59 protein-coding genes and 1 tRNA gene (2 of these 60 running past the window's edge) are annotated in these 56137 nt (G+C 47.1%); 28 read left to right on the forward strand and 32 right to left on the reverse strand.

Translation table 11 applies throughout. The annotated features are described in order from the left end of the window. The 3 genes from AC56AD_RS00850 to AC56AD_RS00860 all read right to left on the reverse strand — a co-directional run. Positions 1 to 1495, reverse strand: the 5' portion of a protein-coding gene (locus AC56AD_RS00850) for a glycoside hydrolase family 3 protein (RefSeq protein ID WP_012507014.1). 281 nt of this gene lie to the left of the window's left edge; 1495 of the gene's 1776 nt are visible here — the first part of the coding sequence; the start codon lies at positions 1493 to 1495; the stop codon falls past the left edge of the window. 23 nt (positions 1496 to 1518) lie between these two features. Beyond that, positions 1519 to 2967: an aminomethyl-transferring glycine dehydrogenase subunit GcvPB gene (gene gcvPB / locus AC56AD_RS00855; protein WP_012507015.1), complete on the reverse strand. Its 1449-nt coding sequence runs from the start codon at positions 2965 to 2967 to the stop codon at positions 1519 to 1521. 113 nt (positions 2968 to 3080) lie between these two features. Beyond that, positions 3081 to 3266, reverse strand: coding sequence for a hypothetical protein (locus AC56AD_RS00860; protein ID WP_499052184.1), 186 nt, complete (start codon positions 3264 to 3266; stop codon positions 3081 to 3083). 147 nt (positions 3267 to 3413) lie between these two features. Here AC56AD_RS00860 and AC56AD_RS00865 point away from each other — a divergent pair, with 147 nt between their 5' ends. From AC56AD_RS00865 to AC56AD_RS00875, 3 genes are all read left to right on the forward strand, one after another. Further along, positions 3414 to 4067 carry a DUF1016 N-terminal domain-containing protein gene (locus tag AC56AD_RS00865; RefSeq protein WP_012507017.1) on the forward strand — a complete coding sequence of 218 codons (654 nt, stop codon included), beginning with the start codon at positions 3414 to 3416 and terminating at the stop codon, positions 4065 to 4067. A 93-nt stretch (positions 4068 to 4160) separates the two neighbouring features. Further along, a complete protein-coding gene (locus AC56AD_RS00870; RefSeq protein WP_223293946.1) occupies positions 4161 to 4505 on the forward strand; it encodes a type II toxin-antitoxin system prevent-host-death family antitoxin in 345 nt (114 codons plus the stop codon). 112 nt (positions 4506 to 4617) lie between these two features. Next, complete coding sequence (locus AC56AD_RS00875) at positions 4618 to 4788, forward strand: hypothetical protein (RefSeq protein ID WP_190274052.1); 171 nt, start codon at positions 4618 to 4620, stop codon at positions 4786 to 4788. Between the two features lie 447 nt (positions 4789 to 5235). Here the strand turns inward: AC56AD_RS00875 and AC56AD_RS00880 are convergent. After that, a protein-coding gene (locus AC56AD_RS00880; protein ID WP_150085534.1) for an IS3 family transposase occupies positions 5236 to 6452 on the reverse strand; the annotation gives its coding sequence in 2 pieces (ribosomal slippage) (positions 5236 to 6176 and positions 6176 to 6452; 1218 coding nt in all). Positions 6453 to 6870: 418 nt separating this feature from the next. Between AC56AD_RS00880 and AC56AD_RS00885 the strand changes: the two genes are divergently transcribed. The 3 genes from AC56AD_RS00885 to AC56AD_RS00895 all read left to right on the forward strand — a co-directional run bounded on the left by AC56AD_RS00885 (position 6871) and on the right by AC56AD_RS00895 (position 7979). Beyond that, complete coding sequence (locus tag AC56AD_RS00885) at positions 6871 to 7077, forward strand: hypothetical protein (protein ID WP_041526371.1); 207 nt, start codon at positions 6871 to 6873, stop codon at positions 7075 to 7077. A gap of 291 nt (positions 7078 to 7368) precedes the next feature. Continuing rightward, positions 7369 to 7596, forward strand: coding sequence for a type II toxin-antitoxin system Phd/YefM family antitoxin (locus AC56AD_RS00890; protein ID WP_012507020.1), 228 nt, complete (start codon positions 7369 to 7371; stop codon positions 7594 to 7596). Positions 7597 to 7601: 5 nt separating this feature from the next. Next, positions 7602 to 7979, forward strand: coding sequence for a type II toxin-antitoxin system VapC family toxin (locus AC56AD_RS00895; RefSeq protein ID WP_012507021.1), 378 nt, complete (start codon positions 7602 to 7604; stop codon positions 7977 to 7979). A 241-nt stretch (positions 7980 to 8220) separates the two neighbouring features. On the opposite strand, the gene AC56AD_RS00900 is transcribed toward AC56AD_RS00895, so the two are convergent. The 14 genes from AC56AD_RS00900 to AC56AD_RS00965 form a co-directional block, all read right to left on the reverse strand. Then, on the reverse strand, positions 8221 to 10341 hold the full coding sequence (locus tag AC56AD_RS00900; protein WP_083765340.1) for a DEAD/DEAH box helicase: 2121 nt from the start codon (positions 10339 to 10341) through the stop codon (positions 8221 to 8223). Positions 10342 to 10405: 64 nt separating this feature from the next. Then, positions 10406 to 11752 (reverse strand): ATP-binding protein, encoded by a 1347-nt coding sequence (locus AC56AD_RS00905; protein WP_012507023.1) that lies wholly within the window; start codon positions 11750 to 11752, stop codon positions 10406 to 10408. Next, positions 11749 to 15783: a TerB N-terminal domain-containing protein gene (locus AC56AD_RS00910; RefSeq protein WP_012507024.1), complete on the reverse strand. Its 4035-nt coding sequence runs from the start codon at positions 15781 to 15783 to the stop codon at positions 11749 to 11751. The genes AC56AD_RS00905 and AC56AD_RS00910 overlap by 4 nt, the downstream gene beginning before the upstream one ends. 324 nt (positions 15784 to 16107) lie before the next feature. After that, positions 16108 to 16350, reverse strand: a complete 243-nt coding sequence (locus tag AC56AD_RS00915; protein WP_012507025.1) for a DUF2442 domain-containing protein — start codon at positions 16348 to 16350, stop codon at positions 16108 to 16110. 11 nt (positions 16351 to 16361) lie between these two features. After that, positions 16362 to 16631, reverse strand: coding sequence for a DUF4160 domain-containing protein (locus AC56AD_RS00920; RefSeq protein WP_012507026.1), 270 nt, complete (start codon positions 16629 to 16631; stop codon positions 16362 to 16364). Between the two features lie 167 nt (positions 16632 to 16798). After that, entirely contained in the window at positions 16799 to 17620 is an 822-nt protein-coding gene (rnc, locus tag AC56AD_RS00925; RefSeq protein ID WP_012507027.1) for a ribonuclease III, read from the reverse strand. A 10-nt stretch (positions 17621 to 17630) separates the two neighbouring features. Then, positions 17631 to 18884 (reverse strand): beta-ketoacyl-ACP synthase II, encoded by a 1254-nt coding sequence (fabF, locus tag AC56AD_RS00930; protein ID WP_012507028.1) that lies wholly within the window; start codon positions 18882 to 18884, stop codon positions 17631 to 17633. Positions 18885 to 18934: 50 nt separating this feature from the next. Next, positions 18935 to 19174, reverse strand: a complete 240-nt coding sequence (gene acpP, locus AC56AD_RS00935; protein ID WP_012507029.1) for an acyl carrier protein — start codon at positions 19172 to 19174, stop codon at positions 18935 to 18937. Positions 19175 to 19261: 87 nt separating this feature from the next. After that, positions 19262 to 19999, reverse strand: coding sequence for a 3-oxoacyl-[acyl-carrier-protein] reductase (fabG, locus tag AC56AD_RS00940; RefSeq protein ID WP_012507030.1), 738 nt, complete (start codon positions 19997 to 19999; stop codon positions 19262 to 19264). A gap of 28 nt (positions 20000 to 20027) precedes the next feature. After that, positions 20028 to 20936, reverse strand: a complete 909-nt coding sequence (gene fabD, locus AC56AD_RS00945) for an ACP S-malonyltransferase (RefSeq protein WP_012507031.1) — start codon at positions 20934 to 20936, stop codon at positions 20028 to 20030. Between the two features lie 37 nt (positions 20937 to 20973). Next, positions 20974 to 21963, reverse strand: a complete 990-nt coding sequence (locus AC56AD_RS00950; RefSeq protein WP_012507032.1) for a beta-ketoacyl-ACP synthase III — start codon at positions 21961 to 21963, stop codon at positions 20974 to 20976. Between the two features lie 102 nt (positions 21964 to 22065). Beyond that, positions 22066 to 23091: a phosphate acyltransferase PlsX gene (plsX, locus tag AC56AD_RS00955; protein ID WP_012507033.1), complete on the reverse strand. Its 1026-nt coding sequence runs from the start codon at positions 23089 to 23091 to the stop codon at positions 22066 to 22068. A 28-nt stretch (positions 23092 to 23119) separates the two neighbouring features. Then, a complete protein-coding gene (gene rpmF / locus AC56AD_RS00960) occupies positions 23120 to 23311 on the reverse strand; it encodes a 50S ribosomal protein L32 (RefSeq protein WP_012507034.1) in 192 nt (63 codons plus the stop codon). Between the two features lie 18 nt (positions 23312 to 23329). Continuing rightward, entirely contained in the window at positions 23330 to 23869 is a 540-nt protein-coding gene (locus AC56AD_RS00965; protein WP_012507035.1) for a YceD family protein, read from the reverse strand. Between the two features lie 171 nt (positions 23870 to 24040). On the opposite strand from AC56AD_RS00965, the gene AC56AD_RS00970 reads away from it, so the two are divergent. From AC56AD_RS00970 to AC56AD_RS00990, 5 genes are all read left to right on the forward strand, one after another. Beyond that, positions 24041 to 24112 (forward strand) — tRNA-Asn (locus tag AC56AD_RS00970). A 449-nt stretch (positions 24113 to 24561) separates the two neighbouring features. After that, positions 24562 to 26244: a 2-isopropylmalate synthase gene (leuA, locus tag AC56AD_RS00975; protein WP_012507037.1), complete on the forward strand. Its 1683-nt coding sequence runs from the start codon at positions 24562 to 24564 to the stop codon at positions 26242 to 26244. 156 nt (positions 26245 to 26400) lie between these two features. Continuing rightward, the gene (locus tag AC56AD_RS00980; RefSeq protein WP_012507038.1) at positions 26401 to 27303 is read left to right on the forward strand and encodes a metal ABC transporter solute-binding protein, Zn/Mn family; all 903 of its coding nucleotides are present in this window, start codon (positions 26401 to 26403) and stop codon (positions 27301 to 27303) included. Next, on the forward strand, positions 27300 to 27968 hold the full coding sequence (locus AC56AD_RS00985; RefSeq protein ID WP_012507039.1) for a metal ABC transporter ATP-binding protein: 669 nt from the start codon (positions 27300 to 27302) through the stop codon (positions 27966 to 27968). Before AC56AD_RS00980 ends, AC56AD_RS00985 begins: the two co-directional genes overlap by 4 nt. After that, entirely contained in the window at positions 27943 to 28764 is an 822-nt protein-coding gene (locus tag AC56AD_RS00990; protein ID WP_012507040.1) for a metal ABC transporter permease, read from the forward strand. The genes AC56AD_RS00985 and AC56AD_RS00990 overlap by 26 nt, the downstream gene beginning before the upstream one ends. Before the next feature lie 141 nt (positions 28765 to 28905). On the opposite strand, the gene AC56AD_RS00995 is transcribed toward AC56AD_RS00990, so the two are convergent. Next, a complete protein-coding gene (locus tag AC56AD_RS00995; RefSeq protein ID WP_012507041.1) occupies positions 28906 to 29076 on the reverse strand; it encodes a YqaE/Pmp3 family membrane protein in 171 nt (56 codons plus the stop codon). A 190-nt stretch (positions 29077 to 29266) separates the two neighbouring features. Here AC56AD_RS00995 and AC56AD_RS01000 point away from each other — a divergent pair, with 190 nt between their 5' ends. Both AC56AD_RS01000 and AC56AD_RS01005 read left to right on the forward strand, forming a co-directional pair. Then, positions 29267 to 29596: a hypothetical protein gene (locus tag AC56AD_RS01000; protein WP_150085537.1), complete on the forward strand. Its 330-nt coding sequence runs from the start codon at positions 29267 to 29269 to the stop codon at positions 29594 to 29596. A 102-nt stretch (positions 29597 to 29698) separates the two neighbouring features. Next, positions 29699 to 30529 carry a glycerophosphodiester phosphodiesterase family protein gene (locus AC56AD_RS01005; RefSeq protein ID WP_012507043.1) on the forward strand — a complete coding sequence of 277 codons (831 nt, stop codon included), beginning with the start codon at positions 29699 to 29701 and terminating at the stop codon, positions 30527 to 30529. A gap of 29 nt (positions 30530 to 30558) precedes the next feature. Here AC56AD_RS01005 and AC56AD_RS01010 read toward each other — a convergent pair whose 3' ends face one another. From AC56AD_RS01010 to AC56AD_RS01025, 4 genes are all read right to left on the reverse strand, one after another. Next, complete coding sequence (locus AC56AD_RS01010) at positions 30559 to 31902, reverse strand: BatD family protein (RefSeq protein WP_012507044.1); 1344 nt, start codon at positions 31900 to 31902, stop codon at positions 30559 to 30561. Positions 31903 to 31907: 5 nt separating this feature from the next. Continuing rightward, positions 31908 to 32708: a pyrroline-5-carboxylate reductase gene (gene proC, locus AC56AD_RS01015; RefSeq protein WP_041526602.1), complete on the reverse strand. Its 801-nt coding sequence runs from the start codon at positions 32706 to 32708 to the stop codon at positions 31908 to 31910. 328 nt (positions 32709 to 33036) lie between these two features. Continuing rightward, positions 33037 to 33372 (reverse strand): c-type cytochrome, encoded by a 336-nt coding sequence (locus AC56AD_RS01020; RefSeq protein WP_012507046.1) that lies wholly within the window; start codon positions 33370 to 33372, stop codon positions 33037 to 33039. Between the two features lie 63 nt (positions 33373 to 33435). Then, positions 33436 to 35157 carry an IS1634 family transposase gene (locus tag AC56AD_RS01025; protein WP_012509228.1) on the reverse strand — a complete coding sequence of 574 codons (1722 nt, stop codon included), beginning with the start codon at positions 35155 to 35157 and terminating at the stop codon, positions 33436 to 33438. A 148-nt stretch (positions 35158 to 35305) separates the two neighbouring features. Here AC56AD_RS01025 and AC56AD_RS01030 point away from each other — a divergent pair, with 148 nt between their 5' ends. Beyond that, positions 35306 to 35509 carry a hypothetical protein gene (locus AC56AD_RS01030; RefSeq protein WP_041526372.1) on the forward strand — a complete coding sequence of 68 codons (204 nt, stop codon included), beginning with the start codon at positions 35306 to 35308 and terminating at the stop codon, positions 35507 to 35509. A 15-nt stretch (positions 35510 to 35524) separates the two neighbouring features. Here the strand turns inward: AC56AD_RS01030 and AC56AD_RS01035 are convergent, their stop codons facing one another. From AC56AD_RS01035 to tsaD, 7 genes are all read right to left on the reverse strand, one after another. Continuing rightward, positions 35525 to 35959 carry a c-type cytochrome gene (locus AC56AD_RS01035; protein WP_012507047.1) on the reverse strand — a complete coding sequence of 145 codons (435 nt, stop codon included), beginning with the start codon at positions 35957 to 35959 and terminating at the stop codon, positions 35525 to 35527. A 64-nt stretch (positions 35960 to 36023) separates the two neighbouring features. Continuing rightward, positions 36024 to 37475 carry a B12-binding domain-containing radical SAM protein gene (locus AC56AD_RS01040; protein ID WP_012507048.1) on the reverse strand — a complete coding sequence of 484 codons (1452 nt, stop codon included), beginning with the start codon at positions 37473 to 37475 and terminating at the stop codon, positions 36024 to 36026. An 8-nt stretch (positions 37476 to 37483) separates the two neighbouring features. After that, complete coding sequence (locus tag AC56AD_RS01045) at positions 37484 to 38149, reverse strand: tetratricopeptide repeat protein (protein WP_012507049.1); 666 nt, start codon at positions 38147 to 38149, stop codon at positions 37484 to 37486. A gap of 20 nt (positions 38150 to 38169) precedes the next feature. After that, complete coding sequence (locus tag AC56AD_RS01050; protein ID WP_012507050.1) at positions 38170 to 39309, reverse strand: pyridoxal-phosphate-dependent aminotransferase family protein; 1140 nt, start codon at positions 39307 to 39309, stop codon at positions 38170 to 38172. 17 nt (positions 39310 to 39326) lie between these two features. Continuing rightward, positions 39327 to 40430, reverse strand: a complete 1104-nt coding sequence (gene carA, locus AC56AD_RS01055; RefSeq protein ID WP_012507051.1) for a glutamine-hydrolyzing carbamoyl-phosphate synthase small subunit — start codon at positions 40428 to 40430, stop codon at positions 39327 to 39329. Between the two features lie 8 nt (positions 40431 to 40438). Then, on the reverse strand, positions 40439 to 40795 hold the full coding sequence (yajC, locus tag AC56AD_RS01060) for a preprotein translocase subunit YajC (protein WP_012507052.1): 357 nt from the start codon (positions 40793 to 40795) through the stop codon (positions 40439 to 40441). Between the two features lie 77 nt (positions 40796 to 40872). Beyond that, a complete protein-coding gene (tsaD, locus tag AC56AD_RS01065) occupies positions 40873 to 41925 on the reverse strand; it encodes a tRNA (adenosine(37)-N6)-threonylcarbamoyltransferase complex transferase subunit TsaD (protein WP_012507053.1) in 1053 nt (350 codons plus the stop codon). Between the two features lie 24 nt (positions 41926 to 41949). Between tsaD and AC56AD_RS01070 the strand changes: the two genes are divergently transcribed. The 4 genes from AC56AD_RS01070 to AC56AD_RS01085 all read left to right on the forward strand — a co-directional run bounded on the left by AC56AD_RS01070 (position 41950) and on the right by AC56AD_RS01085 (position 45152). Then, positions 41950 to 42177 carry a hypothetical protein gene (locus AC56AD_RS01070; protein ID WP_012507054.1) on the forward strand — a complete coding sequence of 76 codons (228 nt, stop codon included), beginning with the start codon at positions 41950 to 41952 and terminating at the stop codon, positions 42175 to 42177. A gap of 100 nt (positions 42178 to 42277) precedes the next feature. Beyond that, positions 42278 to 43276 (forward strand): AAA family ATPase, encoded by a 999-nt coding sequence (locus tag AC56AD_RS01075; RefSeq protein ID WP_012507055.1) that lies wholly within the window; start codon positions 42278 to 42280, stop codon positions 43274 to 43276. Between the two features lie 15 nt (positions 43277 to 43291). Then, positions 43292 to 44200: a DUF58 domain-containing protein gene (locus AC56AD_RS01080; protein ID WP_012507056.1), complete on the forward strand. Its 909-nt coding sequence runs from the start codon at positions 43292 to 43294 to the stop codon at positions 44198 to 44200. Further along, positions 44184 to 45152: a hypothetical protein gene (locus AC56AD_RS01085; RefSeq protein WP_041526373.1), complete on the forward strand. Its 969-nt coding sequence runs from the start codon at positions 44184 to 44186 to the stop codon at positions 45150 to 45152. The genes AC56AD_RS01080 and AC56AD_RS01085 overlap by 17 nt, the downstream gene beginning before the upstream one ends. A gap of 136 nt (positions 45153 to 45288) precedes the next feature. On the opposite strand, the gene pal is transcribed toward AC56AD_RS01085, so the two are convergent. Both pal and AC56AD_RS01095 read right to left on the reverse strand, forming a co-directional pair. Beyond that, positions 45289 to 45753, reverse strand: coding sequence for a peptidoglycan-associated lipoprotein Pal (gene pal / locus AC56AD_RS01090; protein WP_012507058.1), 465 nt, complete (start codon positions 45751 to 45753; stop codon positions 45289 to 45291). A gap of 106 nt (positions 45754 to 45859) precedes the next feature. Next, positions 45860 to 46609, reverse strand: coding sequence for an outer membrane protein (locus AC56AD_RS01095; protein ID WP_012507059.1), 750 nt, complete (start codon positions 46607 to 46609; stop codon positions 45860 to 45862). 403 nt (positions 46610 to 47012) lie between these two features. Between AC56AD_RS01095 and AC56AD_RS01100 the strand changes: the two genes are divergently transcribed. From AC56AD_RS01100 to AC56AD_RS01145, 10 genes are all read left to right on the forward strand, one after another. Further along, on the forward strand, positions 47013 to 47210 hold the full coding sequence (locus AC56AD_RS01100; protein WP_150085539.1) for a hypothetical protein: 198 nt from the start codon (positions 47013 to 47015) through the stop codon (positions 47208 to 47210). Positions 47211 to 47234: 24 nt separating this feature from the next. Then, on the forward strand, positions 47235 to 47591 hold the full coding sequence (locus tag AC56AD_RS01105) for a sensor histidine kinase (protein WP_012507061.1): 357 nt from the start codon (positions 47235 to 47237) through the stop codon (positions 47589 to 47591). A 123-nt stretch (positions 47592 to 47714) separates the two neighbouring features. Beyond that, complete coding sequence (locus AC56AD_RS01110; protein ID WP_150085541.1) at positions 47715 to 51101, forward strand: chemotaxis protein CheB; 3387 nt, start codon at positions 47715 to 47717, stop codon at positions 51099 to 51101. Then, positions 51098 to 52075, forward strand: a complete 978-nt coding sequence (locus tag AC56AD_RS01115; protein ID WP_012507063.1) for a winged helix-turn-helix domain-containing protein — start codon at positions 51098 to 51100, stop codon at positions 52073 to 52075. The genes AC56AD_RS01110 and AC56AD_RS01115 overlap by 4 nt, the downstream gene beginning before the upstream one ends. 734 nt (positions 52076 to 52809) lie before the next feature. Then, positions 52810 to 52956, forward strand: coding sequence for a lmo0937 family membrane protein (locus AC56AD_RS01120; protein WP_012507064.1), 147 nt, complete (start codon positions 52810 to 52812; stop codon positions 52954 to 52956). 175 nt (positions 52957 to 53131) lie between these two features. Then, the gene (locus AC56AD_RS01125; protein ID WP_012507065.1) at positions 53132 to 53701 is read left to right on the forward strand and encodes a YXWGXW repeat-containing protein; all 570 of its coding nucleotides are present in this window, start codon (positions 53132 to 53134) and stop codon (positions 53699 to 53701) included. Between the two features lie 62 nt (positions 53702 to 53763). Continuing rightward, entirely contained in the window at positions 53764 to 54054 is a 291-nt protein-coding gene (locus AC56AD_RS01130; protein ID WP_012507066.1) for a sll1863 family stress response protein, read from the forward strand. Positions 54055 to 54176: 122 nt separating this feature from the next. After that, positions 54177 to 54638 (forward strand): RNA polymerase sigma24 factor, encoded by a 462-nt coding sequence (locus AC56AD_RS01135; protein WP_012507067.1) that lies wholly within the window; start codon positions 54177 to 54179, stop codon positions 54636 to 54638. Beyond that, complete coding sequence (locus tag AC56AD_RS01140) at positions 54635 to 55732, forward strand: glycosyltransferase family 4 protein (RefSeq protein ID WP_012507068.1); 1098 nt, start codon at positions 54635 to 54637, stop codon at positions 55730 to 55732. Before AC56AD_RS01135 ends, AC56AD_RS01140 begins: the two co-directional genes overlap by 4 nt. 155 nt (positions 55733 to 55887) lie before the next feature. Next, positions 55888 to 56137, forward strand: the 5' portion of a protein-coding gene (locus AC56AD_RS01145; protein ID WP_012507069.1) for a DUF4405 domain-containing protein. Its footprint extends 233 nt past the window's final position; the window shows 250 of its 483 coding nt (coding positions 1–250); its start codon is at positions 55888 to 55890; its stop codon lies off the right edge, out of view.

Here is a 56137-nt window from a genome sequence, read left to right on the forward strand (position 1 = left end):
AGAGCGCCTTGACAAAGGAGGTGACGAGAACAGCCGACGCCCTGGTTGCAAGTTCAGTGGCGTTCGCGTAACGGAGAGAGTCGGTATCGGGGTCAATTCTGATATGCGTGGCGGCATAATAGTGATCGAGTTTTTTGCTGTATCCTTTTCCGGTTTCACTATTGGTTTTATCCTGCAGGATGATATTGAGCACATTGCCTGAGGAGGCCTCCCTGTTCAGGGGAAGGTAGTGGTTTGCGTCGCCAGCCAGCGTAATGGCTCGTGAGGTAATGGTTTGCGCAAGCGTGCGGTGAGATTCGGGGTTTATCTCATCTTTGATCCGGTTCAGATTGACAAGTTTCCGGTTGTCAATCTCAAGCCACTGTTTCGCCTGAAGGATTCTGCGTACCGATGCATCAATCTGTTCCATCGGAATAACGCCCTCTTCGACAGCTTTGACGATGGAGGAGTGGGCAAGCTCGGGATCGGGTGAAAAGAGGAGGAGGTCATTGCCAGCCTGAACAGCTTTTACAGAAATTTCCGGGACATTCTCGCCGTTGTAAAGCGCTTTCATGTTGAGGGCATCGGTAATGATCAGCCCGGTGAATCCAAGATCATGACGGAGCAGGTCGGTGACGATTGTTTTGGAAATGGAGGCGGGCTCCAGGGTGCCGGTCAGTTTCGGTACAGCAAGATGTCCGATCATAATAGAGATGACCCCCTGTTCTATGGCGGCTTTAAACGGTTTCAGTTCATAGGCATCCAGTTCCTGGCGGTCAGCCTGGAGGAGAGGGAGCGAGATATGGCTGTCGATGGTAACGTTACCATGCCCCGGAAAGTGTTTTGCGGTTGCAATCATACCGTGCGACTGAAGCCCTTTGATGACGGCATTGGACATGGTAATGGTCAGGGGTATACGGTCGCCGAACGAACGGGTATTGATGATGGGATTGAGCGGGTTGCTGTTCAGGTCAACCGTCGGGGCATAGTTCTGGTGGAGCCCGACAATTTTTGCCTCTTCCGCTATGGCTTTTGCCATCAGGGCGGCGAGTTCAGGATCCTGTGTTGCTGCCACAGCCATGTTTGGCGGGAATTCGGTAGCTCCGCTCAGCCGCATGGCGACACCCCGCTCCATATCGGCGCTCATAAGCAGAGGGCGTGGTGCAATCGACTGAAAATGGTTGGCGAGCATGGCCGCGCTGAAGGCATCACCCTTGAGGAACATAATGCCTCCGATCTTGCCCTCCTGCACCAGTCGGCTCAGAAGCTGGTACTCCTTGTCGTAACTGCCGCTGTAATGGGCCTCAATTTGGGCGATAAGCATCTCACCAACCTTTTCGGAGAGTGTCAAGCCTTTCAGGCTCTCTTCGATATGGGAATCTTTACGGCTGAAAATTTGCTGGGCGCACCACTTTTCCGTGCCCGGTTTTGATTTTGCTGATCCTGTCTCTCCTGCTGTCATCAACAGCAGGAGGATGAAAAGGGGAAAGAGAGCGAGTCGAGATTGTTTTTTCATGCATTGGCCCTGGGAGGCTGTTTTCAGAGTGAGCAGCAGATGTTTAACTGCCTTGAGGCCATAGCATCATCAAGCCGCTTGACCGGTGTTGTTACCGGGGCTGAGGTTACCAGAGCCGGATTGTTTGCGGCCTCATCGGCAATGCTGAGCAGCGCCTGGGCAAATACATCGAGCGTCTCTTTTGATTCCGTCTCCGTCGGCTCAATCATCAGCGCTTCGCTGACAATGAGCGGGAAGTAGATGGTCGGGGCATGAAAGCCGTAGTCGAGCAGCCTTTTTGCAATATCGAGCGTTTTGACGCCGTGCGCCTTTTTCTGTCGATCGCCCGAAAGGCAGAACTCGTGCATCACCGGTTTCGGGTAGGGCAGGTCGTAACTCTCAAGCAGCAGACTCAGCAGGTAGTTGGCATTGATAATGGCATTTTCCGAAACCCGTCGCAACCCGTCGGGGCCGAGCATCCGGATGTAGGTGTATGCCCTGACCAGCACGGCGAAGTTCCCATAGAAATTCATCATTCTGCCGATGCTTTCCGGACGGTCGTAGGAGAGCTTGTAGGTTGTTCCCTCTTTTACAATAACCGGTACCAGCAGGAAGGGAATAAGCTTTTCGCTGACGCCGACCGGGCCGCTTCCGGGGCCGCCGCCGCCGTGCGGTGCAGCAAAGGTTTTGTGCAGGTTGTAATGGACTACATCGAAGCCCATGTCGCCAGGACGGGTTATGCCGAGCAGGGCATTCATGTTTGCGCCATCCATATAGAGCAGGCTGCCGTTGTCGTGCACCATTTTGGAGATAGCGAGGATCTCTGTTTCAAAGAGTCCGATGGTGTTAGGGTTGGTCAGCATCAGTGCGGCCACATCACCGTCAAGCTTGCTTCGAAGGTCATCCAGATCGGTGCGTCCGTCGGCATTGCCTTTGACGGAGATAATATCGTACCCGGCCAGAGCGGCTGAGGCAGGGTTGGTGCCGTGTGCCGAATCGACCACAAGCAGCTTGTGCCGTTTTGAGCCAATCGACTCATGGTATTTCTTGATAAGCAGAATGCCGGTCAGCTCCCCGTGGGCGCCAGCCGCTGGTTGCAGCGTAACAGCCGCCATACCGGCAATTTCGCGCAGCATCTCGGCCAGTTCAAACATGAGCTGCAATGCACCCTGTGTTGTTTCGCCAGGCTGCAGGGGATGGAGGGCGCTGAACCCCGGAAGGTCACAGGTATAATCATTGATCTTGGGATTGTACTTCATCGTACAGCTTCCCAGCGGGTACATGTTCTTGTCAACGTGGTAGTTCAGGTTCGAGAGACGCACAAAGTGACGCACAACCTCGCTTTCGGCCACTTCGGGAAGCTCAGCAGGTGTCGTGCGCAGATATTTTGAAGGGATGATGTTCTCCAGCGGCTGTTCCGGTAACTCGTTTCCGGAGAGGCTGTATCCTTTGCGCCCTTTGCGGGAAAGTTCAAAAATCAGTTTTTCTCTCATTGGTTTGCTTCAAGAGTGGCTGTTGGTCTTTATGATCGACTGTTTTTTAATATAGAAGAAGGGGAAGAGAAGCTCAAGACAATCGGCAAAAAAAGAGAGGGGAACGTGGAATTTCAGTTTTCAAGACTCTTCTCAGCAGTGATTTTCGTCAAGCCTTTCTCAACGTCCTGAAGGAACCAATTGTCGTATTCTGCCACTTTCTGGGTTTTGGCGAGAGATACTGGTGTGCCGGTAACGGGTTTTCCTGCCAATTCCGTTATTGGAATTACCGATGTTGCGCTTATTCTGTTCGTTATCATGATCTTTTTCACCATCCAGTTATCAAGCTATTCATGGATGATGCGTATTATTTATTGAAATAACAAAATGGCTCGCGTTATAATGCAGTAACCACAATTTGTCCCACAGGCTGTGGGACTTTTCAAAATGCAACCATGGAGGTGCCTATGAATGAGCATGATCGGAGCCTCTCGGTGAATATCGATGTGTTGCTTGCTCAGTTGCGTACTCTGATTGCTGATGCTCGCAAAGATGCAAAGCGGACAGTGGATGTTATTCAGGTGCGTACCTGCTGGGAAATTGGTCGTCATATCGTGGAGTTTGAGCAAGGAGGGCAGGCACGCGCTGCTTATGGCAAAAAGCTGCTGTCTCGACTGGCAGAATCATTGACTGGTGAGTTTGGCAAGGGGTTTGATGCCACTAATTTGCGGCACATGCGCCGGTTTTATCTTGCTTTTCCAATTTGCGACACAGTGCGTCGCGAATTGAGCTGGTCGCATTATCGGGCACTGTTGCGTGTTGATAACCCCGAAGCAAGGCTTTGGTACGTGAATGAAGCAGCAGCGCAGAACTGGAGTTTTCGCGCACTCGATCGGCAGATTGGCACATTGTACTATGAGCGATTGCTGCTCAGCAATGACAAGGCCAGCGTGGAGGCTGAAGCCGAAGCCAATATCGCAGCACTGCCTCGTAGCCCCCGTGAGTTCGTGCGCGATCCTGTGATGCTCGAGTTTCTTGGCCTGCCTGGCACAGGCAAGCTGCTGGAGTCAAAGCTGGAGCAGGCACTGATGGATGTTGTTAGCTCAATGGCAAAGTATTAGAATAATTGTCCCGCCTCAAGAAAACATAATTGACTATACTCCGTTATCAAGTGTATACTACGGAATATAAACTTTCTATACGGAGGGATGAGAGTGAGAGCAACCGCAAAAGAGCTGAAATTCAACTCAAAAAAGCTCATATACTCTGTAAATAGGGGAGAGGGAGTTATCATTACTTTCCGGGGAAAACCCTGCGCCAAACTTTTTCCCTACCAGGAAATCAAAAAGCAAACCGAAAAAAATGAATTGTTCAGTCATTCCATGCAATTGGCAGATGCTTTAATTGGAGCTACAGCAATCGCTCATGGTCTTCCTGTTCTCACGGGAAACGATAAACACTACAAATGTAATGAAGGATCTTCAGATCAAGAAGTTTGTGCCATAGCAACATGGAAGCTACAACGAGTTGGCAGTCTATTTGACGGAGTTGGGGTATGAGTGAACAATTCGTAGGCGCGGGCAATAAAAAACCCCGGGATCGTCACCGACTCAAGGTCGGGAGAGGATTTCTCCGGGGACTGCACAAAGATATAGCGTTTAAGGATGGCACATGCAAGCAAATTTTTCAGATCAGCTTCGCCGAGCAATTTCGCATGAACGACTCGATGCCTATCGTAAACACGGTTCCAGCAAAGACGATGCAGAGAGTTGTTTGCGCATTACGCCTGGAACATGGTGTTATCCGAAAGCCTTTATACGCCGCTTCAGTGCCTGGAAGTAATCCTCAGAAACAGTGTTCACGATGCAGCCACAGCGCATTTCAAAACTGATAGATGGTTTGACCTGCCCGGCTTGCTGTCTCCGCAGGAAGTGAACAAAGTGCAAGAAGCCAAAAACACTCTTGTCAAAAGCAAAAAGCCGCTTGATGCAGGCAGGATCATCCCTGAATTAACCTTCGGTTTTTGGATAAGCCTTTTCGACGTGCGATATGAAAAAATTCTCTGGCCGTGGTTACTGAAACCGGTTGTCCCCAATATGTCGCGCCATATCAGAATTAGAGAGAATCTTTCCAAACGCCTCAATCGAGTCCGAACACTCAGAAACAGAATATTTCATCATGAACCAATCTGGCATTGGCGTGATCTCCAAAGTCAACACACTGAAGCTTGAAGTGGACCCCAACCGGTGGACAAAAAGTGGCTGAGTTTAAGTTGGTAACCTGACCTGTTCATGCAGCGGAAAGGCGCTGCCCCTCTTTTACCTTTAACTCTTCTGTCTGCTTGTTCTTGTTATACTTGTCAACTATTCTTGCACCACCTCCAACGGCTGTCCGGTAAACCTTATCTGGCGTACTGTAGCCCAACGACTGATGCTGCCTTTCAACGTTGAACAATACAAAATATTCCTTTAATCCGCACTGTAATTCTGCTGCGGTGGAGTAACCTTTGAGATATATATCCTCATATTTGACACTCCTCCAGAGTCGTTCGACAAAGATGTTGTCCAGTGCTCGGCCACGTCCATCCATGCTAATACTGATGGATGGGTGCTCCGTGAGCGCTCCGACAAAGGCGGCACTCGTAAACTGGGCGCCTTGATCGGTGTTGAAGATATCGGGTGTCCCGTATTTTCGTAACGCTTCTTGCAGACAGTCAACGCAAAAGGTGCTTTCCATCGAGTTCGATAATCGCCAGGAGAGTACTTTCCGGGAATACCAGTCGATGACTGCCACCAGATACATAAAGCCCTTTGGAAGGCGAATATAGGTGATGTCAGTCGACCAGACTTGGTTGGGTTTTGTGACATCAACTCCCCGCAAGAGATAGGGGTAGATCTTGTGCTCCGGATGCGGTTTGCTGGTGTTGGGGCCCGGTGCCATACCGGCCAGACCCAACCTTCGCATAAGCCGCTGAACCCGTTTCCGGTTGATCTGGTAACCCTCGCTACGAAGATAGTGCATGATTTTACGACTACCATAAAATGGATGCTTGGTGTACTCCTTGTCAATCAGTTCAAGCAACTGCAAGTCTTCTGCATCAGGAAACAACACGATAGACGGCAAATATATCGTCGAACGATTAACGGACACAAGGACGCATTGCTTTGCCACCGGCAATGGCTCTTTGTCGCTGACCCACCATCTGCGCACACTCATAGGGACAGTCCGGACTTTTTTTTAAGCCAATCCAGCTCGACCTTTAACCGCCCGATTTCCGTATAAAGCTTTTCAGGATCTGCAGCCGGTTCAACTGGTTTTGGACCCCGTTTGGCTTCAAACAAGCTTGATGCCTGTTCCTGCAACTCTTTCTTCCACTTACCGACCTGAACGGGGTGTACTCCAAATTCCTGACCGATTTCATTCAGCGTCTTGACCCCTTGAATAGCCTCAAGTGCCACCTTGGCCTTAAAGTCACTGCTGAAATTTTTTCGTGTCCTTTTTGTCATTACCTGCTCCTTTTTGGGGCAAGTTAACAACTTAAACCACTGTCTAAAATTCGGGGTCCACTATAGCTCTCGAAACCATTACATGGGTAAATCCAGCAATGATGGCATTTGTACAACCCTTCGACAGTTTTGAAAAGATTTACCAAAATGGTATCGGCAAGTACCGGAATACTCAGAGGCAATCAATGAGTGCGCTTTACCGTCTATTCAGTATGATGGCGTTCGTCGTCAAGCACTTACCGAAAACAGCAATAAACCGCACGGTTACGGGCCTATCAATCCGGCAAATTTTTCACCCTATCCCAAGAACCCTGTCATTGCCCGTTTTTTTCGTGAAATCGGACGTGCTGACGAACTTGGTTCCGGAATGAGAAAGTTGAAAAAATACGGTTAAGCTTACGGGGGAAGTGATCCGGTAATGATTGACGGTGACATTTTCCGGATAATTGTCAAATGCCCGGATTTTGAGACCAGTCCTGCTGAAAAAGTGGCGGGGAGAGAGCATACCCTTACAGTCGCCACTACAGTGGGGACGCTGCTTGCATTGCTGCAGAAAAACGGAGAGTATAGCTGTATGGATATTCGCCAGGCACTGGTTAGAGACAACAATCGTGTCGCCTTGTAGTGCTCTGGATTTACGCAGGTACAGACCGATTCCAAAGAGTCTCCGGTGTAATATCAAGATTTCCTTGCCAAACAGAGGTGCTTGCCAGAGTCAGTGAGGAGCAGATGGTTGAGGTTCATACCTTCATAAGCTGAAGGATGGGGTGGCAGTGCAGGCTCATGATTAATGTCTTTTTTGGGTAGATGTGTTTTGATGGGCTGAACTTGTTTGTTATACTGCAAAAAGACAGTTTTGAACTCAAGGGCAAAATGTATACTTCGGAATATAAACTTTCTATACTGAGGGATGAGAATGAGAGCAACCGCAAAAGAGCTGAAATTCAACTCAAAAAAGCTCATAGACTCTGTAAATAGGGGAGAGGAAGTTATCATTACCTTCCGGGGGAAACCCTGCGCCAAACTTGTTCCCTACCAGGAAATCAAAAATCAAACCGAAAAAAATGAATTGTTCGGAATGTGGGAAGATAACGACATGGTAAACAATGTTGATGAGTATGTCCGAGGTCTAAGAGAAGGATGATTCTGATGGTTATTGACTCTGACGTCCTTATTTGGTATATGCGAGGGAATGAAAAAGCATATCAGCTCATTGAAAACTCATACAATTTTTTCATATCGGTCATTACCTATATGGAACTGGTTCAGGGAATGAGAAACAAACAAGAGTTAATCAAGCTTCGTAAAGCACTCAATGCATGGAATGCACAAATTCTGTATGTCTCTGAAGAGATATCTGCAAAAGCAATGTTTTACGTGGAACAACATTTTCTCAGTCATTCCATGCAACTGGCAGATGCTTTAATTGGAGCTACAGCAATCGCTCATGGTCTTACTGTTCTCACGGGAAACGATAAACACTACAAAGTAATGAAGGATTTTCACATAAAGAAGTTTGTGCCATAAGCGGTTAACAAATGGTGAGTAGACCAGAGGAATCTCACCTTTTGTTGATCGCTTAGCAACATGGGAGCAACAATGAGCTGGCAGAGTATTTTAAGGAGTTGAATTTTGCAACAAGCTGTTGCAAAATTACCGGAGCGGGCCTTGCTTGAGGGTATTCCCTGGGGTCATCACTGCATGTTGATATTTTTATATTCGTGCATACGAATCGGTTTTCTTCGGATGTTGTCGCGTACTGGTTATTCTACATTATCGATGTTAACACTTTAAACGCGCCTTCGGCATCGAATTTTGAGGCAGCATAGTCAGCACTCAATAATTCATCCGTCAAGAAGTTGTCATATTTTTCTGTCGCTTTATTGGCGACTGATCGGGCAAGCTCATAAGCATCTGGCACACCCTCTTTTAACAATGCTCTCAAGCAGCTCTGAAGTTTATTTGGTGATACACTGGAAATCTCTATTGCAATCCCGTAATTATTTGCTGTCAATCCTTTTGACCTGAGCATAGCTACCAAAGTATCTAAAATTTTGTCGCCCATCCAACAGAAGAGATACGTTTCATTTCCTTGAATGAGTATCTTTTTATTGGATAATGAAAGTCGGTCAAAAGCCTCTCTTGCTTCTCCCAACAGTTCTTTTGCCTGAGCATCAAGAAATATCGGTATACCTTTTTCCGTGTAGACGGCAAACATTTCCTTCCGAATCTGATCATGAACTCTGCCTGCTTGCCCATCGAATTGAGGAAGTTTTTTTCCTGTTGCCGGCTTTAGTGAAATTACTTTTTTTTGTGCATCTACGTCTAAAACCGTCCATCGTCTTCCACCGAAAATGAGCAAAGAGTTGACTTCGACGGGACGGTCAAGGGGAAGTGTTCCAAGTGTTCGATCGCCGGTTAGGAGGCGATATTCCTCTGGAGTTGTGAATGCTGCGTAAAAAGAATAGTGGTTAACAATGCGTTCTCCCAATTGACCGTGCAGCAATAATCCATCACTTGCTTGCATGATGAGGCGCTGGTTGCCGAGGGTTCTCAATAAATCCACAAACATCTGTTGCCCGATTTCCTGAAACGCTCCGTTTTTGCAGAGTAAATTATATGCTTGTACCGCAGTTATTCCGCCATACTGAGCTATCAGGGAGAGTAGTTGCTGTACCATCGTCGAGAGGTGCAGCCCGCCGGATGGAGGTGGCTCGTACCACTTTTCAAGCAAAAGCCTTACCATAGCAATTGTCTGTATCAGATTGGAACGAAGGCAAGCCAGGGGTTTGGAGCTTATGGTAACTTCATTTTCCTGAATGTATATCCTTAGAATTGCAGGGTCACCATCTTTTCTTCCCGAACGGCCAAGTCGTTGACGCAAGCTTGCAACAGAGGGAGGTACACCTATCTGAGCAATACTGATCACGCTACCAATATCAATACCCATTTCGAGAGTCGATGTGCAGACGATGTTAACGGGATGTGATTTATCCTTTATTGCAGCTTCGGCTTCTTCGCGAAGTCCTTTTGCAAGGTTCCCGTGGTGTGGCCAAAATTCATTAGGAAGATGTTGTTCTTCGCATTTATTTCGAAGTAAATCCGAAAAATTTTCTACCTGCTCCCGGCTGTTAGGAAAGATAAGGTTGCTTTTTCCCCGGAGGGTCTTAAAAAGGTCTTCTCCTATTTCGAGGCTGCTGCCATCAGGCGGCACCTCCTCGGTCTCTTCGATCGGATGCAGCAGTGGAGCTTTGTTGACATATCCTCTCAAAAGAAGCTGAAGTTCCTGTCCCGTAGCGTTTGAGACAATTATCACAGTTTTTGCTTCTGTTTCGGGGCGCAGGAATCGTGAGGCTAGGTGCATGTCCCCAATGGTTGCGCTCAATCCTATTCTTGGTATTTTTCGCTTGATGGCAAATTCGATACGATGAAGCAAAGATTGCAATTGTTGGCCTCGTTCAGAACCTATAAAGGAGTGAAGCTCGTCAATGACGATGTAAAGAAGATTGTTGAAAATCTGTGGAACAGCACTGCCATGGTTAACAAAAAGGGCTTCAACAGATTCAGGCGTAATCAAGAGGATCCCTGTTGGTTTTTTGAGGAACTTTCCTTTTTTGCTTACAGAAACATCTCCATGCCAAGGATGAACAGGAATATCAAGTCGTTCACACAACTGTTCCATTCGGGAAAATTGATCATTGATGAGTGCCTTCAATGGGCTGATATAGAGGACAGAGGCATTTTGACACTCCTTCGCAAGAAGCTTTGAGCAGATTGGAAGAAATGCCGCTTCCGTCTTGCCTGTGGCTGTCGCCGCAGCAATAATAACATCGGTATTTCCGGCAAGTATGGGTGCTATTGCCCGTTCCTGTGCATCTCGCAGTGTCATCCATTTCTGTTCCCAGATCCAGCGCTGAATCTTTTCATCGAGCAGGAAAAATGCCTGTGATTCGTCAGAGTTTAAAGGATGCAAGGCTCGCCTCGTCGTCAATTATGGTTGTTGGTGAAATCGATGTGTTGAAGGAGCTACTCTCTTCAGGAATAAAGTCGAAATCAGGGTTGGTATCAGGCTTAATCTCCACAGTTCCAAGAATCTCTTGCAATGTGGTATGCTGGTTTTGTTCAAGAACTGAAAGAAGGTTTACAAAACTGGTAATCGTATTTCTTGGTGTCCGAAAATAGGCATCACCAATTCTTTTCGAGCAATGTTCCATGAATGCTTTCAGCCCCTCATCAGAAATTAGATATTCCGGTGAATTTCCGTAGGCAAAGACATGCCGTATCTTTACCAGCAGAATAAAGAAGTCTTCAGGACTGAGGTTGCTGAGACGCAAAACAGGGCCACTATAATCTACCAGCCCTTTAACAGCGAAGGAGTTTTCAGCAAGGCGTGATTGAAGCGCTGGATAGCTGAACAGCCCTTTGCGGGGATCCATAAGAAAATCAGGGGTACCGCCCATGATGAACCCGAGTCCGCCAGCCGTTCCTTGCAACGAATCGTTTAATATTCGAAGAATCTGTTCGTAGTTTGAGTTTCTTGCCTGCACATTTGATAGCTTGTAGAGATTTACCAGTTCATCAAGGCAAATCAGCATTCCATTAAATCCGGCAAGTCTCACAAACCGGGATATCAGTTTGAGGTGGTCATAGAAGCTACCATCATCAATAATTGTCCTCACTCCGAGAGCATTACGGGCATCTGTTTTTGTTGTGAATTCAGCTCGGAGCCATCGTATTGCATCTGCCTTTAATTGCTCATTTCCGGTGTCATGCCCTTTCCAGTAAGCGGCTATAACATGAGCGAAATCATAACCTCCGACCATTTCCGATAGAAACTCAAGTTTCTGGTGAATAACTGATTCAGGATTATTCCCAGATATTTTTGAATCTTTCAGTGCTTCAGTAATGAATCGTTCAACAATGGTTGGCATGGCACCTCCGCCCGGCTTGGTGCGGGTTGATATATTGCGCATCAATTCAGCATATAATGAGCGAGCCTGTCCACCGGTTGCATGTAGCCTTCTGTCCGGATTCAAGTCAGCATGTGCTGTGACCAATCGTTTCTCAAGAGCTATCGCCCTGACAAGATTCAGAAAAAAAGTTTTGCCGGAGCCGTATTCACCTATGACAAAGCGGATCCCGGAACCATTATCAGCAATCCGCTCAATATCTTTGATGAGCGCTGCGATTTCGTTCACTCGACCAACCTGGATGAGGTGCTGGCCAAGACGCGGGACAACTCCTGCGCGTAGTGACTGAATGATTGCGTCTCGCTCTTTTGGTCGAATTGCTGTTGTCATACATTGATCTCCTTGGCAAATTGTGCGTTGATAATTATTGGGTCATCACCTTCAAAGAACATATCTCCAAAGTGATCAAATGATGCGTCGTTTATGCTTTCGAGTGTTCCATCCAGCATCAAGCTGTGGTCGGCTGCAAGTTTTTCCAGTTCGACTCTCGTCCACATGAGCTTGCACGCGAGCTCTTTCATAAATGCAAATGATTTAGGATCAAGTCCAGTAATGGGAACGTCTGTTCTCCTTGCTTCCGACATTAATGTTGTTATCTGCTCATGTTCATTTTCAGAGAAAATATCATTCAGAATTGAGGATATAGTATTGGTCTCTGCATGGATTGTTTTTATTTTGTCCATATCAAGAGAAATACCATTAGATATTTTTGGTGAAGCAGAGATTGAATACTCTGGTAAAGTCTCGAAATCCGAAGTCTTAACGACGACAGGTTCGATAGCCGCAGTATGGGCCTGACTGTAAAGACTCTGTGCATCAAGACCAAGCATGGCATATATCTGCGTAAGAATTTTTATTTCCATTACGTCAATATAGCCGTCCGCCTGAGCAATACAAACAAGAAATTTCCCAAGTGATTCTCTCTGTTCCTGTTTAAGTAACTCTATTCTTTTCTTGACATTATTAATGCCAGGGAAGGAAGAAAGAAGGAATAATAAATGAGCCTTCAGTCTTGTTTTCTCATCTGAAGAGAGGTGTAAGCAAACTTCAAGATGTTTCTCCAACTGTTGCTTTTCGCTTATATTCACAGTACCATCAGAAGTGGCAACGGCAGAGGCCAAATGGAGAACAAGAGTTGAAGCAGAATACTCAGCAGAGGGTATATTAGGCGCATTATCACTGATTTTGAAAAGAACGATATTGTTTTCTTGTTTGGAGAAAAAGTTGCCGAAGCGAGGGTCAGGCTCAATACCAAAGTTTATCTTGCCAAGAAAATTGGCAACGGTTATCACTTCTGTCTTGCCAAAACAGTTCTGATTTATTGGTGGTATTAGTTCTAAAATTGATTGAAAAGAGACCTGCACTGGAGTATCAGAAAGACTTTGCTGTTCCAGCCAGGTTGTCAGTTTTTGAAATTTTGTTGCTACATATTTTTTTACAAGGAGTTTAGGTAGAAGCGACATCGCTTCAAGAGAATTATTGCTATCCGGATTACGCCCAAGAAAGCGGCTATAATCTTCAAGTTTATCAGTACATTCATTTACGAGATCTCTTATTTTTTCTGATTCCTCAGAAACATTAGTCACATCAGGAAGATCCGCAATCGGGATTGTGACATCTTTATCAAACAGAGGACTGGCAGGGTGATATGTCGCATGGAGCTTTTTTTTATTTGGTATTAACAGCATACCCGCGTTAAACTTTTCGGTATACTGAAGTTTGAACAGGTCAAGAAATTCAAGCTTGCAACGTTTAACAGGCGTTTTTTTTTGAATTGATGGATCATTTATTACCCATGCTAAAGCCCACTCTGCAGGGAGTGGAACCTTATCGGCAGCCATTTGTCCAAGTGCAACCTTAAAGATTAAGGGCTGTTTCCAAGAGTATGACTCAAGCGATGGTTCAGTCTGATAAAAAGAAACTCCCCCTCGAATAATCTGCAAAATATCCAGAAAATTATTGGCGTACTGACGAAATGAAGCATTGTTTTTATATACAGTCAGAAGTCGTTGAACTTCTTCGATAATGACTGGTAAATCGTCAACTGCTGAAAAAGCATTATCAAGCAAAACCCGTCTCTCCAAGCCATAAAAGAAAAGAAAAACGTAACCAATATTTGCCATTGGTTCTTTCCTTCCTGTGGAGAGCCAGTCGAGATATGCTGCTCGATGTGTGGCGTGTATTTGTGAGTAATTTGGCCAATACCTCATATTATTACTATTAATATCAGAATTTGCCTTTTCAACTGGCAGAGAGATGTCAATAAGAGATGGTTCTTCTTGTGACTTTGTAATAGATTTTAAAGCAGTCCCAAAATAAAGAAGACCGTCAGGAATTGTATACCCAGAATGTTCAATAGCTTTTCCAAAGGGAACCCATAATTCATCTGTAGATATTATCTTTTTTGTTAAAGATTTTGAGGAGATGGCATTGGCCACTGTATGGGTTGCTTCGTTTTCATTCATCTCAAGAGAAATGCCTTCCGCTATTATTTGCTGAGCGGGGATTGAATACCCTGAAGATGGCAAAAAATCAGTGGTTTGAATTGCTATAGGTTCTACAGCAATTTCATGCGTATGACTGGGAATAGTCAGTGCATCAAGACCCAGCATTGTATATAGTCGAGTAAAATTTTTTATTTTAGTTATGTCAGTGCATCCGTTTAACTTTGCGATGCCAACAAGGAATTTCCATAGTGATTCTTTTTGACTTTGATCGATTATCGCTATGTTTTTTTTGATATCATTAATGCTGAAGGTCTGAGCGGAAGTCTTTATAAACAATGTATGAGCCTGTAGTCTGATTATTTCATCTGAAGAGAGGTGCGGCAAAATTTCAAGCAGTTGCTTCCAATTTTGTTTTTCGCTGATGTGTACAGTTGTTTCAGTAAGGGCAAAGGCCGAGGCTAAATGGAGGCTGAGTGTAGCAACGGAGTATTCCGATGAAGGGAGCTTTGGAGTATTTTCGCTGATTCTGAAAAGAACTACGTTGTGCTCTGGATTCGGGATAAAGTCGCTGAAGCGAGAATCGGGTTCGATCCCTATATTTATTGATTCAAGAAGATTTGCAATATCTATTGCCTCTTTTTCACTAATAGTCAATTTTTTTATTGACATATGCCATAACAATGAAGCAAAAGAGACTAAAATCGGAGCATCAAAAGTAATTATTCTTTCAAACCAATGCTCCAATTTTATTAATTCTTGTTCAATATTATTTTTTAAAAATGATGAAGGTAGATTTGATGAAGCATCAATAGAATTATTATTAATAAAGCGTCTATACGCATCGAGTTTATCTGCACTGGTATTTACTATCCCTGTTGTTTCTGGGGATTTTGTTGTATTTTCTGACGGTGTAGGTGCATAACCTTGATTGGGTGAATCCTGAGACACCGTTTGCATTTCTTTAAAACGCATTGTGCTGAAAATTGACTGCATATAAGATCTTATTGTTTCTTTAAGCAGTGTTGCTATCTGTAACTTTATTGCTGCAATTTCCTTTGTGTTTTGTGTCTGTACTAAAATTTCTGCATCTATTGTTGATTTTAATTTGGCTGGAGTTGATTTTTCTGTTTTGATTAGAGTCTCAAATTTGTTCTCAGTAAGCGGCGTTGTAAGTTCTTTTGTACCATATTTTGCTGTAATCGCTTTGCTGGATTGTGTGATTTTATTTTTATCTGCTATAATATTTATATCAGTCTCATACTTAATACTCGGTAATAGGGTTGCTGAATGGACTTGTTTTTTAGTAAGCAGATTCCATTGCTCCTCCTCTATATAGTCATCTTTTGCCTTCTTTATTAGGTCGAAACGTGCCTGAGTATTGGGCATACCATTTTCCGAAGCCAGTTGGGTTAATCGTAATGCTTCATCATAATCCTGTTCCACGCCAGCACCGGCATAATACATCCAGCCAAGATTATATTGCGCTGTAGGGTGCCCATGATTGGCAGCTAAACGGTACCATTTTACAGCCTCGGTGTTATCTTGTGGAATACCTTGGCCATTAGCAAAATAGCCGCAGTCATATATCATGCCAAGCTCATATTCAGCTTGCGCATCACCATCTTCAGCTTTGCATCGGATAGATGTTAAATCTTTTATTTCTTTATGTGATTTCGTGGTATTAGAAATGATGATTTCGCCTTGATTTGGATAGGACTTGGAATCGTTTATATGATTTTGCGCATGCAAATGTAAAGATTGAGAATATTGGATCTTTTTAATTGCTTTAATAATGCTCCAGATTACGATAGCGGAAATGCTCATAAAAACAAACACATGCCAATACGTTTTAATTAGAGCAAAAGCAATAATAAATACTATAAGAATTCGTCCGGTTGTTAATTTATTCCCCATAATCTTTTATTATTCAGAATAACTCAATGTTAAAATATTTCGTCGAACCAGTGTTAAGACTTATTCAAAGGTCATAATTTTTATTGCTAATCAAAAAGTTATTATTTGTAAAATATAGGTTTTAAATTGTTTACTTGTATGTGCTTATAGCGGATTTTGCCGTCAACATCAACGAAAAAAATATAAAGCCATTCGAGATTTCTTTAATAGTTGCTTTTGCAAAATGTTACAAAATAGCGGCGAGCAGCAGCAAAAGACAGTACTGCGTACACTAACGCATCGTAATCAGTGATAATAGAATGGTCTCCTTGTAGTGCTCTGGATTTACGCAGGTACAGATCTTCTCCAGAGAGTCTCCGGTGCAATATCGAGATTGCCCGGCCAGACTACGGTGCCATATTGGACAGAAGCCTTGAAGAAGAGCGGAGAGTTGAAGAGTTTTGTAAAGGGTTTTTTGTCGAAAAATGGCTTCATGTCAAATATTCTTCTCTCTCCGTTCTCAAAAACAAGTTCCAGGGTGTAGTTGGTATGAGTTGTTACCGTTATAACATCAAGAAGTTGTTCCATAATATTCTCCTTTATTGAAGCGGTGCGATTCGAAATGGCTCTTCACCGGCGCATGCAAGTTCCCAGTCAGCCATAAGCTCTTCTCTGTGAATGTCTATCCATACTTGAACCATCCGAAGCTGCCGATGGGGGATATTTCCAGCAAGAAGACTCCCATCCTCAATGGCTATCGAGACACTTTTTCCCTGGTATCGTGCATGAACGTGCGGAGTATGGTGTTGTTCATCGTCGCCATAAAAAATTGAAATCAGGATTCCGAAAAACATTGAGATAGTTGGCATCTGTTCATCCATTTATTGAATATGGACCATAGCTGTCCAATACGGCTTAATGGAAAAGAGTTATGGTGAAGCTTCTCGTCATGGTGTTTGTTAGAAAGAAAGTACGACTTAACGAAGATAATCTAACGTTATTACGCAAAAGTAGTCCTACTGAGAGAGAAGATTTTTTAGCTCAGGGTGAGATGAATGCGCTCCATAGCCTCTTTGGCAGCAAGCTGTTCGGCATCTTTTTTCCGTTGGGCGGTGCCGGTTCCGAGGAGCTCGCCGGAGCAGCTTACCCCGACGGTGAAGCTCTTTTCGTGTTCTGCGCCGGTTTCGGTTATCACCGTGTAGAGGGGAGGGGGGAGATGGTTTGACTGGGTGTATTCGATGAGGCGGCTTTTGTAGTTATGTTCAGCGGCTACAATGGTATTGAAATTGACATGCTCAATGATGCTGCGGATGACAAAATCGAAAGCTGTTTTGATCCCCTTGTCGAGATAGATGGCGCCGATAAGTGATTCGAAGGCGTCGGCAAGGGCGGACTCGCTGCTCCGGATTTTATGGTGGTCAGCCGATTCGCCGAGGATGAGGTGGTCGCCGAGGCAAAGGCTTCGGGCAAAACCGGCAAGTGATTTGCTGTTGACAATTTTGGCGCGGTTGCTTGAAAGTTCTCCTTCAGCGCTGGTGGGAAATTTTCTGAAAAGGTATTCGGAAATCAACATGCCGAGCACCGAGTCGCCGAGAAATTCAAGGCGCTGGTTTGATTCGATGAGGCTGGTTGTTGCCGGGTCATGAACGACGGAGCGGTGGGTTAACGCGGTCTGATAAAGTGGCAGGTTACTGACGGGCTCTCCGACAAGCTGCTGCAGATAGGCAACAGTTTCAGCCGAAAGATCAGTTTCTGTTCCGGAAGTATTAACCGCTCCCGAACTCCTGTTCGTCTCATTACCATCACCTAAATCAGCCAGGCTTCTCAGCTTTTCCCAAAACTTCTCCAAAGCCGACAATCTTTTTCCTTTACAGCGATGAACCGTTTCTGAAAATGATTGAGCCGTTGTGCCCTCCAAAGCCGAAGCCGTTGTTGAGTGCGTACTCAATTGAGCGTTTTTTGGGTATGTTCGGCGTTACATCCAGCTCAACCAGCGGGTCAAGATTGTCGAGGTTGATGGTTGGTGGAACGGTCTGGTGTTGCATGGCAAGCAGACAGGCAATTGATTCAACAACTCCGGCAGCGCCGAGAAGGTGGCCGGTCATGGATTTTGTTGAACTGATGCTGAGTTTACGGGCGTGCTCACCAAAAAGGGTTTTGATGGCGGCGATTTCGGCAAGATCTCCAAGGGGAGTGGCGGTTCCGTGGGTGTTGATGTAGTCAATGTTTTCGGGTGTAATTCCAGCCAGGGTAATTGCGCTCCTCATGGCATTGACAGCCCCTAAGCCTTCCGGGTGCGGAGCAGTCAGGTGATAGGCATCTGCAGTTGCTCCTACACCGACGATCTCTCCGTAGATTTTTGCACCGCGTGCTTTCGCAGATTCAAGGGATTCAAGAATCAACGATCCGGCGCCTTCACCCATGACAAAACCATCACGGTCACGGTCGTAAGGACGTGAGGCCTGTTCTGGCCTGTCGTTGGCTGTAGAGAGTGCTTTTGCGGAATTAAAGCCTCCAATGCTCATCGGCGTAATAGGAGCCTCTGAACCACCGCAAACCATATAGTCGGCCATTCCGCACTGAATGAGCATGAACGAGTCCATAATGGCATGAAGTGATGTAGCACAGGCAGATGCTGTCGCGTAGTTTGGACCCATCAGTCCGTGACGGATTGAAATCTGCCCTGCCGCAATGTCGGGAATAAGCATGGGAATAAAGAAGGGGCTGATGCGTCTCGGGCCCCTGTCAAGATAATTCCTGAACTGTTGATCGTAGGTGGTCATGCCTCCGATTCCAGAGCCATGTACCACACCGATTCTCAGTGGATCGATCTCTTTCAAATCAAGTCCGGAATCTGTCAGTGCATGAGTGGCTGCAATAACAGCATACTGGCAGTAGGGATCCATACGGTCAGCCGCTTTTCTGTCAATGTAGTCCACTGCCTTAAACCCTTTAAGCTCGCAGGCAAAGGTTGTAGCAAAATCAGTTGCATCGAAATAGGTTATGGGCGCAGCGCCACTTTTCCCTTCATGGAGCGCCGTCCAGAACTCCTCTTTTGTAAGACCTACAGGAGATAAAACTCCTATGCCGGTAACAACTACTCTTTTGCGATCCTGAGCCATCTGTAATGATTTAACTGGTTTTCCGTTTGCCTGCTTTCTTGGGGTATTGCTTACTTCTTGTTGACGATGTAATCGATAGCCTGCTGGACGGTGCCGATTTTCTCTGCATCTTCATCAGGAATCTGTACGCCGAATTCGCTTTCAAGTTCCATGATCAGTTCAACGGTATCAAGTGAATCTGCACCGAGATCATCAGAAAATTTTGATTCCATTTTGATCTGATCCCTGTTAACACCCATCTTGCTGACGATAATATCGTATACCTTATCTTTGATTTCTGCTGCAGTCATTACAATGTTCTCCCGATTAAAAGTTGGTTGTTGATAAAAAATTTTGAAAAAGTCAGACAATATACAAAGAAAAGAGGCTTGCCCAAATCACATTACCATACCGCCATTGACGCTGATGACCTGGCCGGTGATGTATGAGGATTGTTCGCCAGCCAGAAAGGCAACGGCATTGGCTACATCCTGCGGTGTGCCGAAGCTGGAGAGCGGTATGGCGTCGAGCATTTTCTGGCGGACTTCATCGGAAAGCGCATCGGTCATTTTCGAGGAGATGAAGCCTGGTGCGACGGCATTGGCCCTTATGTTGCGCGATGCCAGCTCTTTTGCGACTGATTTGGTGAAGGCAATGACGCCTCCCTTTGATGCCGCATAGTTGGCCTGTCCGGCATTGCCCATGAGCCCAACGACCGAGGCGATGTTGATGATCGAGCCGGAGCGCTGCTTCATCATGATGCGGCTGACCGCTTTGGTGCAGACGAAAGTTCCTTTCAGGTTGACCGTGAGCACAGCATCCCAGTCCTCTTCGCTCATCCGCATTAACAGGCCATCACGGGTTATGCCGGCATTATTGACAAGGATGTCGATTCTTCCTGTTGCGGCAGCAATGTCATTGAAGACGTTCTGCACCGCTTCAGCGTTGGTGACATCGAGTTCGAAGCAGTAGGCTTTTCGGCCAAGTTTCTCAACACCTTCGGCTGTTTCCGTCAGCCATTCGGCTTTGATATCGCATACGACAATATCGGCGCCTCGGGCAGCCAGATCAAAAGCGATGGCCTGTCCGATTCCTCTGGCGCTACCAGTGACAACAGCGATTTTTCCTTCAAACATGGTTTTCTCTCGGTTGATGTTAATTGTATTAAACCAGAGGCAGAAGATCTGCCGCAGTGTCGATACCACGGATGGTTACGGTTTTGTCAATGCGTTTTATCAGGCCCTGAAGCACTTTTTGCGGACCCACTTCGATAAATTCCCTCATTCCGCTCTGAACCATTGCTTCGATAGATTGTGACCACAAAACCGAGCTTGTCAGTTGGAGAATCAGGTTTTTGCGGATTTCTGCGGCGCTGGTTACCGGGGTTGCAACTGCGTTCATGCAGACCGGTATTTCAGCATCTTTTATCTCAATTTCTGCAAGGGCCGCAGCAAGCTCCTCCTCAACCGGCTTCATCAGCGGGGAGTGGAACGCTCCGGAAACGACAAGCTCTTTTGCCATACGGGCTCCTTTTGAGGGGGCAAGTTCGATGGCCTTTTTGACAGCCGCAATATCACCGGAAAGGACAACCTGGCCTGGTGAGTTGAAATTGGCTGCCTGAATGACTCCCTCTTTGCCTGCTTCAGCAAGGAGCGCCTCCAGAGAGCTGTCGGGCATACCGATGATGGCCGCCATGGTTCCAGGGTTTTCTTTGCCGGCATTCTGCATCAGCTCCCCCCGTTTGGCAACAATCCGCATGGCGTCGTCAAAGCTGATGGAACCAGCAAAGCAGAGCGCACTATATTCGCCGAGGCTGTGACCGGCGGTCATTGCGATATCTTGTCTGCCGAGCAGGGTTGCCACAGCAATGCTGTGCAAAAAGATGGCTGGTTGGGTATATTTTGTCTGACGCAACTCCTCTTCGCTGCCGGAAAACATGATGTCGGTTATCCGGTAGCCGAGAATCGAGTCTGCCCTTTCCATCATGGTGCGGGCAGCGGGGAAGTTGTCGAAAATGTCGCGGCCCATGCCGCAATACTGTGAACCCTGTCCTGGAAAAACAAATGCCTTCATGAATGCGATTGTTCAAAAAAGAGGTGAATTGTTCTGGTTACTGCCATTTAATATAGGTGCCACCCCAGGTATAGCCTGCGCCGAAACTGACCAGCACCAGGTTTGAGCCGGTGTGCAATTTCTGCCCTTCATCAAGTTCAGCAAGGCAGATCGGTATGGTGCCTGCTGTTGTGTTGCCATAACGGGCAACGTTCGAGATAACTTTTTTGTCATCAATGCCCATGCGCTCTGCGGTGGCGTTGATGATCCGCTGATTTGCCTGGTGGGGTACAAGGTAGTCGATATCATCTGCAGTGAGATTGTTGCGGCTCATGATTTCACCGGCAACCTCTGCCATGGCCATGACGGCAGCCTTGAAAACCTGTTTGCCGTCCTGATAGATGTAGTGCATTTTTTTGTCTACCGTCTCATGGCTTGCCGGATACCGGCTGCCGCCGCCAGTCATGAGAAGATGATCTGTGCCGTTTGCTCCGTCAGCGTAGAGGCGCGTATCGAGAATGCCGAATCCCTCTTCTTTTGCCGGTTCAAGGATGACGCCGCCAGCGCCGTCACCAAAAAGGATGGCTGTCGAGCGATCGGTATAATCAATAACTGCCGACATTTTGTCGGCGCCGATGACCATAACTTTTTTGTGGGCTCCGCTTTCGATAAAGCGTGACCCAACGTTCAGGGCGTAGAGAAAACCGGAGCAGGCAGCATTTATGTCAAAGGCCCAGGCGTTGCTGGCTCCGATGATGCTTTGTGTAAAACATGCTGTGGAGGGGAAGAGCATGTCCGGGGTCATGGTGGCTACAATGATTAACTCAATCTCACTTGCCGCGATGCCTCGTTTTTCGAGAAGCTGTTTTCCAACCTCTCCGCACATGTATGATGTCGCTTTTTCCGGATCTTTGAGTACCCTGCGTTCGCTGATGCCCGTCCTCGCACGAATCCATTCGTCATTGGTGTCAAGCATGAGCTCGAGGTCATGATTGCTCAGAATATTGGCAGGTAAATATTTGGCTGTCGCCGTGATTGCAGCTTTCATGCGTTGTATGCAGTTATTTCATGCAGGAATGATAGATAGAAAAGTTGCCCTGCAGCTCGGTTGTTACCATCTTTGCTGCAGAGGGGTGCGGTTGGAAAAGTACTACTTTTCGGACAGGACTTCAGCAATGTGTTCATTGACTCGTTTTTCGATCATGTGCTCAGCCATATAGATCATGTTTTTGATTGCTCTTGAAGAGGAACGGCCATGACCGACAATGGAGATGCCGTCAACGCCAAGGAAGGGCACGCCTCCGAATATTTCCACATCAAAAGGATCAAACAATCCCTTGAACAGGCTGGTTGTCATTGCGGCCATCTTCTCGTCCATCTGACCAGAGATCATCACTTTTTCCAGAGATCGTTTGAACAGGATTCCCATAAATTCAGGGATGCTTTCACCGAATTTCAGAATGGTATTGCCCACAACTCCGTCACAGACCACAATGCTGGCCTTTCCTTTCAGAATGTCATGGCCTTCTATGTTTCCAAGGAAGTTTATTTTGCCTGCTCTGTCAGCCTCTTTCAGAAGCCAGTAGGCCTGTTTGAGCATTTCGGAGCCCTTCCCCTCTTCCTCTCCAATATTGAGCAGCCCGGTAAGCGGTTGTTCAATTCCAGCGCCATAGCGCTGATAGATGGTCAGCATCTGGGCAAACTGGACAAGATGTTCCGGCTTGCAGTCAACATTTGCACCGATATCGACAATATTGGTCAACCCTTCCGAAAGACGCGGGAAATATGCGTAAATGGTTGGGCGAAGTACTCCGGGGAGCCTGCCAAGTACAAAAAGGGAAGCTGCCATCTGTGCGCCGGTATTGCCTGCGCTGACAAAAGCATCTGCCTGTTTTGCCTTGCAGAGCTGCAAGCCCTTGACCAGCGATGATTCCTGCTTGGTTTTTACAGCCGTGGCTGGAATATCCTCCATCGTGACCACTTCGGGGGCGTGCAGAAACGTCAGGTTCAGCGCGCTGGTGTCGTAACTCGCAAGCAGCGGTTCAACCTTTTCCGACTGGCCAATCAGCAGAATGTTAAACCGATTACCGCTCTCCTGCAAAGCCTGCACCGTTCCCTCGATCACACAGGCGGGAGCGTGGTCACCGCCCATGGCGTCAACAACAATAGTCAACATGATGGGGTTTTTGTCTTGTTTTAGTTAATCAGCTCTTTGCCAGTTTATTGACGACACATCTGCCCCTGTAGTGTCCGCAATGGCGGCATGCACGGTGGGGAAGAGTTGGTTCGCCGCAGTTTGGACAGTTGACCGTAGTTGCCGGTTTTGTGCGGGCATTGAATTGGGCGCGTCTTTTATCCCTTCGGGATTTCGACATTTTGGCTTTTGGATTTGCCATGGCGGTACTCTTTTATAGTCAGTTAACGATATTTTTTTTCAGCTTTTCAAGGGACTCATGCCACAGCGTGTTCGTGCCGGACTGAGGCTCTTCATTTTCTTCCATATATCCTGTGCTGCCGTAAAGCCTGCAGTCAGGGTTATCCGTACAGGTCACCTTCATGGGTAACGAAAGCAGCAGCGTTTCGCACACTTCTCCGGTAATGTCAATGGATTCAGCATTTCTGTCCAGGCGACTGTAATCTTCATCTCCTTCATGATCAGCATCATGAGCGGTACCGAAGATATAGGAGAGCACAAGTGTCCCTGTCAGGTTTTTTGATACTGGTGCAAGGCAGATATCGCACGTGAAATCAGCCAGCGTCGAAGTGTTGATGGTTATGGTTATTTCATCGGCACTTTTTTCAGCAATCACATGCAGCGCAATCTCTCTTGTAAAACCAGCCTCAGCCAACTGACGACCGGCAAAATCTGCCGCATTACAGGTGAAATGGAACTCATTGGTTCCCTCCACAAGAGTAACCAGACCAATCTCTATCAGCGATTTTTCTTTATGCATAGACCATCTTTTCAGTAAAAGAGAACCAATGTACAAAAATTATTATGGAAAATGAAAAGGCCATGCGCTACTACTTTGAACAAAATGAAGAAAAAAGTCATTTCTGATTTGTATTTCAGAAAAAGCGGTGTATATTAACACCCCATCAGCGAAAATAATGCTGATACAGATTCCGTGGTAGCTCAATGGTAGAGCATGCGACTGTTAATCGCAGGGTTGCAGGTTCGAGTCCTGCCCGCGGAGCACAAAAAAAGGCAGTACACTTAAGCGGTGTAGTGCCTTTTTTCTTTTCAGTCCATCGGATATAGCGCTTTGTAAAGTTTTTCTCGAAACCACAACAATGGCACACATTCTATAATGAGAGCTGATTATCTGAATTTTATTGCTGACTCTTTACTGAGCAGTTGATACAGGTTTGAAATTCATGATGAATCATGTATGTATTTGTTTCTGTTTTTTTTATTTTCAGTGAAAGTGATTTAAGTCATCTGTTGAATTTCTGTGCTGACATGCGTGCAACGAACCTGAAAAACCTCCTGCTCTCCCTGGCCTTGCTGCTACTCAGCATAGTGGCTCCGGAGGGAGGTGTCTTTTAGTTCGTTTTTCAGCCAGAGAGTGAACATTGTCGAAGCCGCCACCCTTTTCGGGTTGGTGGCTTTTTTCGTTTAAAGGATAAAAAAGGAAAAGGCGTTATGAAAAAGATGAAGTATCGGAAGTATGCAGCGTATCCTTCGGTGGCCATTACCGCAAGGAGCTGGCCTGACAAGAGCATTACGAAAGCGCCGATATGGTGCAGTGTCGATCTTCGTGACGGAAACCAGGCGCTGCCCGTGCCGATGAGCGTTGAGGAAAAGGTAACCATGTTCCAGCTTCTTGTTTCTATTGGTTTCAAGGAGATTGAGGTTGGTTTTCCCTCAGCTTCGGCTACGGAGTTTGCTTTTGCCCGTCGGCTTATCGAAGAGCGTCTTATTCCTGATGATGTGACGATTCAGGTGTTGACCCAGGCGCGGGAGCACCTGATACGCAAGACCTTCGATGCCATCAGCGGAGCGAAACATGCCATTGTTCATCTCTACAACTCGACATCGACTTTGCAGCGGGATGTGGTTTTCCGCAAAAACAGGGAGGAGATCAAGGCGATTGCTGTTGAAGGAACGGCGCTTGTTCGCCGCCTGAAGGATGAGAGTGGTAATGCGGGAATCCGTTTCGAGTACAGCCCTGAAAGTTTTACCGGTACGGAGCTTGATTATGCGCTTGATGTCTGTCATGCGGTTATGGATACCTGGGGCGCTTCTGCGGATGAAAAGATCATTCTGAACCTTCCCTCAACGGTTGAAATGTCGCAGCCGAATATTTATGCCGACCGCATTGAGTGGTTCTGCCGCAACATCAAGGCGCGGGATGCTGTTCTGATCAGTGTGCACGCTCATAATGACCGTGGAACTGCGGTTGCTACTGCTGAATTGGCGGTGATGGCCGGTGCTGACCGTGTTGAGGGCGCCTTGTTCGGTAATGGCGAGCGGTGTGGTAACATGGATGTTGTCATTATGGCGCTGAACCTTTTCAGTCAGGGCGTCGATCCTGAGCTGGATTTTTCCGATCTTCCACGGATACGTGAGGTTTATCGCCGCTGTACCCGTATGGATATTCATCCTCGTAATCCCTACTCGGGGGAGTTGGTCTATACGGCTTTTTCCGGTTCGCATCAGGATGCAATCAGCAAGGGGATGAAAGCGCAACCTCTCTCACCCGGTGGGTTGTGGGCTGTTCCCTATCTGCCGATTGACCCTCAGGATGTTGGTTGCAATTATGAGGCTATCGTGCGTATCAACAGTCAGTCGGGTAAGGGTGGGGTGGCCTATGTGCTGGAGAAGGAGTATGGTATCCAGATACCGAAATGGATGCAGCCTGATTTTGCTGAAGTGGTACAGGCTGTTGCTGATACGACTGGTGTCGAGTTGTCGGTGGAGCAGATTCATGATCTTTTTCATGCTGAATATGTCAAACTCCGGCAGCCGATTACGCTCAAGAAGTGTCAGATCAGTTGGGATGATGAAGAGCCTCGTCGTCAGGATGAAGAGGATACCACCATAAGCTGTATCGTACAGACCCGGGAGAAGGAGTTCAATTTCACCGCACAGGGTAATGGTCCTCTTGATGCCTTTGTCAAAGGATTTGTGCGGGAGAGTGGAGTGGATTTCAGTGTTGATGAGTATGCAGAACATGCTATCGGGCGAAGCGCCGGGGCTCTTGCTATAGCTTATATCAAGATTGGCTGTACCGATGGACGGGTTTCTTTTGGTGCAGGGATCGATTCGAATATCAGTCTTGCCTCAATCAAGGCAACGGTAAGTGCCCTGAACAGACTGCCGTAACAGAACAGGAAACAAGGCGGTAACAGCTTTTTTATCTGCTTGTTACCGCTGGTTATCCTTTGGCGGAACGGCAGCATCTTTTTTGTATCTTGCGGATGTGTGGGTGCAGGGGATTCTCTCTTTCCTGCATTATCAAAGATTAAAAATGGTGAGTTTATGGTGAGGTTTGTGATAAAATGTATTGCGGTGCTGCCCCTTTTGCTTTTTTTTGCAGGATGCGTTCAGCCTGCAAGGAGAGGGAAGTTACAGGTTGTTGCTTCTATTGCACCCCTCTCCTACTTTGCAGAAAGGATCGGAGGCAGCCATGTTTCCGTTTCAGTAATGGTACCGCCGGGCGGAAACCCTCACAGTTATGAGCCTGCTCCCCGGCAAATGGTTAAACTCGGCGAGGCAACCCTTTTCATCAAGGCGGGTTCCGGGGTTGAGTTTGAGCTGGATTGGATGGATCGTTTTTTGTCGATCAACAGGGAGCTGAGGGTTTGTAATGGAGCAGAGGGTGTTCGCCTGATTCCGATAAAGCATCATGATGAACAAGAGACACATCATCACGAACAAGATGCACATCATCACGAAGGTTACGATCCTCATTACTGGCTCTCACCTGCAAACGGGGTGATTATTGCCCGAAATATCGAAAAAGCTCTTGTTTTGGCAGATCCGGCGCACAGGGATGATTATGCCGTGAACTGCAGTAAGCTTGTTGCGGAGCTGCAGGCGCTCGACAGGGAGATTCGACAGAAGGTTGCCAGCTTAAAGAGCAGGCGTTTTCTGGTTTTCCATCCGGCGTGGGGGTACTACGCCGAAGCATACCAGTTTGAACAGATCGCAGTTGAGGAGGAGGGCAAAACGCTTACTCCAGGGCAGATGCAGCGAGTTATTGAAAAAGCCAAAGCGAACCATATCAAGGTGGTTTTTGTCTCTCCCCAGTTTAATATTTCCCAGGCGAAAACCATTGCTGCAGAAATTGGTGGGGTAACCCGCAGTGTTGATCCCCTCGCTGCTGATTATCAGGAAAATCTCCGAAGTGCGACACAGGCGTTTAGCGAAAGCTTGCCATGACGACTCCTGTTATCGAGTGTAACCGGCTTTCGGTCGAGCTTGGGGGAGTAATGGTGCTTGATGGCGTGACCCTGTCAGTCTGCAAGGGAGATTATCTCGGTCTTGTCGGGCCAAATGGCGGGGGGAAGACCACATTGCTCAGGGTGATTCTTGGCTTGGAGAAATCATCCGGGGGGAGTGTGAGCGTTTTTGGTGCTCTGCCCGGAAGCTTTCCTGAGCGTATCGGTTATGTACCCCAGCGGCTGTTTTTTGACCGCGAATTTCCGATCAGTGTTCGTGAGCTGGTGCTTATGGGGAGGCTGTCGAAAAAAAAACTGTTTCAGCACTTTAACCGTATCGACAGGGAGAAGGCTGATGCGGCGCTTGGCGTGGCTGGTCTGGAACGGCTGGCTGATCGGAGGATTGGTACCTTGTCGGGAGGAGAGTTGCAGCGGACTCTTATTGCCCGGGCTCTTGCCGGGGAGCCCGAATTGCTGCTGCTCGATGAACCGACAGCAAGCGTTGATCCGCAGATGAAAACCACCATTTACGATTTGCTCGATAACCAGAAAAAAAAGCTCACCATAGTCCTTGTCAGCCACGATATCGGAGGAATAAAAGATCATGTGAGTGGAATTGCTACTCTGAACACTACCCTTTATGCTCCAAGAGATATTTGCCTTTGAATTCATGCGTAATGCGCTCCTTGCAGCACTGCTTTCCAGTGTTGCCTGTGGTGTTATTGGCACCTATGTGGTGGTCAAAAAGATTGGTTTTATCAGTGGAGGTATCGCGCATACGGCGTTTGGAGGGATTGGGCTGGGCTACTACCTTGGGATCAATCCGCTGCTTGGCGTTATTCCGTTCAGTTTGGCTGCAGCGCTGGCTATTGGTCTGTTGAGCAAGAAGGGAAAGGTTGCTGAAGATACCGCAATCGGAACGTTCTGGGCGGTCGGAATGGCCGTTGGAGTTCTTTTTATCGGCCTTAAGCCGGGGTATGCTCCCGATCTCTTCAGCTATCTTTTTGGCAATATTCTGACGGTTCCATCATTTGATCTGTGGATGATTCTGTTGCTCGATCTGCTTATTCTTGCTGTGGTATGGCTGCTGAGCAAGGAATTTCTTGCTATCTCGTTTGATGAGGAGTATGCTGCCGTATCGGGGTTGCAGACAACGGCACTCTATCTTGTAATGCTCTGTCTGATTGCCCTGACGGTGGTGGTTATGGTGCGTGTTGTGGGTATTGTGATGGTGATTGCGCTTCTGACGATTCCTGCAGCCATTGCGCGGATGCTGAGCCGCAGCTTGCCAGGGATGATGGTTCGGGCAGTTGTGCTTTCAGCGCTTTTCAGCATTTTGGGGCTCTGGCTCTCCTTTTTGCTTGATATTGCTTCCGGAGCAACCATTATTCTTGTTGCAGGGTTTTCCTTTTTTCTTGCGCAAGGATGGCGATTCGTCAGCACGTTCTTGAGGGGTCGATAACAGCACGGGCTGAATGTCTGCCCGTGCTCTCTCTCCTGAAGCGGTTCCGGGAGGTTTCCCAAAAACCCTTTAACCTCACCAATCATTTTTTTTGGCAAGTTCAGAGGTGTCTGGAGCAACCGGAAGCGGCAGGATGGTGTGTCAGGCTTTTACCTGGCGTTGCTCCTGGAGCATCATGAAGATTGCGAAAGCGGCACCCGGCAACCAGCCGAACAGCGTGAGAAGCCCGGTCAGCATGATCGTCCCGGCCTCTTTGTTTGTAACTGCAGCCGGGGGAAGAACAACTGCAAGAATCCATCTGCGAATATCCATCTTCAAGCTCCTTTTTTTTATGAAATAATCGTAAATTTAATACTTATACAGACAAGAAGCAATGCAAAAACTTTCTTCGGAGGTTCCGTTGTTGTTAACGGGTGATGCTATTTCTTGCATTTTAATTCTAAAATTGTAAATTGAGGTCCCTTCAGAAATAATCCTGAGTAAAAAGAGTGCTCTTGATTTGTTGAACATAAATAGAAAAAACTTGCTTAATAAAGTTCATCCCGACGTGGTTTTGGATGATGTTGATGAGGTCATTGATGAGCCGAATTTTAATAACCACAATACCTCTCCAGACCCGCCCAGTCCGTACGCTGACCTTGAAAAAAAGTATCGCAAAAATCGGTTTAACAAAAACAGAAGCAAAACATCTTCTGATTTATTTGGTGTGAACGGCGCTGGCAAGCATCCCGCTTCGAAAAGTGTGGATGGTAATCGGTTGCAGAAAAGAAAACCAAAAAAGAAAGCTTTTTCCAAGGCATCCCGCGTTACTTCAGGCAAACGTAACCCTTAACAGGCCAGGCAGGCAGCTCTTTTCAATAGTATTTTCACTGGTAAAGCAACGTTGCCGGTAGGGCAGGGTGTTTGCCTCCTGCAGCCAATACAAGGGATCAGTATGGCATTCGAAATACAGGCTCACCGGGGTGGAAGGGCCCTCTTTCCTGAAAATACCCTTCATGCTTTCTGTCATGCCGCCTCTCTTGGCATCAGGGTTCTTGAGCTTGATTTGGTTGTATCGAAAGATCATCAGATTCTTGTTTCCCATGATCCATGGCTTTCAGCCCCTCTCTGTGCTGATGCTCATGGTCATCAGTTGAGCGCTGAAGATCGGTTTCGTTACATCATTTATGAGATGAACTCTGCCGATATCGCCTCTTTTGACTGTGGGTTGCCTCATCCCTCTTTTCCGGGCCAGCTTCGTGTTGCTTCCTTCAAACCACCTCTTGCCACCGTATTCAGGGAGGTCGACTCCTATATAGTGTCGTCGGGTATGAAGGGAGAAATGATCTATAATCTTGAAATCAAATCGTGGCCAGACAAGGATGATTTGTTTCATCCGCCGCCTGACCAATATGCTGCGCTGGTTGTTCAGCTTATAGAAACTGCCGGGTTATCATTGCGAGTCAGGATTCAGTCTTTTGATGAGAGGGTGATTCGGGCTGCGTGGAGAGTGAACCCTCGGCTCTGTTATGGACTTTTGATTGAGGAGAGGCACAATCCCGACAGACTTATGCTGGAGCTTGGTTTTGTTCCCCGATATGTCAATCCCCATTTTTCTCTTGTTGAGAGGGAGATGACAGAAGCTTTTCATGAAAAGGGTATCGGCATGATACCCTGGACGGTCAACCGGAGGGAGGAGATGCTGGCCATGAAGTCGCTTGGAGCTGAAGGGATCATCACGGATTATCCCGAACGAGCAATTGCTCTTTTTGGTTTGCCGGATTAGCCCTCTTTATCGGGGAGCTCTTTTTTGTTTCAGCGTGAAGAGCCTGCTTTTTTCAGTGCACGCAAGAGAGCTTCAACTTTTGTTGTAATCCAGTCAGGGATTCGGCTCTCTTTTTCTCTGGAAGGGCTGTAAAGGATTCTGTCCAATGAGTCAAGCACAACGGGGAGTTCTGAGCGGGTTTCATCGGGGATTTTGATTTCCTGCATCGCATCGTTCAGCTCTGTCCTTGTCATACCTCCAGGGCTTTTTATGCCTGCCTCTTCCAGCAAGGTGAAAAGTTGCTCTTTCATGGTTCGGGCAGATTTTCCAGACGCTTCTGGTTGTTCACTTTTGTTTTCAGCCAGTACACGCTTTGCGTCCATAAGACGCTTTTTTCTTACCAAAACAATTGCTGCAGAGCTCATTACTATCAGCAATGCGATTGCAATGAAGATTGAGGTGATGGTTTTCTTTTTTTCTGTAGAGGTATTGAGAGGAGCACTTTCGTCGGCTGTAGCTTGTTGTGCTGTTGAGTCGACTGTTATGGTGAGAGGTTGTGCGTAAAGAGTGCTGAACCGTTTTGTTTCAGGATTGAAAACAACAAGCGGTGTTGCGGTGATCTGAAAAACACCTTTCGATTGGGGCCAGACTACCATTGTTGAGATAATAGTGCCCGATGTCAACTCTGACTCTTTTGACAGGATTGTTTTTCTTTCCGGAGGGTTACGACGAAAACTCTCGTGGATGAGCAGGCTGGGAAGTTCAAGGGTAAGGAGGCTCCCTGTTCCGGCGAGTGTCAGTTTCAGGGAGAGTGGCTCTCCTGTTTTGAGCTTTTGCTTGTCGGCCATGAGGTTGAGCGAGAAGAGGCCTACTGCCCCGGAAAGTTTATCCGGAACGGGTTCCGGCAGGGCATGGACAGAGATGGTAAGCGCGGGCGCTGTTATACGGAAACGGTTGTCAGGGAGTACTTTTCCATCCATTGCGACGTTATCCTGCGGGATGGTGCACAGCATGCTGTAGCCTGACAAGGTGATTTTGCCACTCTGGATGGGTACCACTTTGAACTGCTTGATGACGGCACTTCTGAACTGCTTTCCCTGAATTGTTACCGGGATACTTCTGATAAAGCGTTCTGTTTTGGTTTCACTTGCCCATACTCCCTGAAGAGAAGGAGCTACTTCATCAGATATTTTTGGTGCGTCAGTATTAAAATAGAGCCGATAGGTCAGGAGTACCTCCTGGCCTACAAAGGGGTGATCGTTGTTTATTGAGGAGGCAAGGAATGGCTCGGTTTCGAGCACCTTTGACGCTCCGGCGAATGCCGGAACGCAAAGGAGCGCCAGGATAAGCAGTAAAAAAGGGCGGTAGCGATAACGAGCGAAGCCTGTGGCCATATCGATTATTTCATGAGTTCTCTGGAGCGTGCCGCAGCGGCGGCAACTGTTTCAACCAGAATCTGCCGGATATTTTTTTCATCCATGACCTTCAGTCCAGCTTCTGTTGTTCCTCCTGGAGTTGTAACATCCCGTTTGAGCTCTGCCGGGCTTTTCTGTCCAGAGAGTACCATTGTTGCGGCCCCGATCATGGTTTGTGCACCAAGGAGGAGGGCTTCAGCAGGGGAAAGGCCGCACTGTACACCTCCCTCGGCCAGAGCATCCAGAATATGGAACATGTAGGCCGGTCCGCTGCCGGAGAGGGCTGTTGCTGCATCCATCTGCGACTCATCAAGGATCGCCACCTGGCCAATGGAACGGAAAAGGTCAGAGGCAAGAAGGAGATCTTCGTCTGTAGCCATTTTCCCCCGGCAAAGAGCGGTCATTCCCTTTCCAACAAATGCTGGTGTATTAGGCATTACCCTGATAACACGTGTTTCCGCTTGTGCAAATTTCCTGATAAACTCCGAGGAAATTCCCGCTGCAACGCTGATAAGCAGGTGTTTGGCGCCGAGAACGGGTTTCAGCTCCCCGAGTACCTCTTCCATCTGGTAGGGTTTGACGGCAAGAATAATGACCTGTGATTTCAGGGCAAGTTCTATAATTGAGAGGCATGGCAAAACAGGGTAATCGGCGGCAATGGAGGCAAGAGCGGCTGGTTCCTTGTCAAATCCTGCAAGAAAAGTCCCTTCTCTCTGGCTGAGTCCGGCAATAAGCGCACGGGCAATTCTTCCTGTTCCGACAAAGCCAATATGAAGATCGTTCATGAAATTATTTTTTATGAATGAAAAGAGCATACCGATATGTACACTTTTTCATCCGATTTTCCATCCTTACAGAGGAGGCCTCTCTCTTGCCAGCTCTGTTATGTGAACGAAATCTGATGCGTTTGAGGAGGGCAGAGTCGGCTGTTTACACGGAGATTGCTGTGTGATGATAGGCTGTACAGGAGCCAGGGGGAGTAATGCCAATATTCCATCGAGGCATCTCAGGCAGGAAAGCGAGGGCATTTTTGACTGCTATCAGGGCCCGGAATGAACAAGAACAAAGCGGGATCTTCTCCCGCTTTGTTTAGAATCGTGAAAGCGGTACTCTTTATTTGCTCTGCTGGATCATGAACGCTACAGCATTGCCGACCTGGGCGTCGGTGAGCTTTGGATTACCACCTTTTGCGGGCATCATCCCTTTTTTGCCTGTGAAGCCTTTGATGGATTTGCTGACAAGTACAGCCTCTCCCAAGGAGAGACGGGGTGCCCATACCGCCTTATCGCCGGTTTTAGGAGCTCCCATTATGCCGGTCTTGTGACAGGTTGAACAGTTGGCGTCGTACACGGTTTTTCCTGCTGCGGCATTGTAGGCAGCCTGGGCATCGGTTGAGCTCATGGAAAAAACAAAAAGTGCGCAAAAGGCGGCTGAAAGAAAACGAGACATAGACCGAAGTTCCCTGTATAAAAAAATGATAACCTATTATATAAAAAGCAAAAAGACGTGAAATCAACTTCCATCTACTGGGTACAAACGAATCAATTCCATTGCACGGGTTTGAAGTGGTGTTGGTTCGGTATCCTGGGAAATCACAGGGCTTCCTGGAGCAGATTTCAGTCTGCACCGGTTTCGACTGCGAGTGCCCAGTTCCATGATAAGCGAGCGAAAACTGTGAACGGGGAATCCCTCTTTGTTTGTTTTTGTACTTTTTTTCTTTTTTGCCGATTTGGATGAGACTGCAGGCTTGATCGGATCGCGCTCTTTCCTGTCCTGAGCAAGTTCTTCATCATCGAAGAGCAAAGGAGCAAGTGCTTGACGCATGTGCCACTCAACATAATAAACCAGCAAGCACAGAAAGATATGGGCACGAACACGTTCGGCATAATAATGGTATATGGGCCGTACCTGCAGGTCAATACTTTTGAAGGTGCGGAAAACCTGTTCAACTTTTGCTAAATTCTTATAGCTTCTTACGGTATCCTCTGCCGACAGGTTCTGTCGGCTTTCGCTGGTGCGAATAACATAGATGCCATCCAACTCCGCTTCTTGTGCGATCGATTCAGCTTTCCTCTTGAAGGAAAACTCTCCGTCAGCAATCGATAGCTCAAAGTGTTTGGCCATTTTATACCCATTGATCACCTTGCCAACCTTTTGACCAATTTCCGATGCACTCAGCGGGGTTTTCGTGCGACGATGAACCTCATCAACAATTTTTTGTAGCTTGTTTTCTGTTGCATCCAATAACTCCTGGCGCTTGCGCCTCCGTTCATCACAGAGCAGGGGGTTGAAGCAGGCGATCAGGCGTTCATCGGGGAAATCTGCCGAAGTTATTTCTGCCAGATTTTTTTCATCAAACAATGACAACTGCAAATGATTATTTGCTGCAAGTTTGCGAATGTTTTCACTTCGCAACGCTGAAATCCACCCAATCCCGGGATGAGTTTTCAGGATATCAATCTGTGTCTGAGTCAATGTACCACGATCTCCAACCAGAACCACTCGCTGCAAGGCAAAACGCTCTTTCAGCTTCTCCACTTGGTCTGCTACGGTACTGGGATCACCAGTGTTACCCGGATAAACCTCAACAGCTATGGGACGCCCCTTGACATCGGTCAGTACTCCGTAGGTAATAATTGGCTTGCCTCGCCGACCCTGTTTATCGTGGCCTAAACGTGCCAGGGGACAACAATGGCCCTCATAAGAGCTATTGCTCACATCATAAAATACGTGTTGACCTTCACCAAGGTGACGGCTTGCAAATCTCTTTTCAAGAACAGGTTGGCGTTCCAGCAACCAGTCCATGGCTGCATACAATTCATCTTCATCAGCATCCTCAACATTGAGTAACTGCGCAAGAGTTGTGCTATGCCATAACCTCGTAGTGGCCAATTTTGAAGATGGCGCAATCAGGCGTTCGACGATCATTGCCAAAACGAGATCACGCTCACGAGTCCGTCGGGCAGCGATCATTTTGTCAAGACCGATAAGACGAATCATCTCAAGAAGAGCTTCAACATGACCATGAGGCAATGAGCGTTCAATTGAAAATACCTCACTGGGTGAGACCAGCGGTTCATTTTTCAAAACCCGTCGTAACGCAGTAACCTGTTCCGGAGGCCAGTTCGAAATATTAGCCACGGTGCGTTTCATGACTTTGTCGTTCTCACGCCAAGACTCACGGAGCAAGATGGCGGGACGAGAGTTTCTATTTGGAATAATATCAACGTGCATGGGTTTAGTATATCACTAAAACCCAAATAAAACAAGCGGCTTGATGTATTTTACATGGGTACAAAATACGTAAATTCCCTGCAATTTATCGAAATTCAATATGTTATACGATTTTACGTCAAGGAACTTCGGCATAGAGGATCCTCCCTTGGAATTATTATTTGAGTTTATGGTTACGGCTGATGCCGCCAAAGAAAATGAAAGACCCCAATTTTACCATTTTAACCGTATCAATCCAAATGGTTTCGATATCTGCGCCGTTAAGAAACGGATTAAGAATCAGATGGCAGGAGTGTACTTTCCATTCGGGAAAGAGAGACGGGAGCTGCGTTCTGCAGATCCCGCTCAATAAAAAAAGGAGCTTCCTTTACTTTGATTTGTCGGCCATGAAGGCGACAGCGTTGGTTACCTCTTCATCTGTCAAACTGGCGTTGCCACCTTTTGCCGGCATCATGCCTGCTTTACCTGTGAAGCCGTCAATTGATTTTTTAGCCATCACTTCTACCCCCTGAGCAATACGGGCACTCCAGGCGGCTTTGTCTCCGGGTTTCGGTGCACCCATCATACCCGCGTCGTGACATGCGGCACAGTTTGTGTCATAGATGGTTTTTCCTGCGGCAAGTTTTGGGTCTGCCGGTGCTTCTTCCTTTACTGGCTCGGCAACCGGAGCAGCGGCTGGTGCAGCAACTGGTGCGGCGTCAGTCTTTGCTTCAGGAAACTCAAGAGAGGCTGGTGGTTTTTCAAGGCCGCATGCACCGAGGAAAAAGAGTCCTACGGTCAAAAAAGGCAGGAAAGGCTTCATGGTCATTGTTGAAACAGGTTTTGATTGTTGTGCCGGGTGTGGTTCAGAAATCATGACAGACAGTTTAAAAATTATTCGGCGTATGGCAAAATGGTTTTTTTGTATGTTTTTTTTCCATCTGTTGCTGTAAATCGTGGCGGGAAAGTCTGTAGAGATGGGCGTAGAAGAGATTGAAGAGCATCACGGCACTTTTTGCTTGTGGAGCTCTCACGCCTCTGATAAGGGCATTTTTGATGCTGAACACTTGTCGTGTAAGGAGTGAATAGCTCTCGACAAAGGCGTCGAGAGGAATGTTTTTTGGCTGGTAAAGCATCTCCTGGCCGAACGAATAACGATATGCGGTAACATCAAGGGGATCGAACAGCAGTCGTCCCTCTTCGCGGAGTCGTTCGAAAACCTTTGTCCCAGGAATGGGGCGCAAAATATTGATGCCGGGAACGTCGAGCTTTGTCTGGTTTATGAAATCAAGGATTGCGGCCGGAGTGTCGAGCGTGTCGCCGTCGAGACCGTAAATGAAACTGCCGTAAAGGCTGATTCCTGCTTCCCGGATATTTTTAATTGCGCAGACAAGTTCACCCGCCCGGTTTTGATTTTTTTTATGTGCATGTCGGCTTTTTGCTTCGATACTCTCAATACCAACCAGGAGAGCCTGGCATCCAGAACGGGCGAAGGTTTCAAGCAGTTCATGCTGCTGGCCGAGGGTGGTTGTGGATTGTCCGAACCAGCGGATTTTGAGGGGGATGAGTTGCCGGAAAAGTTCCTGGGCATAGAGGGGATCGGCGTTTATGGAGTCATCAACAAAAAAGAATATTCTCTGGTCATGAAGTTTAAAGCGTTCAACTTCACTGACAACGTCAGCAATTGCTCTTCTGCGGAGAGTATGGCCGTTCAGGAGATGCACATTGCAGAAGTCGCAGTTGTACTGGCACCCCCTTCCTGTCTGGATAAGGTTTGTGGTGAAGTATCGGTTTTTGACCAGTGATCGTTTACTGACAGGCCTTGAGATGTTGAGATCGGGAAAGTTGGCGGATTGATAGAGCGGTTTGAGTCTCTCTGTTGTGAGGTCGGTCAGTACCTCCTTCCAGAGGTCATCAGCCTCTCCAAGTACAAGAACATCTGCATGGGGTTTGCAGGAGTCGGTGAAGAGCGTTACATGTGCGCCTCCGAGGACAACTGCAATTCCTCTGGAACGGAGTTGATCGGCAAGAGTGAACGCTTTTCTTGCCATTCCTGTCTGGACGCTTATGCCTACCAGATCCCATGTTTTATCAAAGGGAAATTCCTCGAATCGCATGTCGCAGATCGACTGCTCGACTCCCGGTACGTCAAGAGAGCTCAGGATCATGAGCGAGAGCGGTGGAATAGCAAACTGACTCTGTTTGATCAAGCTTCTGAGTGAGTGGTTGAAGCTCCGTAACAGAGGGTTGCTCCTTTTCTCGTCGTAAAGAGAACGGGCACCATCAACACCGCTTTCCGATGGAAGAAAAACCAGCAGAACATTTTTTTGTCTCGGCATGCTCTATGCTACCAGTCCCGATTATTTTTGCTACCCTGCGCAGTCGATTTTGTTCTCAGGGGGAGGTGCCGCATCAGCGCAGTTTCATCCTGCCGGGCATGGTCAAGCAGACGTTCAGCACTATCATTGCTGATACCCGAGGGCGGTGGAGAGGCGCTTTTTTTGCCGGAGCTGGATGAAGAGGGGTGCTCGGATTGCTCAAGTTCATAAAGGTAACGGCGGACAATTTCATAGTTGATTTTTGCATCACCCTCATCAGGATCAGTTAACAGTACCGTTTTGAAGCGATTGAGCGATTGGCGGAAAAGTATCTTTTTTTCTGCTTTTCCGTTGCTTCCGATAGCTTTCATTGCGAGGGTGTTGCCTTCATTGAATATCGCTTTCACGCCGAGTTCTTTTTGTCTGCCCTCAGCTTTTGATCTGAGAGCAAACAGTGTTGCGGCTTCAGGATATTTTCCCTGCATATAGAGGGCGCAGGCAAGATTGAAGCTGGCAACCCCCCTCTCGTTTTGTTCAGGAAGGGCTGCCAGCTCCCGATAAACGGTTTCTGCCCGGCTGTAAGCGTGCCGTTCATAGAATGCATCGGCTTTGAGTCGTAAACGATACTCCCCCAGCATCTCCTGCATTGAAGGTGCGAGAGCAAAAACAAGCAGGAGTGTGTGCAGCAGCATCATGGCAAAAGCGCTTTCGTGGCTTAGTTGCCAAGAAATGCTTTTTGTACAGCGCTGACGCCCGCGCCAATTTCAAAATCAAAGTTGATCTCCTTCAGCGCACGTTCAATCCCACCGATGACGGTCAGCATGTCGAGCTCATCGTAGAAACCAAGATGAGAGATACGGAAAATCTTGTCCTTGTACTCATCCTGACCAGCGGCAACGGTTATGCCATTGCTGTTTTTCAGCGCTTTGTTGAATGCCGACCACTTTACCCCTTCAGGGATCCATACGGGAGTAACGGCAAACGACGGGGAGTTGCTGAAGAGCTTCATGCCAAGCGCATTACATCCCTGACGGCAAGCATTGGCAAGGCTTTCGTGCCGTTTCCAGATATTTTCAATCCCTTCAGCCTTGATCATCTGCAATGCCTCATCAAGGCCGATTACCAGCGAAACAGCCGGAGTGAAAGGAGTGTCGTCGCCAGCATGGGCTTTCAGGGCTTTTTTCAGGCTCATGTAATACTGTGGCATACCGCTTTGGCCCTTGATGATATCCTGGGCTCTTTCGGATATGGCTACCAGCGCAAGCCCCGGTGGCATCATCAGTCCTTTCTGTGAACCGGTGATGCAGACATCGACGCCCCAGTCATCAAAATGGAACTCATGTGCCCCGACCGCAGTAATGCCATCAACCAGCACCAGTGCGTCTGACTCTTCACGGATCAGTGCACTGAGTGTTTTGATATCAGCAGCCGTGCCCGTTGAGGTTTCCGAATGGGTAAGGCAGACAGCTTTTGCGTCCGGATGCTCCTTGAGCAGCTCTGCCATTCTTTCTGGTTGAATGGCGGAACCCCATGCCACCTTTTCCTCAACGCAATTTCCGGTAAAGACGCGTACCAGTTCTCCCCAACGTTCGCCAAACTTGCCGGCATTGATGGTAATGACCTTGTCGCCCTGTTTGAAGATGCTCGAAATTGTTGCTTCCATGCCGCCAGTCCCCGAACAACTGAGCACAACAACAGGCTGGGTTGTTCGGAACAGATACTTGAGATCGGCGTGAACCCTGGTCAGAATCTCCATGAACTCGGGGTTCCTGTGATGGATAATCGGTGCGGCCATGCGAAGCATGACATTTTCTGGCACAGGGGTTGGCCCTGGTGTAAATAGTCTTTTTTTCATCTCTTCAGAAGAATGGGTTACGTTAAATCCATAAGTGAGGTGAACTCTGCAAAGAGGTAATGGGAGTCGTGTGGTCCAGGAGCGGCTTCAGGATGGTACTGCACCGAAAAGCAGGGTAGATGCCGGTGTTTTACACCCTCTACGGTATTATCATAAAGGTTGAGGTGAGTCATTTCAAGCTCATCGGGCAGTGACTCCATCTCTACAGCAAAACCATGATTTTGTGAGGTTATCTCTATTTGGTTGCTGGCGAGGTTTTTAACCGGGTGATTGCTGCCGTGGTGGCCGAATTTCAGCTTGTAGGTTTCTGCGCCGAACGCCAGCGAAAGCAGTTGGTGACCAAGGCAGATACCGAAAATCGGTAATGGCTTTGTCGTGCGGTTATAATCGACAAGCTGTTTGATGGTCTCGATTGCATAACCGACGGCTGAAGGGTCACCAGGTCCGTTTGAGAGAAAAACTCCGTCCGGATTAAGCTGGATTATCTCATCAGCGGATGTTCCGGCCTTAAGAACTGTTATGCGGCACCCTGCATCTTGCAGCATGCGCAGGATATTGGTTTTGATGCCGTAATCAAGTGCTGCTACATGATAGCGGGCGTTCTCCTTTTCAAGGGTATAATTTTCTTTGGCTGTAACAGTTTTGACCAGATCACGGCCACTCATTTCAGGGCTTTGAAGCGCTGTCTCTCTCAGCTTTTCGTCGTCTGTTTCAAGGGCGGAAATAACGCCTCTCATGGCCCCTTTTTCACGGATTTCGCGTACAAGCTTGCGGGTATCAATACCGGCAAGACCCATTACACCAGCTCTTTTGAGACAGGAGTCAAGACTTTCAGTGGCTTCGAAGTTACTGTGAACGCGCGACACTTCATGGACAATGAAAGCCGAAGCCCATATTTTTTCCGATTCATTATCCGTCGGGTTGATACCGTAGTTTCCTATCAGCGGATAGGTCATCATCACCATCTGGCCGGCATAGGATGGGTCGGTGAGAATTTCCTGGTATCCGGTATGCGATGTATTGAAAACCACCTCGCCAGTTGTTTCTCCGATGTGACCAAACGCGGTTCCATGATAGACTGAACCATTTTCCAGGACCAATTTTGCTGCTGTTGGTTGCATGTTGCTTCTCATTCCTTGGTCGTGAGTTTATCGCTGGTTTCCTGTTTTTCTATATTGGCAATAGCGGTACGGTCGAACTTGATTTTTGTGGTCTCACTTACCTGGACCAGAACGGTTTTCTTTTCCGTGTCAATTCCGGCAACGGTACCATGAGCGCCGCCTATGGTGACAACCTTGTCGCCTCTTTTCAGGCTGTCGAGAACTTTTTCACGATCCTTCTGCTTTTTTTGCTGGGGACGGATCATGAAGAAGTAAAATACAATGAAGATAAGAACCAGGGGGACAATCTGAATGAGCGGATTTGGCGCCGCCTGTCCTGCTACGGGTGGTGCAAAGAGGAGGAGTGGCTGTATGAAGTTATGCATGGTATTGTCGTGATTTTAAAAAAACGTAACGGTTTTTTTCTGCTCAGTAATGTAATGTATTTATGGAACTATTTCAATCATGCCATCCTTGAGCCAGCGGCAAAGCTTGCGTAAGGCGCGATATTGTAGCAGCATTCAGCCTTCATGCCCCGTGAGAGTTTAAGTGCGGCAAGGGTAGCGATCATGGCGGCATTATCGGTTGAGTAGACAGTCCCCGGAACATGGAGCGTAATGCCCTCTCTCTTGCAAGCCTCTTTCATGGCTCTTCGTAATGCTGAGTTTGCACTGACTCCTCCGGCAATTGAAACACTCTTGATACCTCTGCTTCGCGCTGCTGCAATGGTTTTTTCAACCAGTACGCTGACGATGGCATACTGGATGGATGCGGCAATATCGGCTTTATGGTGTTCGATGAATTCAGCGCTCTGTTTTTGCAGCCAGGTGAGTACGGAGGTTTTCAGGCCGGAAAAACTGAAATCAAAATTTCCGAGGTAGTTTTTACTGGTCTGCGATTTTGAGGTGAGCGCTCGTGGAAAGAGGTGGAAAGCGGGATCTCCCTTTTCTGCCAGTTTGTCAATTACCGGGCCTGCCGGATAGGGGAGGCCGAGCATCTTGCCGGTTTTGTCGAACGCCTCTCCAGCGGCATCGTCGAGCGTTCGACCGATCACGCTGTAGGAGAGATCAGGCTCAACAACGGAGAGCAGGGTATGGCCGCCGGAAACTGTCAGCGACACAAAAGCGCCTTCAGGGGAGGAGTGGAAAGGATCCTCCTGAATAAAGGGAGAGAAGATATGGGCTTCGATGTGATTGACCGGGACAAAAGGGATTTGGAGCGCATACGCCATGCCCTGGGCAAAACAGAGTCCGACCATGACGGCGCCGATTAAGCCCGGACCGGCGGTCGCGGCTATGACATCCAGATCATTTTTTGTTATATTGGCCTCAGTTACGGCAGCGTCCACAATTGAAACAATAAGCCGTTCGTGTTCACGTGAAGCCAGTTCCGGTACAACACCGCCAAAGTGTGCGTGACAGCGCTGGGAACTGACAACATTCGAGCGCACCTGTCCGCTGCAAAGCACGGCTCCCGATGTTTCGTCACAACTGGTTTCTATGCCTAAAATATTCATGGTATCCTTATTTCAGTATAGGTTATGGGCAAAGCTAACAATCCAGGCAATAATAGCAAACAGCGTGAGAAGGTAAGCGCTTTCCATGTGCTTTTGATCCTTGTCGGAGCAAACATTATGCTTCTTATGGCTCCTGATCTCGGTCTTCTTAACAGTATGCTCTATATCCCCGATCTCTACACATGGTCAGCGACGGCTATTGGGTTTGCACTGCTGATTCTGGGATTCAGGGGTTTTATGAAGAAAATTTGAAGATGATGTGGTATTTCCGGCACAGCCCAATGAGGGAACCGGAAGGCTCTACCAAACCGGGAACCGTTTCCTTAACAGAGTTTACGCAGGAGGATTTACGATGCAACATGCAGTAGAACTGGAGGAGCTTGGAGAGCAGATAACGGAGGCCTCCCGTTTTCTTGAAAAAACAAGGGAGCAGCTTTCGCAGCGCATTATTGGTCAGCACGAGGTGATCAGCAGGATCTTTATTGCAATGCTGGTCAATGGCCACATTTTGCTTGAGGGGGTTCCCGGATTAGCCAAAACACTTATTATCAGGACATTTGCCGCTGCAATGAACCTGAAGTTCCAGCGTATCCAGTTTACCCCGGATATGTTGCCTGCCGATCTTATCGGCACCATGATTTACAATCCAAAAGATATGGAGTTCTATCCCCGAAAGGGGCCGGTTTTTGCCAACGTTATTCTTGCTGACGAAATAAACCGTTCTCCAGCAAAAGTACAATCTGCGCTTCTTGAAGCCATGCAGGAGCATCAGGTAACGATTGGCAGCCAGACTTTCCCTCTGCAGGAACCCTTTATGGTACTGGCGACCCAAAACCCGATTGAGCACGAAGGTACCTATATTCTTCCTGAAGCTCAGGTTGACCGGTTTATGATGAAGGTTCTTGTGGATTATCCCTCATACGACGAGGAACTTGAGATTATGTTGCAGTCGGCAACCACAGTCAGCGAGTTGCCGGTCATACCGGTTGTCCAGCCTCACGATATTTCAAGGGCAAGAGCCTTGATCGATAGAATTTATGTCGATCCAAGGGTACAGCGTTATATTGTCGATCTTGTTGTTGCTACCAGAAAACCGGCGCAGTATGGCATGGCTGAGCTTGAAGCCATGATTGAGTATGGCGCATCACCCAGGGCCTCGATATTTCTGCTTCTTGCGGCCAAAGCCCATGCATTCCTGCAGCATCGCCCCTATATAACACCGGAGGATGTAAAGACCATTGCCTACGATACCCTCCGCCACCGTATCAGACCGGGGTACGAAGCCGAGGCCGACAACATCAAGCCGGACGACATTATCCGCCAGATATTGCAGCATGTGCAGGTTCCATAACGTTGGCGGACGAACATGAGCACGGAGAAGAGTGTGGAAAAGAGTGAAGAGCATCTGAAGGAACTTCAGAATATTATAAGACGGGTTGAAATCCGCTCAAAGCGGATGGCCAGCGAACTGTTCAGCGGTGAATATCACTCCTCGTTCAAGGGAAAAGGTATTGAGTTCAGTAATGTGCGTGAGTACCAGTATGGCGATGATGTCCGCTCTATTGACTGGAATACCTCTGCCCGAAAACATGAATTATATGTCAAACTCTTTACCGAGGAGCGCGAACGGAGTTTATTGCTTGTTGTTGACGCATCGGCATCAATGCTTTTCGGCAGCCGGGAGCACAGTAAAAAGGAGGTTGCTCTTGAAGTGAGTGCCGTCCTTGCGTTCAGCGCCCTTCAGAACAATGATAAGGTTGGGCTTCTTGTCTTTACTGATCGTGTTGAAACCTATATTCCACCTCGCAAGGGGCGCCATCATGTGCTGGTGATTCTCGAAGAACTTATTCGGATGAAGCCAGGGAACTCTGCCACCAACATCAACGCAGCCCTCTCTTTTGTTCGTTATACCCGCCAGCGGCAGGAAATCATTTTTCTTTTGACGGATCTGGTGGACAGCGACTATGAAAAAGGTATGAAGCTTCTTAATACCCGTCACGATTTTATTCTTGTGCATATCAGTGACCCGCTCGATAAGGCCCTTCCCCTTAGCAGTCTGCTCGATATCGAAGAGCCTGAAACCGGTATGCGACTTACGCTTGATGGCGGAAGCCGTCGCGAAATAGAGCATTATCGGAGTGTGCAGTGCAAACATTATGAGGAACTTCGTCACCGCCTTCGGCGCATGCGTATTGATTCGCTGTTTCTTGATACCGATCGTTCGTTTATTGGTGATCTCAACTCATTTTTTCAGCACCGTGAACGCAAGGTTTGAAAGATACAGGGTCGGGCTCCGGAAGTGGCTTCCTTTTTTGCCGCTTTTCATCTTCCTGATGGTACTTTCCTCTTCCTTTTCCTCTGCAGCGGAAACGGTTCAGCCCACAATCACCGTGAAGGTTAATCCCGACACGGTTCTTGTTGGCGATCGCATGCACTATACCATCAGGGTCCGCCATTCGGAGCAAGAGGTTGCTTCACTTGAAGGGTTTGACAGAAGTGGCACTTCGGCTGAACAGCCCTTCGAATTGATCAGTCGTAAACATGTGGCTACTACCCCTTTTTCCGGTGCGGCAGAAGATTTGTTTGCGTTTGAATTTGGTGTGTTTGGTGCCGGTCACCAATCTATTCCATCCTTTACGGTGGTGATTCGAGATACAAAAGGAAAAATCGCTCAAAAAATAAACTACAGGCCAGCGACCACTCTTTTTGTTCGAGCGCTCACCGACTCTTCAATGCGAGAACTCAGGCCTATTAAGCCACCCCTGAAACCCTCGATTCCCTCTGTTTTGATCATGGGGCTCTTTTTTGGAGCATTTGGTATTGCAGGCATGGTACTTTTGTTGCTTTTTCTGCTCAAACGCACTGTACGTAACAGTGCGGAGAGGATCGATTCCGGACAGGTTGCCCAGCGAAAGCTCAAAAAACTTGGATCAAGTCTTTCAGCGGGAATGCCACCGCACGAATGCTATGAAGAACTCAGCAACATTATGCGCACCTTTCTTGAAAACCACTATCGTATCAGCGCACTTGAAGCCGTAACGCAAGAGATTGAGCGTGATTTGAAAAAGCTCGGTGTTGCCGGGTTTGAAAGTATCATGAATCTGCTTAAACAGGCTGATCTCGTCAAATTTGCCGACAGCCGTCCAGATGCTGAAGAGTCACGCCAGTCACTCAACAAAGCATCAGAGGTAATTCGTTCTGCCCGATCGTCAAAAGCTGAAGGATAAATCCGGTATCTGTTCTTTAGGGGGAAGGCTTCCTGAAGGTATCCGCAACAAGAGTTCTGTCAGTGCGTCGTATCAATACAAACAAGGGGAATGCATGTTTTTGGCATCCCCTTGTTGTTTCCTGTGTAATACCATTTTATTCAGCAACAAAGTGAGCTCTTCTGTTCTGAGCCCAAGCCTCCTCAGTGCTGCCGGTGGCAAACGGTTTTTCTTCCCCATAACTGACCGTCTTCAGGCGGACAGGATCAATACCAAGATTAATGGTGTAATTCCGGGCACTGTTTGCACGGCGCTCACCAAGAGCAAGATTATACTCATTGGTACCTCTCTCATCGCAATGGCCTTCGATGATAACACTGTTATTTTTGAAAACCTGCATCCAGTTGGCATTCGTCTTCAATTGTTCGACGGCATCCGCTCGAAGATCCGATTTATCAAAATCATAGAAAAGATCACCGAGGCCAGGCAAAATTATCTGAATCGGCGGTGGTGGTGGCGGTGGTGGTGCTGCTGCTGGAGCAACGACGACATCTTCCCCACAGCAGCAAGCCCCCAGAAAGAGCATGGCTGGAATAAACAGACTTCTCATTAAAGATTTCATTGGATTCTCCTGGTAATTGTAAGAGCTGGTTTTCAGATCAAGTCCTGAAAAAAAGTGTAACACAGGAGCGTCGGAGATCCTGTGTTACGTGAAATAATCGACAATTTTAGAACTCGACTCTCAGACCAAGCAGAGCACTGTGACTGACAATGTTGCTATTTATTCCTGAGGCGACCGGCGTATTGCTGCTGCTGGAAGCGTCAACCCAGTCATTTGTATAGGTAAAGTCCGTTGTTGCGAAATAGCGGTAGCGGAGATCCAGCTTAACGTTCTGGGACAGAGGAAAAGCAAGGCCTGCACCAAGCTGATAGGCAAGGGTGGTTGCGTGATCGTTATATCCCGGATTCGGATTATCATATAAGGCATTGGTTACTGGATCGTAGTTATATGAGAAATTCATATCATGAAATGAAACTTGGGCAATACCAACGCCAGCCGTAGCATAGAAATCAACCCCACCGCCGAGGTGCACGTCGTAGTAACCGTTACCCATCAATGACAGTGTTGAAACATCACCCCTCATGTCATAGCGCGATCCCTCCTGTGGATAATACTGTAATACATTATCCATGTTGCTGATGCCGGACTTCAATGTGTTCTGCTGATAGCCGACTTCGCCCTCAAGCCTGTAGTTCCCATAATCGCAGCCAATAGCTCCCAGTGCGTTGACACCCGAACCGAGGTCAAAATTAGAATTGCTATTGCCTCCAGCGCCCTGATAGGACTCTTCAGGTGTCATGTTATTCATTCGTGAAATGCCGCCCATACCGCTTATGTAGTGGGTTGCAGCTTGTACAGGGGTACTTGCAACACCTGTTACAGCCAGGAGTACGAGAAGTGCGAGCGTTTTTTTCATTGTGTTCTCCATGATTATTTTGGGTTAGTGCCAATAGAAAAGAAAAAAAGTTATCGTTTTATGATAAGCTTTATTTTATAAAGAAATAATTTATTTCGTTCTTTATTGCTTTTTTTTGTAAAAAGAGTTCATTGTGATATTGATGAATACAGGTGTATAGTACTACTGAAAAGAGTTCTTGCGGAATGAACTTTTTGTATTGTAGCATTGTTTGCTAAAGTGCGTTGCCTGTATTGAAGTATAAGGATTATAGTTTGTTGCAGTAAAAAGAAGTTTTATTATTTATCTGCGGCTAATTTTCTGCTCATTGCCGGGAATACATCAATCATATGTTTGCTAATCAATAACGCAAAAAGTGCTATCATTGAATAACAAGAAGAACGTAATCAAAGTCAGCAAAATAGTGACTGTTGTTTCCCTGTTACTCTTTTCGGTTATGCCCAGGGCATACGCAAGGGAGGAATTGGGGGTAGGTGTCACCTGTCTCTTCTCTGATGTTCCGGTGGATTTGTTTGCTGAAATAGCTCCTGTACTCGATGTAACACCCGATGTGCATCTCAATGTCAACGGCGCCATAGGAATTCATTACTATTTGCATTAATAAATACTATTTTATTGCTTTCTTGTGGCGCTTGTTCTTGATGCCGTATATTGTCGGAGCCATTCAGAAGCTCTTCCCGGAGAGTATGTTCAGTTGGTTGTACGTGATAATGGTCGAGGCATTGACAAGGAGACGATTAAGTCGATATTTGAGCCGTTTTTTACCACAAAGCCCATGACGGAGAGCAGCGGTTTTGGCCTTTCAACGGTCCACGGCATTGTCAGACAGAATAACGGTTTTATCGAGGTATTCAGTCGGGATGGGGAAGGAACGACATTTGAAATATATATACCGAGGTGTTGTGTTGAAGTTCACGGGAGTTCACCTGCAAAAGAGTCGTTCGAGGAGCTGGTTGATGGCGAAACCATTCTCTCGTCCTGATCTTGCCTGTGAAATTTGTGTGACGCTTGATAGTAAGGTGACAATTGTGAATATGTAAAGTGATGTTATGCGCTCTATTTGTTCGTGTTTTCGATGGTATACGCTCTTAAATTGATGAGGATCATGACGAAAGAACCCTCCGGCAACCTTAAGGCAAAAAAGCTTGATGGGGTCACCCTGAAGGCTGCAAATAATTGTTTTCCTATTGTTGGTATTGGTGCTTCAGCAGGAGGATTGGAGGCACTGGAGATTTTTCTGAAAAATGTTCCTTCCCGGTGCGGTATCGCCTTTGTGATTGTTCAGCATCTTGATCCTACTCACAAGGGGATTATGGTGGAGTTGCTGCAGCGGGTTACCGATATCCCGGTCGTTCAGGTGAGAGATCGCCTGAAAATTGAGCCAGACCATGTCTATGTTATTCCTCCAAACAAGGACATGTCGTTGCTGCACGGAGTATTGCATCTGCTTGCTCCGGTAGAGCCTCGAGGGCTTCGTTTGCCTATTGATTTCTTTTTTCGCTCACTTGCAGATGATTTGCAACAGCAGAGTATCGGTGTCATTCTCTCTGGAATGGGCTCCGATGGAAGCCATGGCTTGCGTGCTATAAAAGAGAATGGTGGAGGTGTTTTTGTGCAGGCACCCTCTTCGGCCAAGTTTGACGGAATGCCTCGAAGTGCCATTGAGGCTGGCAGGGTTGATGTTATTGCTCCCGTTGAGGAGCTTCCTGCTAAAATTATTACCTATCTGCGGCATTTTCCATTATTACCCTTACAACAGGATCCTCCGCTGGAAGAGAGAGCGTTAAGCGGTCTGGAAAAAGTGGTGATACTCTTGCGAACCCATACCGGGCAGGATTTTTCGCTCTATAAAAAAAGCACGATCTATCGCCGCATTGAGCGACGCATGGGTATTCACCAGATTGAAAAAATAGCTGACTATGTTCGCTTTTTGCAGGAAAACCCCCATGAGACTGATCTGCTTTTCAAAGAACTTCTGATAGGGGTAACCAGTTTTTTCCGCGATCCGGCAGTGTGGGAAATTTTGAAACTGAAGGCAATTCCAGCCCTGCTTGCTGCTCATCCGGCTGGTGGTGTTTTGCGGGCTTGGGTGGTAGGTTGTTCTTCTGGTGAGGAGGCCTATTCCCTTGCAATTATATTTAAGGAGGCTGTTGCATCGGTCAAACCTCTCGGGAATTTCAAATTGCAGATATTTGCAACTGACCTGGATAAAGATGCTATCGACAAAGCCCGTACAGGATGCTTTCCCTTGAACATTTCGGCAGAAGTCTCAACTGAAAGGCTGCAGCGTTTCTTTGAGCGCGACAATAATAGCTATAGAATATTGCGGGAGATCCGTGAAACGGTAGTGTTTGCGCCGCAGAATGTGATCATGGATCCCCCTTTTACCAAGCTCGATATTCTGGTTTGCCGAAACCTGCTGATCTATATGGAGCCGGAGCTGCAGAAAAAGCTTTTTCCACTTTTTCATTACACTCTTAATCCTGGAGGCATTCTTTTTCTGGGAAGTGCCGAGAGCCTTGGTTCATTTACCTCTCTTTTTAAACCGATTGATGGTAAAACACGGCTTTTCAGCAAGCTTCACCACGGAGTTCGTCCAGAGCCCCTTGCTTTGCCCTTTTCATTTGCGCACTCCTTGCCTGTGCCTCAGGACGTTGCGATTGATCAGCCAAAATCAAAATCCTCAGCCATCAACCTGCAGTCCATGACAGATCAGTTCCTCCTCGAACATTATACTCCTGCTGCCGTGTTGACCAATGACAAGGGGGATATCATTTATATCAGCGGCCATACAGGCAAGTATCTTGAACCGGCGGCAGGAAAAGCCAACTGGAATATTTTTGCGATGGCACGCGAAGGGCTTCGCTATGAACTGAATCTCATGTTCGGCAATGCACTTCGTCAACAAGGAGTGGCTACAAAAAGAGGACTGAGTGTCAGCTCGAACGGAGAAACACAGGCTGTCAATCTGACAATCCGGCTTTTGGAAAAGCCGGATGCTTTGCATGGTCTGGTTTTGATTGTGTTTTCCGATGTCGAAAGGGTTGTGGGAGGAACATTACGGGATCCGGCTCTCTCTGTTGACAGAGGTGGAGCCCGGCAGAAACTGCTCGAGCAGGAATTGAGTCAGGCACGAGATGAGATCCTCAGTATCCGTGAGGAGATGCAGACTTCACAGGAGGAGCTCAAATCAACCAATGAAGAGATGCAGTCGGCCAACGAAGAATTGCAGAGCACTAACGAGGAGCTGACCACATCGAAGGAAGAGATGCAGTCTATGAACGAGGAGCTGCAGACGGTTAATCACGAACTGCAATCAAAGGTGAGTGATTTATCGCAGGCCAACAATGATATGAAAAACCTGCTGAACAGTACTGATATTGCAACACTGTTTCTGGACGATGCACTCAACATTCGCCGTTTCACCACACGGACAGCGGCCATTATCAAACTGATTGCAAGTGACGTAGGACGCCCCATAACCGATATTGTGACGGAGTTGCATTATCCCGCATTAGCTGATGATGCACGAGAGGTTCTTCATACTCTTGTGTACAGTGAAAAACAGGTTTCAGCCAGTAATGGGCGTTGGTTCAGCGTGAAGATTATGCCATACCGAACACAAGAAAACCGCATTGTCGGTCTGGTGATCACCTTCAGTGATATCAGTGTAGCAAAAAAGCTCGAAGAGAGCCTGCGGGAGAGCGAAGAGCGTCTTCGGGCAGCAATTGAAAGTTCGGGTATTATCGTCGCTGCTGTTGACAAGGAGTTTCGTTATATCTGGTTCTATGATCCCCGCCATATGTTCCATGCATCAACTTCAATCGGAATGCGGGATGAGGAGCTTCCTGGGATGCAGAACGCCGCTGAACTGATGGAAATCAGGCAAAAAGTTATTGCAACAGGGGAGAGCGTGCACAGGGATTTGATGTTGAAGCAGGCCGACGGTTGCCGCAGTTTTTATACACTCATTGCAAGGCCTCTGAGAGATGCCGGAGGTAACGTGATCGGAGTGATTACAGTCGCCGCAGACAACACTGCCCGCAAAGAGGCTGAGGTGGCCCAGAAAGAGAGTGAAGATCGTTTTCGCCTTTTGTTTGACGCAATACCCGAGGGTGCTTTACTTCTTGATGCGAAGGGCAGAATTATTATGGTAAATCCAGAGGCAGAACGTATTTTGGGCTTCTCTCGTGAAGAGATGCAGGGGAAAACCTCTTCGGAGCTTCGCTGGAAAATCGTTCGGGAAGATGGTTCTGATTTTCCGTTCGAAGAGCATCCGGCCTTTGTCGCATTGCGTACCGCCCAGCCCGTCAGGGGAGTCATTATCGGTGTGTTTCAACCCGGACACAATCATTGCCGATGGATCCGCATCAATGCACAGCCATGGTTCCAGGCAGGAATGGAAGCACCTTTTCAGGTTTACATGACGTTTGTCGATATCAAATCTTTTCGGTCTTGTCCGGAAATTAAGCAGGAGGAAAACCCTTCATGACAAGGAAACGAGCACCGTTGGTGGATTTAAGCATATTGCGGCGGCAGGCTGAAGCGCAACTCATTGCAGGCCGGAAAAAACATCTTGATGTTACCGCTTCCCCTGATGAAATGCAGCGGATTATCCATGAACTGGCAGTATACCAGATAGAGCTTGAAATGCAGCAGGATGAACTGCTTCAGACGAGATTGGAGCTGGAGGAGAGCCTGGATTGTTACACCGAACTGTATGACTTTGCTCCGCTTGGCTATCTGACACTCGACCGGGAGGGAGTGATACGAAAGGTAAATCTGAGTGGTTCAAAGCTGATTGGCATTGATCGATCCCACCTGATTGGTGATCGTCTGGGAGGATTTATTCTGGCTGAAGATCTTCCGGGATATAATGCTATGCTGGAGCGGGTATTCAGCTCCCGTGACCATGCTTCCTGTGAAGTCATACTTCAGCGTGATGGAACCTCCTCTTCGTTTGATCCTTTCATATCTGGCACAACCGATGTTCTCCATAGCCGTACGGTTCGCATTGATGCTGTTGTCAGTAATGATGGCCAAGAGTGCCGTGCAGTCATTTCGGACATCAGTATGCAAAAGCAGGTTGAACGAGAGAATAAAGCGCTCATGGAGCGTTTGATTCAAGCCAGAAGGACAAAGTCAATTGATCAGCCCGGCGGCGAATCCACAGGCAACTTTAACCATCAGTTGCTTGACAAAGTCATTCATTCAAGGATACGGTTTGCAGCCCTTTCCTATTTGTATGTTGTTGAGCAGGCTTGCTTTGTGGAAATCAAGAAACAGGTCAGGACAACCGATGGTAATTTAAGCGTTCATATGCGGATGCTTGAGTTGGCGGAGTATATCAGTTGCGATAAGGACGTTCAGTCACGCAAGCCGCAAACCATCTACAGGATAACGCCAAAGGGTCACGACGCCTTTATGCAGTACAAGGAGTGTCTCATGGCGTTTCTTGGTACCTGATCTGGCTACGATTGGTTGCAGGTTTTGATTGATTCTGTAACCCGCACCAAATGAACTGCGTTTACCTCTTCGGCCTTCCATGCCACTCTGTTTCAGGCTCCAGCTCATTGGAGCCTTCTTCATAACCTCCATTTCCCTCTTTTGTTCCCCTGTACCTCATGGAGTGTCACGTTGCCTTGTGATGGTCGGGAAGCACAACTGCAGGACTGTTTTTGTGTTTTTATTTCTTTAAAAAATAAAGTTATTTTTCTTTTTATAGCTTTATTTGTTAAAGTTATTGTGTGTTGTCACTCCTTTTTTGTATAGTGATGAAGGAGAAGGATGTATAGGAGCAAACTTCTTCATTCTCATCCCGGGGGCTGTTTCTTCAACAGCCGTGCAGTAAAAAGTATTCAGTCAGTGCTTTTTCGTTTTCTGATTTACAAATCGTGATTTTACTTCATATGGTGGTGTTGTCTTTGTGCAATATTATCCGTTAAGAGTAGAATCGAATGCAATGTTTTTGCTATAACAATATTCTTTTTTTTAAAGAGATTTTTGTATCAAATACATATGTCCAGAGATAAGTTGATCAGGCAATCAGTATAATAATGATGATAAAAGAATGCCGAAATAATTAATGATGAATGAACTATTTGTTTGGTAGCTTTGTTTATTAAAGTTCAAGGAGTGAAGGTATGGTACGATGGTACTTTATTCCGAAAAAAGGTTTGTTAATTAAATGGAGAAACAAAATGCTCGAAACCATAGTCATTATTCTTGTTGTCCTCTGGCTGTTGGGTGTTGTCACCTCGTATACTATGGGAGGACTTATTCACGGCCTTTTGGTCCTCGCTATTGTGGTCATTCTCATTCGTGTCATTCAAGGTCGGCGCATTTAATGACCATGGGGCAGCTTCCGTTTTTTGCTGTGAGCGAAAAAGGGAGGAGAATGGTCGGGAAATTTATAAAACCGGAAAATCCGGACACCATGGTGAGAGTGATCTGCTCTTGAATATTTCAGCAGCAGAAGGGTGCTATCATTACTCTGAACAACATATAAACAGGAGAAAAACGATGAAAAAAACCATTTGGCTTGCTGCTGGCGTTGCAGGAATGCTTCTCGGTACTCCCGCTATTGAGGCTCGCGGGGCGGTGAACGTACAGATTCGTGCTTTGAACGATCACTCGTTTGTGATTGATTCCCGGCCAAGTTTTATCAATTTGCCGGAGCGGGGTTTTTCAGTAGCAGTCGGAACTCCTTATGATATAGTCTATTACGACCATCGCTACTACATAAACCAGAAGGGATCATGGTACCGTTCTTCCAGTTATCGTGGACCGTGGAAGGTTATTCGTGAGAAAAATCTTCCCGGAAAAATAAGAAGACATCGCCTTGAAGATATCAAGAGGTATCGGGATACCGAGTATAGCAAAATCAGTAACCGCAGAACTCTGGAGCAGCAGCGCAGTGACGAAAACAATCGCAGAGTCCTGGAGCAGCAGCGCAGTGATGAAAACAATCGCAGAGTCCTGGAGCAGCAGCGCAGTGATGAAAACAATCGCAGAGTCCTGGAGCAGCAGCGCAGTGACGAAAACAATCGTAGAGTTCTGGAGCAGCAGCGCCATGATGAAAACCGCAGATGAGAGCTCTTGCAGGCAAGATTGACGGATACTTTTTGAATCTAAAATAATACAGGAGAGTCGCTATGAATTTGAAGGAAGCTTATAAAAAGAAAGCTGCTGCCGAGCTGGAACTGGCACAGGCACGATTGGTTGAGTTCAGGGCAAAAGCAAAAAATTTTAATGCCGAAGCTCATCTCAACTATGCCAAACAGCTTGATGAGTTTGAGCATGGGATCGAAACCGCAAAAGGCAAGCTGAAGGAGCTGGGTGAGGCGGGAGAAGAGGCTTGGGAGAAGCTCAAGGATGGTGTGGAGAGTGCCTTACGCTCATCAAGTAATGCTCTCAAAGACATTGCTGACAAGTTTAAGGATTGATGCAGTAAACCGTTTACACAGATGGAGCCGCAGCATCGAATTGCTGCGACTTTATTTGCTTTTTTGAAAAATTGCAGTAAAAATTGGTTATATCAATCTTATACCTGATATGAGGAGTTCCCATGATCAAGGAAAAAAGAACGCCGATGGATTTGATGGATGATATTTACAGCCTTGCGTATTGGATGACCGGCTCTGAGAACGCTGCTGTTGAGCTTGTCAACAGAACCTATTTACATGTTGACAGGAATACTCCTGAAAAAGAGATGTTTTCAATATTCAGAGGGTGTTATTTTGATAGTTTTGGTCGTGATGGGTTGCATCCTGTATCGAAGTCACTGCGAAAGCCTATGAATCGCCTGGTGGCGTCATTAAGCCGACGGGATGCAGATATCAAGCTCTCGGTATTGTTTTCAGAGATCTCCGGACTGAAACATCGGACGATATCAACAATAATCGGCAAGCCCCTTGATACCATAAGAGTATGGTTGTCTGCAGGACGCAAATCGCTTGCAACGGGAATGCTCTCTCTTGATGCTCCTCTGTTGCCAGGTGTTTCTTTAACGCGGGAGAGTGTGCTATGAAAAAACTTCGAATTGCGCAGATAGCTCCCTTGGTGGAGCGTGTTCCTCCGAAGAAATATGGTGGAACCGAAAGAGTTGTTTACCATTTGACGGAAGGATTGGTAGAGAGAGGTCATGACGTCACCCTGTTTGCCTCGGGAGACTCCATAACCAGTGCCAGGCTTGTTGCTCCCATAAAAGAAGCACTTCGACTTGGAGGAGAGGAGCATACGCCCATGATCGTCTCAATGATGATGTTAAGCCGGGTTTATGAGAAAATGCTTCATGAATTTGATATCATTCACTCCCATCTTGAATACCTGACACTTCCGTATGCTCATAAAACGCTGGTGCCAACTGTTCTGACGATGCATGGCAGACTTGATCTCGGAGATAGTTCAGCAATGCTGAGAACCTACCGTGATATGGCTTATGTCTCGATCAGTGATTCCCAGCGCCGTCCTGTCGAAGATATCAACTGGGCAAAAACCATCTATCATGGTTACCCAGCCTCCTGTTTTGAATTCAATGCGACACCAGGAGACTATTTTCTCTATCTCGGTCGTTTTTCTGAAGAAAAAAAACCTGACCAGGCAATCATGCTCGCTCGTGAGTGCAATATACCGCTGAAAATTGCAGCCAAAATTGATCCGACAGACCAGGAATATTTTGAGAAAAAAATCAGGCCACTGCTTGATCATCCACTTATTGAGTATGTCGGTGAGGTTGGTGATCAGCAGAAAGTCGAGCTGTTGAAAAATGCCAAGGCTCTTCTCAATACCATAGATTGGCCTGAGCCGTTTGGTCTGGTCATGATTGAGGCACTTGCCTGTGGCACTCCGGTTATCGTCAGGGGATGTGGATCTGCTCCGGAAGTGATCACGCATGGTAAAACAGGCTTTATTTGTGAAAGCAAGCTCGACTTTATCGAAGCTATTCATAAGGTTGATTCCCTGTCGAGGTACGTTTGCCGCGAGGAGTTTGAACGGCGTTTTTCCCTTGATACGATGGTTGATAATTATGAAGAACTCTACTATAGCTTGCACCAGAACAGGATGACGAATCATGCTCTGTCAGTTCCATTGCACCAGAATGGAGCAAACGTGTTTGGTTGATGCGAGGAATGCTGTTTTCCGCTGATCCGGAGGGAGCTGTTGAATGATGCCGACTTGATGACTTTATGTGTAGAGATGACCGGAATCAGCGGGTTAATTTGATGTATCAAACAAGGACAGACAACGCAAAACAATATTTTTTCTGTGGGTGTACTATGAAACAACTGTTCAGTTGGCGAATATTTACAAGTTTCGGGCTTTTTCTCTCTTTTTTTATGATCCTGATTTCGGGTGTGATACTCTATATCGGCCCATCGGGCAGAGGGCCTGGCGCGATGGGTTGGAGTATGATTGGTTTGACAAAACCAGAATGGCAAAACCAGCATATTATTTTTGGATTTGCCTTTTCCCTTATCTCCCTGTTTCATCTTTTTGCCATTAATTGGAAAGTGTTCTTTTCTTACC

This window comes from Pelodictyon clathratiforme, assembly GCF_982375515.1.

Coding starts and splice junctions, on each gene's coding strand:
- AC56AD_RS01115 (WP_012507063.1), top strand. CDS start 51,098: ATGACAAGGAAACGAGCACCGTTGGTGGATTTAAGCATATTGCGGCGG.
- AC56AD_RS01095 (WP_012507059.1), bottom strand. CDS start 46,609: ATGAAAAAAACGCTCGCACTTCTCGTACTCCTGGCTGTAACAGGTGTT.
- fabF (WP_012507028.1), bottom strand. CDS start 18,884: ATGGCTCAGGATCGCAAAAGAGTAGTTGTTACCGGCATAGGAGTTTTA.
- AC56AD_RS00965 (WP_012507035.1), bottom strand. CDS start 23,869: ATGCATAAAGAAAAATCGCTGATAGAGATTGGTCTGGTTACTCTTGTG.
- AC56AD_RS01005 (WP_012507043.1), top strand. CDS start 29,699: ATGGCATTCGAAATACAGGCTCACCGGGGTGGAAGGGCCCTCTTTCCT.
- yajC (WP_012507052.1), bottom strand. CDS start 40,795: ATGCATAACTTCATACAGCCACTCCTCCTCTTTGCACCACCCGTAGCA.
- AC56AD_RS01120 (WP_012507064.1), top strand. CDS start 52,810: ATGCTCGAAACCATAGTCATTATTCTTGTTGTCCTCTGGCTGTTGGGT.
- AC56AD_RS00980 (WP_012507038.1), top strand. CDS start 26,401: ATGGTGAGGTTTGTGATAAAATGTATTGCGGTGCTGCCCCTTTTGCTT.
- AC56AD_RS01140 (WP_012507068.1), top strand. CDS start 54,635: ATGAAAAAACTTCGAATTGCGCAGATAGCTCCCTTGGTGGAGCGTGTT.
- AC56AD_RS00890 (WP_012507020.1), top strand. CDS start 7,369: ATGAGAGCAACCGCAAAAGAGCTGAAATTCAACTCAAAAAAGCTCATA.
- AC56AD_RS00910 (WP_012507024.1), bottom strand. CDS start 15,783: ATGGGGAATAAATTAACAACCGGACGAATTCTTATAGTATTTATTATT.
- AC56AD_RS00920 (WP_012507026.1), bottom strand. CDS start 16,631: ATGCCAACTATCTCAATGTTTTTCGGAATCCTGATTTCAATTTTTTAT.
- gcvPB (WP_012507015.1), bottom strand. CDS start 2,967: ATGAGAGAAAAACTGATTTTTGAACTTTCCCGCAAAGGGCGCAAAGGA.
- AC56AD_RS01110 (WP_150085541.1), top strand. CDS start 47,715: ATGACGAAAGAACCCTCCGGCAACCTTAAGGCAAAAAAGCTTGATGGG.
- AC56AD_RS01025 (WP_012509228.1), bottom strand. CDS start 35,157: ATGCACGTTGATATTATTCCAAATAGAAACTCTCGTCCCGCCATCTTG.
- plsX (WP_012507033.1), bottom strand. CDS start 23,091: ATGTTGACTATTGTTGTTGACGCCATGGGCGGTGACCACGCTCCCGCC.
- AC56AD_RS00895 (WP_012507021.1), top strand. CDS start 7,602: ATGGTTATTGACTCTGACGTCCTTATTTGGTATATGCGAGGGAATGAA.
- AC56AD_RS00915 (WP_012507025.1), bottom strand. CDS start 16,350: ATGGAACAACTTCTTGATGTTATAACGGTAACAACTCATACCAACTAC.
- AC56AD_RS01135 (WP_012507067.1), top strand. CDS start 54,177: ATGATCAAGGAAAAAAGAACGCCGATGGATTTGATGGATGATATTTAC.
- AC56AD_RS01125 (WP_012507065.1), top strand. CDS start 53,132: ATGAAAAAAACCATTTGGCTTGCTGCTGGCGTTGCAGGAATGCTTCTC.
- AC56AD_RS00900 (WP_083765340.1), bottom strand. CDS start 10,341: ATGACACTGCGAGATGCACAGGAACGGGCAATAGCACCCATACTTGCC.
- AC56AD_RS01050 (WP_012507050.1), bottom strand. CDS start 39,309: ATGAAAAAAAGACTATTTACACCAGGGCCAACCCCTGTGCCAGAAAAT.
- AC56AD_RS01075 (WP_012507055.1), top strand. CDS start 42,278: ATGCAACATGCAGTAGAACTGGAGGAGCTTGGAGAGCAGATAACGGAG.
- AC56AD_RS00985 (WP_012507039.1), top strand. CDS start 27,300: ATGACGACTCCTGTTATCGAGTGTAACCGGCTTTCGGTCGAGCTTGGG.
- AC56AD_RS00860 (WP_499052184.1), bottom strand. CDS start 3,266: ATGATAACGAACAGAATAAGCGCAACATCGGTAATTCCAATAACGGAA.
- AC56AD_RS01010 (WP_012507044.1), bottom strand. CDS start 31,902: ATGGCCACAGGCTTCGCTCGTTATCGCTACCGCCCTTTTTTACTGCTT.
- AC56AD_RS00995 (WP_012507041.1), bottom strand. CDS start 29,076: ATGGATATTCGCAGATGGATTCTTGCAGTTGTTCTTCCCCCGGCTGCA.
- AC56AD_RS00875 (WP_190274052.1), top strand. CDS start 4,618: ATGCAAGCAAATTTTTCAGATCAGCTTCGCCGAGCAATTTCGCATGAA.
- AC56AD_RS01040 (WP_012507048.1), bottom strand. CDS start 37,475: ATGCCGAGACAAAAAAATGTTCTGCTGGTTTTTCTTCCATCGGAAAGC.
- AC56AD_RS00865 (WP_012507017.1), top strand. CDS start 3,414: ATGAATGAGCATGATCGGAGCCTCTCGGTGAATATCGATGTGTTGCTT.
- AC56AD_RS00990 (WP_012507040.1), top strand. CDS start 27,943: ATGCTCCAAGAGATATTTGCCTTTGAATTCATGCGTAATGCGCTCCTT.
- pal (WP_012507058.1), bottom strand. CDS start 45,753: ATGAAATCTTTAATGAGAAGTCTGTTTATTCCAGCCATGCTCTTTCTG.
- AC56AD_RS01045 (WP_012507049.1), bottom strand. CDS start 38,149: ATGATGCTGCTGCACACACTCCTGCTTGTTTTTGCTCTCGCACCTTCA.
- acpP (WP_012507029.1), bottom strand. CDS start 19,174: ATGACTGCAGCAGAAATCAAAGATAAGGTATACGATATTATCGTCAGC.
- AC56AD_RS01020 (WP_012507046.1), bottom strand. CDS start 33,372: ATGTCTCGTTTTCTTTCAGCCGCCTTTTGCGCACTTTTTGTTTTTTCC.
- fabD (WP_012507031.1), bottom strand. CDS start 20,936: ATGAAGGCATTTGTTTTTCCAGGACAGGGTTCACAGTATTGCGGCATG.
- AC56AD_RS01035 (WP_012507047.1), bottom strand. CDS start 35,959: ATGAAGCCTTTCCTGCCTTTTTTGACCGTAGGACTCTTTTTCCTCGGT.
- fabG (WP_012507030.1), bottom strand. CDS start 19,999: ATGTTTGAAGGAAAAATCGCTGTTGTCACTGGTAGCGCCAGAGGAATC.
- leuA (WP_012507037.1), top strand. CDS start 24,562: ATGAAAAAGATGAAGTATCGGAAGTATGCAGCGTATCCTTCGGTGGCC.
- AC56AD_RS00950 (WP_012507032.1), bottom strand. CDS start 21,963: ATGAAAGCTGCAATCACGGCGACAGCCAAATATTTACCTGCCAATATT.
- tsaD (WP_012507053.1), bottom strand. CDS start 41,925: ATGAATATTTTAGGCATAGAAACCAGTTGTGACGAAACATCGGGAGCC.
- AC56AD_RS01130 (WP_012507066.1), top strand. CDS start 53,764: ATGAATTTGAAGGAAGCTTATAAAAAGAAAGCTGCTGCCGAGCTGGAA.
- AC56AD_RS01070 (WP_012507054.1), top strand. CDS start 41,950: ATGGGCAAAGCTAACAATCCAGGCAATAATAGCAAACAGCGTGAGAAG.
- AC56AD_RS01080 (WP_012507056.1), top strand. CDS start 43,292: ATGAGCACGGAGAAGAGTGTGGAAAAGAGTGAAGAGCATCTGAAGGAA.
- carA (WP_012507051.1), bottom strand. CDS start 40,430: ATGCAACCAACAGCAGCAAAATTGGTCCTGGAAAATGGTTCAGTCTAT.
- AC56AD_RS00905 (WP_012507023.1), bottom strand. CDS start 11,752: ATGACAACAGCAATTCGACCAAAAGAGCGAGACGCAATCATTCAGTCA.
- AC56AD_RS00885 (WP_041526371.1), top strand. CDS start 6,871: ATGATTGACGGTGACATTTTCCGGATAATTGTCAAATGCCCGGATTTT.
- rpmF (WP_012507034.1), bottom strand. CDS start 23,311: ATGGCAAATCCAAAAGCCAAAATGTCGAAATCCCGAAGGGATAAAAGA.
- proC (WP_041526602.1), bottom strand. CDS start 32,708: ATGAACGATCTTCATATTGGCTTTGTCGGAACAGGAAGAATTGCCCGT.